The sequence below is a fragment of the Pantoea sp. X-Soil-TKNS-1207 genome (genome assembly GCF_059730485.1).
On sequence record NZ_AP035960.1, the window covers coordinates 173,014 to 230,684 of the forward strand.

Below are 57,671 nucleotides of genomic sequence, written 5' to 3' on the forward strand. Positions count from 1 at the left end.
GCGGCCAGCGCCATAATGGCGGTCGACGAGCCTTCCAGGGTGCAGGCAAAGCGAATCTGAGGATGGCTGGCCTGGAAGTGATCGCACCAGGGGGTCACCAGCGAAACCATGCCATCATTGCCAATGATGGGCAGCGTAGTCATCGTTTTAGTCATGATCAGTGTGCCATCCGTTGTGATTGAGATTTCGCTAATTCGTCTGATAACGGGGCATAGCGCGGGTGGGACGCGATAATTTTCTGCCCGGCGGGGGAAAGGGTAAACGCTGCAAATTCAGTCAGGCCGTCACTGAGCCTGCCGTGCGGATCCTTCGGCAGATACAACTGCAAATAACGCGTCAAAGGATAGGCGCCGCTGCACACCGCTTGCTGGCTGGCGGAGGAGAGTTGTCCGCTGCCATCCGACAGGGGCAGGGCACGCACAGACGCATTCTCGCGACCCGATTCGGCGATGCCAATGCCACCCGGCATGTTCGCCAGCCGGGCGATCACCGCATCGCTATCGGCCACATACTCGCCGGTCCATCCCGCTAATCGCTGGTCAAAATGATGCTGGCTGAGATAAACGCTCAGCGGCGCGGTATCGGGCAAGCGCAGGGGATAAAGCGTGGCGTTCTGTAACGGCGAGGCCTGATCAACCTGCCCCCAGCTGGAGTAATCCCCCTGCGGATTGCCATGGGTAAAAATCTGGCTGAGCTGCGTCAGGGTGAGGTGCGACAGGGGATTTGACCGATGAACATACACGGCAGGCGTAGCACTGCTGGCTGTCGCGGGCAGGCATACAGCGATTTTCACGGCAAACGGCTGGCTGTTGATCAGCTTACGGTAGGGCACGCTCTCGAAGGGCGTGATTTCGCGTTCCAGCAGCGCCAGAGACGCCTGACCCGTCATCAGAAACGCAAACACCGCAGGTTCGCCAACGGCAACGGATGATGCATTGCTATGGCTGCTTAGCTGGCGAAAGGCCGCAATTAAATCGGCTGCCAGATCGCCGCTATGGGCACAGGACGCCAGTTTCAGCGCGGTCTCATCGGGTGGTGCCAGGGAGGGCGTAAAAGTATGTGGACTCATTTGCCTGATTGATTTCTCAAGGAGTGAAAAGCGTTCCTCTGACCGGCTAACGATAAACAACATCCGGAACCAGCGAGAGTACATTCAACGCCATGCGTAATGATTTCTATTCGCATTATGTTGTTGAAAATCATCATGTAGTAGAACACTGTAGTAGTCAAATTCAGGGGTAACTACAGCCCATGAATTTTTGCGCGTTTTTTATGTCCACAGCCTTTCTGCGTGTTAAATAAATTCATATTAATCAGTATGATAGAATTCGCATAAAAGCAGGCCGAATTCATTTTTACTGCTGCATTTTTCCCCGCTCCGGCTGAGTTGTTTACTACTACAGAGCTTCATGTTTGAATGATAATCATTCCTATCAACGTCCTGGTCAGTAATCGCCACGCATTACTGATGTGTACTGCTGTGCCACCGGCCAGGCCGACGAAAAGTCGAAAAACATAATCAAAGAACACTGTGAAAATTGCGCCATCATCTCTGGGGATTTAATGAACTTTTACCGCACCAAAAAGAAAAGCCTGGTTTTGGCTATGACAGGCTTGCCGTTCGTTTTATTTGTCGCGCAGGGACATGCTGAAAATAATACGCAGTCAGACGACACGGTTGCGCAGAATACCCGGCCATCGCCGGTGACGAAAAAGGAAAATACGCTCGAAGTTACGGCAACAGACAATGGGAAGACGTCATCCAGCGGTTACGCGCCAACCTATGCCGATGTGGGTATTTTCCAGGGGCGCGATATGCTCGATGTGCCCAATTCGGTCAGCGTGGTGCCTCATCAGATTATTGAGGAGCAGCAGGGGCAGGGGCTGTATGACGCGTTGCGCAATGTGGCTGGTGTGGTGCGGCAGCAGCAGAGTGGCGTGGCGTATGATCAGCTATCAATTCGCGGCATTAACCTCGATAACCGCGCAAGTTATATGTTTAATGGCGTGCTGCCATTCGATAATAACCTGCCGATCCCCATGGAAGACAAAGAACGTTTTGAAGTGCTGAAAGGGGCATCCGCGCTTTATTATGGCTTTGTGTCACCGGGCGGGATCGTCAATATGGTGACCAAACGTGCCGGAAATACTCCCGTCAGGACAGTCACGTTTTCAACCGATGATAGCGGCTCATCGCTGGCACACGTCGATCTTGCCGACAGATTTGGTGAAGAGAAAAACTTCGGCGTACGCATTAACGCCATGTCGAATAATATTCACCTGCCCATTGAAGGCGATCACGGCAATAAACGTTTCTTCAGCGCGGCGCTGGACTGGCAGGTCACTGACAAACTGTTGCTCAAATATGATTTTGAGAAAGTGAAAGCGCGGATTACCGAACAGGCTGCGATTGCTACGCCCACCGCCGTCAAAGGTGTGATTAGTATGCCCAGCATCCCGGATCCCAAAAAGCTGCTGTCCATGAATGGCAAAGCGACGAAATCCGAAGCGGAAACGCATCTGCTTCAGGCGGAATACGCCTTCAACTATGACTGGTCAGGGAAGATGACGCTGGGGCAGTCGCGTACCAGGCGAGACCGCTGGCTGTGGGTATTTGATAATTATAACGCCAGCAGCGGTGCGGGCACCGTATACGGCGCCGACCAACCCGGACAGGACTATCTTAACCAGAACGTCAGAGCCGAAGTGAAAGGTAACTTCAGCACCGGCTCCATCGAGCATCAGTTGCTGGTGGGGGGAAGCCAGAACCGTCTGTACCAGCCCAGCTTTGATACCCGCATGTATTCTGCCGCGCAGAATATGTACGATCCGGTGACGATTACCTCACTGGTGCGATCGCCAACCGGGTCGAAAAATACGCTGCGCGATCGCAGCTTCAGCGAGCAAACCGTGCGTGATGGCGGTCTGTTCGTGCAGGACTGGATTACCCTGAATGAAAACTGGCAGCTTACCGGCGCGCTGCGCTGGGGCCGTTATACCAGCAAACAGCTCAATGCCGACAGCGAGAAAGTCAAAGCACTGACGCCAGCTGTGAGCCTTGTCTATAAAGTCACCCCCAATATCAGCCTTTATGGCAGCTATGTTGAAGGGCTGGAATCGGCAGGCACCGCGCCGTCAACGGCGGCCAACGCCGGGGATTCGCTCAAAGCCGTTGTGAGTAAGCAAAAAGAAGTTGGCGTGCGCACGCGGTTGTTCGGCGAGTTATATGCTTCGGCCGCCTATTTCGAATTGACGCAGCCTTCTGCCAGTACCGGGGATGACGACATTTACGCCATCAATGGCGAAGCCCGCTATCGCGGCGGCGAATTTTCATTACAGGGCGATCTGACCGACAATACGTCGGTGACAACGTCACTGATGCTGCTCAATGCTAAGGTGACGAGTTCAACCACCAGCTCGCTGGTGGGTAAAGCGCCTGAAAACACGCCGCAGAAAGCCGCTAATTTCTTCATCAATCAAAAACTTGATTTCCTGCCAGGCGTGGCGGTTAATGCGGGGGCGACCTATCTTGGCAAACGCCCGGTAAACAGCAGCAATCAGGCTTATGTTGGCAGCTATACCGTTTACAACCTCGGCGCCAGCTATAAAACCCGCATTGCCAATACCAATGCCACTTTCCGCGCCACCGTTAATAACGTGACGGATAAACGTTACTGGAGTGCCGCGGGCAGTGGTCAGCTGGCTGTCGGTATGCCGCGTACCTTCGTTCTTTCAACCTCATTGGAATTTTAATGGCGCAACGGCAGGAGACATTCTCTCCTGCCGTTGGCATTTTCAGCTGAATTGATAACTTATGACCAACACGATAGTGAAATACCTGACGCTGGCGCTTTTGTCGCTGCTGTTCACCGTTACGTCGGCACAGGCCAGAGAGATAACGGATATTTTCGGCAGAAAAGTTGAGGTGCCTGATCATCCGCAGCACGTTTTTCTCGGTGAGAGTCGCCTGCTGTTCAGCCTGGCGCTGGTCTATGACGGCGACCCTTCATCGCGTATCGCTGGCTGGCCTGGTGATATGAAGTACTACGATGCGCAGAGCTGGGCGGCTTTTACCGCCGCCCATCCGGCGCTGAATAACGTGCCGACGACGGGGGCGATCAGTTTTGCGCAATCCAACGTGGAAACCATTCTGGCGCTGAAGCCGGATCTGGCGATCCTGCCGCGTTACGCGCGCCAGCAACCGGGTAAATCGGCGCTGGAAAGGCAGCTGGATCTGGCGGGTATCCCCTATCTCTACGTCGACTTTCGCGTGGATCAACTGAAAAATACCGTGCCGAGCCTGAAAATACTGGGTGACGTTTTTAATAGTCCAGCCAAAACGGCGCGCTTTATTGCCTTCTATCAACACCATTTGCAGACGATTGCGGAGCGGGTAAATCAGCTGAAGCAGCGCAAACCCAGGGTCATGATGCAGCTGCATCTGGGGAAAAAGGCGGAGTGCTGTGTGACCGTCGCGCGCGGCAGCCTGGCCGATCTGATGGCGTTCAGCGGCGGAGAAAATATCGCGACGCCGGTTATTAAAGGCGTTTACGGGCTGATGAACCCGGAAGCGGTTCTTAGCGCCGATCCGGATATCTATATCACGACGGGCACCTCCGGCATGGATGACAATCGCGGTATTCAGCTTGGGCCGCAGATCAATCGCGCCCAGGCCGAAGCCTCGCTAAACCGGCTGCTGCTGGCTGAACCGTTATTATCCAGGTTACGTTCGGTAAAAGAAGAGCATGCCTGGAGTTTGTGGCACAACTTCTATATCAGCCCGCTGCATCTGGTGGCCATTGAATTCTTCGCGAAGACCTTTTACCCGCAGGATTTTGCGGATATCAATCCTGACGCGACGATGAAAACCATTTTTGAACAGTTTCTCAATATTCCCTGGCAGGGGGTGTATTGGGCGAAGCTGCACCACTGATGTCAGCGATGCGGTGTTATTTTCTTTTGTGGGCCACCGCCAGCATGGTTCTGCTCAGCTGTTGTTCGGCGTGGGCATAATTGCGCTGGGCAACCAGCACGAACAGGGCATCTAAAATATTCAGCTGCGCGACACGCGCGGCGGCATTTTCTCCGGTCAGCGGCGAACCCTGTGCCGTGGAACAGATAACGGTATCGGCGAGGTTAGCGAGCGGGGTGCCAATCGAATTGGTAATGGCAATCACCGGCACATTATTTTTCTGCGCGGCTTTTACGGCTTCCAGAATGTCTTTGGTTTGCCCGGAATGGGAAACCGCCAGCACAACGTCTTTATCGCCCAGCAAAGATGCCGACATCAGCATCATGTGGGGATCGTCATAGGCGGTGGCCCGCGCGCCAATGCGCAGGAATTTATGCACGGCATCCCGTGCTATCTGCGCCGAGCCGCCAAAGCCATAAAAGTCGCGTTGCGTTGCGTTAGCCAGCAGCTCCGCGGCTTTTTCAAAGGCGTTCATGTCGAGAATGGACAGGGTTTCTTCCAGCGCCTGAACCGAGGTCCGAAAGACTTTGGTGACAATTTCTCGTGTCGTATCTGTCGGAGATAGCTCTTTATGCATCTCCGTAATGGGCAGCCGATTGTATTCGGCTGCCCTGGTACGCAGCTCTTTAAAGCCGGAAAAACCCAGCTTCTTCGCGGTTTTGACGACCATCGCCTCAGACATCTCACACAGGGTGGCGATCTCTTTCAGCGGCACATTTTCATCAAAATCACTGGAGAGAACAGCGTTAACTAATTTCGCTTCCAGAGAGGTCAGCGTAGGAACCATCATGCGCAATCTGGGGCCAATGGCGCTTATGTCATCTGCACGATTAACCATGAGATCCCTTATCAATAAGTTAACTGGCTGTTTTTAATAAATTTATCATGCTACAGGCGCGTGTTCCAGGTTTTCTCTCGCGCCATCTGGCTCAGGATTAACACGGACACGCCGCCGGGGTCAGGTTTTAAAAATCCGCTTGCCGTTTTTGTTCCTGTGTTTCGTGTGCTCATTGAGCCAATCTTTCAGTACGACCCCGCCGGAGGCAACGATCAGTATGCCGCCCCATAGCGCGAGGGTGATGAACTGGCTGAGATCAAGCAGGATCGACGCGGTTGAAATCAGCTGTAAAATCAGCAGCGACAGTATCACGCCGCTGACTCTGCCGAAGCCGCCAAGCGGGTCGACGCCTCCCAGCACCGCAGCGAGGATCGCCACCAGCAGGTAGCTTTCACCGTATGCCGCATTTGCCGAATCAAACCGGGCCATCATGATTATCCCCGCGATACCTGAAAATAACCCGGAAATAAGATAGACCCACAGCAGACTTTTACGGGTGTTGATGCCTGAGTAATGGGTGGCGCGTTCGTTTGAACCCAGCATCGCAATCGAGGTGCCCAGCGGGGTTTTATTCACGAAAATTGTCAGCGGAATAACGGCCAGCGCAAAGATAATAATCGCGAAGGGGATACCAAAAACGGTGCCGTTGCCAATAAACACCACCGGCGCCGGAAAACCCGAAATGACATCGCCGTGGCTTAAACCAATGGCAAGCCCTTTGACGGTGGTCATGGTCCCTAAGGTCGCCAGCATCGGCGGCACACGCAGGTAAGCAACCAGCACGCCATTAATCAGACCCACCAGCGCCGCCAGTATCAGCCCGAGAGCGACCGCGCCAATTTGTAATAGCCCCCATGAAAGACCGTGCGTTTCCGGGATAAAGGCCGTCAGTAACCAGGCTACCATCAGGGCGCACAAATTCGCCGTCGCGATAATCGAGAGATCAATCCCGCCAGATAACATCGGTATCATCATGGCGAGAGCAAGAAAGCCCAGCTCCGGGAGCTGGAAGCCCATCGATCTGAGTCCGGCTGCGGCGAACAGTTTATTCCCTTCCAGCATGGCAAGGCCGATAACCATGAGGATCAGAATGATCAACAGACGGACATTATTCGCGCCCAGACGGGTTTCAATCGTCCCCATCAGCGTTTTTTCGACGTGCTTCATGATACGGCTCCCTCATCAACGAGTTTATTTTGCTTCCTGGTTTCTCTGGCCATCATGATCATGGCCGCGATGATCACCAGACCCGTACTGAACAGTGACCAGTACGAGGAGATCCCGAGCAAAATCAAACCATTTTGCATAATGGCGATCAGCGCCACACCCAGCACAGTTCCCAGCACGGTGCCGGAGCCGCCCATCAGGCTCGCACCGCCAATCACCACCGCCGCAACGACATCCAGTTCACGCCCCACCAGCGCGGTCGGCGATACCGACTGCGCCAGCTGTGCCTGCACCAGCGAGGCAACGCCCGCTAAGGCCCCCATATAGCCATAAACCAGCATATTGAGCCGGTAAACGTTGAATCCCACCCGTTGCGCTGCATCCGGATTGCCGCCCATCGCGTAGATCTGACGGCCGGTATTGCTTCGGTTCAGTAACAGCCAGGTCAGCACGAAAGCCAGCACCAGCGCGATAATCTGGAAATTAAGCGCGTAATCATTCCCCTGCGCGTCGGTATGGAACACCATTTCAAACCCGGCGTTAAACCAGTCCGGCAGCATGAAAATGTCCGAGCCACCGGTAACAGTGAGCAGGATGCCAAAGAAGACGTTGAGCGTTGCAATGGTAATGATCAGCGCTGAGGTTCTCAGCGAGTTGACCAGCAGGCCATTGATAAAGCCCAGGATAACCCCGAGGCCAATGGCGATGGCGAACACGCCGGGCCAGCCAATACCCGCGTTATTCGCCACGGTGAGCGCGGCAAACTGGGTGATTGACGCGGTGGCGGCAAATGACAGATCGATGCCGCCGGTAATAATGACCACTAATAATCCCGCCGCCAGGATGCCGGTGAAGGCGGTAGATCCCATGACGTCGAGTAAGTTTTGTAACGTAGCAAACTCGGCCGTGCTGAAGGAGAGAAACAGGACCATTACCGTCATTACGATCAACAGTCGACACTCATGGGTGTGCACAAAACGCTGGATTGCATCACGCATTTACCGCCTCCTTCAACTCGTCTTCCGAGCACTGTCCGGGGAAATATTCGCCATTCAGCCTGCCGCCGCGCATAACCAGCACGCGATCGCTGTGGTAGTAGATCTCAGGGATTTCGTCCGAGATCATGATGATGGCAATGCCGCTGGCGGCGAGTTTACGAATGATGGCGTAGATACCGTCTTTCGCATGGATATCGACGCCGACCGTGGGGCTATCAAGGATCAGCAGCCTGGGCTTGGTCGCCAGCCATTTCGCGAGAACGACGCGCTGCTGATTGCCTCCCGACAACGTCTTGACCTTGTTTTCCGGGTTGCCTGCTTTGATGGTCAGCTCTTTGATCGCCTCGTCAACGGTGGCTTCATACAGATCGTGCCGAATCAGACCCGCTTTGTTCACCAACTTTTCGACGACGGATAAGGTGATGTTGGCACTGATCGACTGTTCCAGCACCAGACCCAGCGCCAGCCGGTCTTCGGACAGATAAGCGATGCCGTGGCGAATAGCATCGCGATTTGAGCGCATGTTGACCGGTTGGCCATGCAGAAAGATCTCCCCCTTGTCTGGCCGTGTCAGCCCAAACAGGCTGAGCGCCAGCTCCGTTCGGCCTGAGCCTAACAATCCGGTTAAACCAAGAATTTCGCCGCGACGCACATCCAGGCTAATGTCCTGATATTCTCCGTGGCGCGACAAATGCCGCGTCTCCAGCACCGTTTCCGTTTCAGGGCGCTCTTTCGCCACCGATTCGTAATGGAACTCTTTGCCGGTCATCAGCGTTGCCAGTTTGCGGTCTGACATCTCCCTGGCATCCCAGGTGCCCAGTTTCATGCCATCGCGCATTACCGTGACGCGATCGGCAATTTCCAGCACTTCATCCAGACGGTGACTGACAAAAACGATGGTGATGCCGCTCTGTTTCAGCTGCATTGTCAGCTTCAGCAGGGCGTTCACCTCATGACGGGTCAGGGATGAGGTCGGCTCATCCATAATAACAAGGCGGGCATTGGCGGCCATGGCACGACAGATGGCGACCAGCTGGCGCTGCGCGATGGAGATATCCGCGACCTTGTCGCTCAGTCGGAGCGACACGCCGATACGCTGCACGGCTTCAGCGGCAACCTGATTCACTTTTTTCCAGTTAACGGGTTTAAATCCCCCCACATGCAAGCCGACGGCAATATTCTCGGCGACGGTGAGGTTGGGAAAGAGTGACAGATCCTGATAAATCACCTGGACGCCAAGGCGGGTACTCTCTAACGGCGTAAGAGGGGAGACGGAATTTCCATTGATGGTGATGCGACCCCCGGCTTCTGGCTGGTGAACGCCCGACATAACCTTGATGAGCGTTGATTTACCGCAACCATTCTGCCCGCACAGGCAATGCACTTCACCCGCTTCGAGGGTCAGGCTGACATCAGAAAGTGCGTGCACCCCACCGAAGGTTTTTGATATTCCGTCAAGTTGCATAAAAGCTGGCATAGCACGATCCCTTTATAGAGAGGGTACGGGTAAGCTGGCCCAGCCCCGCAGGGTTGAGCCAGTGACCTGATAAACAATTAACGGTTTAGAGTCCGAGTTTGATGAGATCGGCGATGTTGGATTTATTGATAGACAGAATACGGTTAACCATCACCACATGATTCTCGTTATCAACCGTGGCCTTGCCGAGACCGGGGATCGTCATACCGGTTTCAAATTTGGTGTTATCCAGCGCCAGGCGTGCAACGGCCGTCATGGCCAGACCGGCTTCCTCAGGACTCCAGAGGAAACCTTCACGGATCACGCCTGACATAATGTAAGCGCGCGCCTGAGAAGGGATGGTGGTGCCAACCAGCGCAATCTTTTTCTCAAGATGGCGTTTTTTAAGAACGTTGCCGGCCCCGATAGGCCCATTGGATCCCATCGACATGATGCCGGTCACATTCGGATAAGCCTTCAGGATATCCTGGGTAACACGTTCCGATTCATCGATAAAGTCTGCACCCGGAAAGCGGTCCGCAGCCAGTTTCATTTTCGGGTAATGCGCTTTCTGATAGGCGATGGCGGCATCCGCCCATTGGTTATGTCCGGTGGTGGTCAGGGTACCGACCAGAACCACATATTCCCCCTGTTCACCCATTTCACGCGCCAGCGATTTCATTTGCGCTTCGCCATAATCTTTTGCGCTCATCAGCTCCACATCCCAGGTTTTATCGGGCTGATTTGGGCCTTCCTGGGTGATCACCATGATACCGGCTTCACGCGCGCGTTTGACGACCTGCGCCGTTACCTTGGTATCGAGCGGAACGAGGCCGATAACATCCACTTTCTTGGCGATCAGATCTTCAATTAATTTGACCTGCTGGGCCGGGTCGGCGCGGGTTGGACCAACCATTGAGGTCTGAAGATTATATTTCTCGCCTCCTTCTTTCAGCCCTTTGTTGAGGATATTGAACCAGGGTACGCCCGCTTCTTTAACCACAGTCACCATTGTTTTGGTCTCAGATGCCTGCGCCAGCGCAGGAAAGCTGAAACCCACCGTGGCAGAAATTAAAGCGGAAATGCTCATTAATTTAATAATGTTGCGGCGATTCATTTGATGCCCCTGAATTATCATTAATATGGGTACATTGTTCGCATGGTCAATAAAAAGGGAGAACGTTGTTAAGCCGGGGCATAACAATATTTCAGCCGTCTATTGCCAGGGAACGCGGGTAATCGGTATCTATTTAATATTTAATAAAGTCGGATTAATGCTGATTAAACTGACCTACCTCTCCCCTGAACAAACCGCATAAATTGTCATGGAGTCACACCGACTTTACTGTGAAGTTGTGTAAAGTAAATTGGTGCGTAACAACAAAGATCGCTTATTTGATAGAGGTCACACATAACCCGGCGTTTTTCACTAAACAGGCAAGCTGGATGTGCGAATGATGGACTCTTCACGCGCGCTTTCCTCAGCGTTGCGGTAGCCCAGCGTCACGCTAAAGTGGGCGCTTTCACCGCCTTGCAGAGAACGCACGTTGCCGGCCAGATTTTCTGCATAATGGCCCTCAACGCCACAGGTGGCAGGCATGGCGAAGGCGCAGACTTTCTGCATATTGTTAGCAAGAATCCAGCGTATAAGATGTGAAAAATTCGCCGGATCGTAGCTGACGCTAAAGGCATCGCCTTCAGGTCTGCGCAGCATGACATGCACCTGTCCGTCCTCCGCTTTTTTCAGGTTTTTCAGATAGAAAACCAGCTCAGGGTCGCACTCAAGCTCCGCGCTAATCGTCTCAGTTGCCGCGGGGTTCTGCTTCATTTTTTCAAGGCGAGCGAGATACTCATCATTAACCTTAACGATGGCGGGCACCGAGGGGCGTATCACCATGTCATCGCTGCTGAAGCTGGTGGGCTGAATGATGTGGCCCCCTTCGACAAAGGCAAAGTTGGCATGGCACATATACATCAGGTCCATCGCATCAGCAGAGAGATTGGTGATGTCCATGCAGACTTCGAACGTGGCTTGATCCGGGCGCATGATCACCCGTGGCCGGGCACGATAGTGATCGCCGAATCCCATCAGATATTCGCGTTCACTGACGATGGCCATCCAGGAACCTTGCTCATCGCTGCCCGTTTCTATATATGCGCTATCCATGGGCGCCAGCGGCATTTCGCCATGTAAGGCGTGGTTGTCCTGCGGTCCGGGGTTGCCATTGCGCAGCAATCCGGAGTGGTACATAAAGCAGCCGTAAGTACCGACAATATCGCTGGCCTGGCGGGGGGCGCTGAAGTGATTTTGCATGGTGAGGTCAACGCCATCAAACTTCGCCTGCCAAATCATCTGACCGTAATAGGGCAGGACGATGAGATATCCGCGTCGGTTTGTCAGCCTGACTGCTTCAATGCCGGATTCGTAGGTGAACAGTTCGGCGCGGCATCCATCCAGGGTGACAAGGTCGCGGGGTGTCGACTCAAAAAATGATTTCCTGAGGTTGAACGTAGTGTGTCGCATGACAGACATCCTGAATTATAATTTACTGAATGGTTTTACACAGTAAACCCGCGCACATAACTGAACAACATCCGTACACCACTCTGGCTGGCGCTATGTTAAAAATGTGAGCTGCGACACGAACGGAATAAAGGCTGCGGTTGAACCGTTATGTTTATCGCAAACTTAACCGGGTCAGCCTGCCCAATAGTTATTAAAAATAAGCCACTATTTTTCACTGGATTAATCTGACCCTGCTGCCGGAAAAAATCAGTGAGTTCCATGCGTCGCAACGAAAGTCGCCATTGCCGCTATTTTATTTCCGGGGCGAGGCTTGACGCCATTCCGCCATAAACTCACTCGAACGGCTATTTATGGCGGGAACCTGCCATGCGTTATCACGCCTTGCTTTCGGTTGGCGCAGGCAATGGCTTATGCTCTCCGGTGTAAATAAACATAGGATAAGCCAGCGCCAGGGTAGCCGCGGTGGTCGTATTCTCCAGAAGAGGCCCGCCCTGGATGGCGAAGGTATTCGCATAGACGGCGGTGAATAACGCTGAACGACAGGCGAGGGGAATGGTTATCAGGTCGCCAACGCTTTGCCAGCTTATTTCATCGCCGGAGCGCGGGTGACATGCAATGCGCAGCGATTCTGCGTCGGTAAAATACGCATGTAACTGGCGCCAGGTCATATGATCGACAGTTTCACCCACGATATTCAGGCTGGTCCCGGCGATAACATCGGCCGCTAACGGACCTAAGGGTGATAACACCTCAGCCAGCTGCGACACCCCCAGATTGAGCAGGGTCTGATTGACTGCATAGGCGCCTGCGGCACTCGCTACCGCTGGCAGGGCGACACCTGCGGTGGCGTTATCGCTTAACGGCAGGAAATACTGGCAGATATCGCGCATCGGGACATAAATGCAGATTGCGGAAATTAAGGCAGGCGCAGCGGCGGCCAGGCCACCGCTGCACGCCAGTCCGGCCATCGCGCCAGCCGCCAGCGTGATATTTCCCAGCCGGGCGCGGCAACTCTGCGTCGTTTGCCTTCCCTGATAAATATCGCTGGCGAGCCCCGCGGCCTGTAGGACGACAGGAAACAGACCGATGGTGGCGCCGGCGGCGGTGACAGCCGCGGGTGCCGCTGCAACCAGGTAAGGAAACAGGCCGCGTCTGACCAGCTCGCGCGCGGCGCTCGGCAAGCCGACCGAGATGAGATTGCGTAAAAACACGGTGCGAATATTGGCCAGGGTTTGTGCCGGGTGGTTCGGCATCCGATCAGCGGCGATCTCCGGCATCTCTATCGCGGTAAAATCTTTCGTCTGAGCCTGCTGAACGCTAACGTCTCCCATATCAATGGCGGTGAAATCTTTGCTCAACGTCAGACGACGGTTTTCCTTCGCGGGCAGATCGGACACCTTCAGCATCACGGGTTTTGATGCGGCGACTTTCGCCGGTGCCGGTACGGGGATCTGCCGGAGGTAGGGTCTGTTAACCGGCGAGCCTGAATGGAGGGTGTCCACACTGTTGGTCACAAAGGCACATCGGCTGGCCACATTGCTATGCTGAGAGGGCGCAGAGGAGGGGATCAGGGGAAGGTGCGGCGGATGAGGAAATGTGGCTATTGAAAACATAAGGCATCCATTCTTTATGAGCGAAATAAGGTCATATTTCTAAAGTAGGATTGTTTTAGCGGTTCTACCCATATAAAAAACTTATCCCGCCCGAACGAGGTAGTGATCGGGCCATGCCATCAATTATGGGAGCCAGACGGCTCCCGGTGATGGTGATCACACATCCAGTCGATGGATGACGTTGACGAATTCATGCACGCCTTTATTTATTTCCCGCAAACTGCGCGACAGATCGCTGATTTTATCCTGCTCAGTGACCACAAATTGCTTCACCTCATCGAGCTGCATATACATCTGCTGAATCAGACGCGCATTCTCTTCCACCACCTCGCTGATCTTTTTGGTGGCGGTTGAGGTGGAGGCCGCCAGCCGACGCACTTCGCCTGCCACCACGGTAAATCCGCGTCCGGCTTCCCCGGCCCTGGCGGCTTCGATGGCAGCATTGAGGGCCAGAATATTCGTCTGCGAGGCAATGACGTTGATGGTTTCCACCACTTCGCCGATGCTTTTCGCCGAAGCATTCAGCTGGGCGCCAATCTCGGTCGCGGCGTTGACCTGTAACGCGACCAGCCCGGAGTTACGCACGGTCTCATCCAGCACTTCGTTGGCGTTATGAGTGATTTGCGAAGTTTGTTCCGAGGTAGTGACCGCGATATCCGCCACCCGTTTGGCGGCTTCCACACGGGCGGTGATATCCGAGGCGATCTTTATCACCTTGTAGACTTTGCCGTCGGCGTTATACACCGGGTTGTAGCTGGCTTCGAGCCAGATACGTTCGCCGCTGGCCGTTTTGCGTTCAAAGCGACCAACAAAATGCTGGCCACTGGCGATTTTCTTCCAGAAATCCGGTTTCTCGCGATAAAAGCTGTCATAGCAGAAGATGCGATGATGCTGGCCGACGATCGTCGACAGCTCATAACCCATATGGGTAAGGAAATTGTTGTTGGCGTTGAGAATGTGGCCGTCGGGCGTGAATTCAATCACCGCCATCGAGAGGTCCAGCGCGGTGATCACCGCCTCTTTGTGCTCCAGTTCCTGATGGCGTTCGGTGATGTCGGTTGCCACCTTAATCACCTTATACACCCGGCCTTTATCATCGCTGACCGGAAAGTAAGTGGCGCTGAGATAGAACCGCTGATGCTGTTTGTTGAAACGTTCAAAAATGCCGTTCACCGACTCGCCAGCGGCGAGTGTCTGCCAGAAGGCGCTGTAGCTGGCTGACTGGCTGTAAGCCGGGCTGCAAAATATCCGGTGATGTTTGCCCTGAATCTCGCTCAGGCTGTAGCCGGTAACCTCAAGAAACTGTTGATTGGCGCTGAGGATTTCCCCATCGGGCAAAAACTCAATCCATGCCACATGCTGTTTGATCGCATTAATGTCCTTCGCGACCCCGCCATCTTTAGAAAAATGCAGAGAAAGGCCTGATTTGTTCACACCAAACATAAGACACCCCAGGAGGTTATCGTTCACTTGTTAAATTAAGTGCGAGCAGGAACCCAACCGGGACCTGCATCATTTTCCCTGCGGTACACTTCGGAATGTGTCTCTCTGCACACTTGGGTGTGCAGGCCGGGAGAGTATTGTCTTAACCTGCCTGGTGTTTTCGAAAGCAAAGCGGGACAGACCCGCAACGGTCTCTCCTTGAACTGATATCGGCATAATAGACAAAAGTTTGAGGAAAATGTCTATTCTTACGATGACCACGTTCTGTTTTTCCTGCAATACATGGAGTTACATGCGAAAAGTTCTTAACACCTTTTTACCCCTGTACGCCACCACGCTGCTGATGCTGCTCGGCGCCGGGCTGCTCACCACCTATGTTTCCCTGCGTCTGGCGCATGAACAGGTAAGCGGCACATTGATCGGCGCCATCACGGCGGCGAACTATGTCGGACTGGTGATTGGCGGCAAAGTCGGACATAACCTGATCGCCCGCGTCGGTCATATCCGTGGCTATGTCGCCTGCGCCGGCATCATTACCGCCTCAGTGATTGCCCACGGACTGACCGATCAGATCCTGTTATGGATCTTTCTGCGTCTGGTCATTGGGCTGTGCATGATGTGTCAGTATATGGTGCTGGAGAGCTGGCTGAACGATCAGGCGGAATCCTCACAGCGCGGACTGATTTTTGGTCTGTATATGGTGGCAACCTATCTGGGCCTGAGCGGCGGCCAGGTGATCCTCGCGATGCAAAACGGTTTTGGCATCAGCACCCTGCTGATTGTTGCGCTCTGTTTTGCGCTTTGTCTGGTACCGATCGCGCTGACCACCCGCACCAACGCCCGGCCAATGTCACCCGCGCCGATGGAGCTGGGCTATTTTATTCGCACCATCCCGCGCCTGCTGGCGACGACGGTGGTGAGCGGCATGGCTATCGGTGCGTTTTACGGGCTGGCGCCGGTCTATGCCAGTCGTCAGGGCTTCAGCACGGAACAGACCGGGCTGTTTATGAGCCTGAGCATTTTCGCCGGGCTGGTCGCGCAGTTTCCACTGAGCTGGCTGTCGGATCGTTTCGATCGCCAGCGATTGCTCTTTTTTATCGCGCTGCTGTATGGCGTGTCGGCGCTGACGCTGGGTTTACCCTGGAGGCTGCCGTTTCAGCTGCTGCTGGGCATCGCGTTTTTCGTCAGCATGATGCAGTTCGGGCTGTATCCGCTACAGGTGGCGCTGGCGAACGATCAGGTGATGTCGGAGCGGCGTGTGTCTCTGACGGCCTGTCTGCTGATGGCGTTTGGTATCGGCGCCAGCATCGGGCCGCTGGTCGTGGGGGCGCTGATGCAGCCGTTTGGCGGCCATGTGCTCTATCTGTTTTTCACCCTGTGCGCATTGCTGATCGCCGTGATGAATCGTCCGGTTAAGATGTTGCCGGTGCCCACCACCGAAGTGCCGTTGCCTCATGTGGTGATGCCGGACAGCCTGGCGACCTCACCGATTGGTGCGGCACTGAACCCGGTGCTGGAGGAGGAAGCGATTCAGGCCACGATGGTTTATCCGGACGCATCGGCGGAAGAGGCCTCCGTGGATGATACGGTTGATGAAAAACAGAGTTAACAGTGCCATTAAATAGCCTCGCCAGCTGATTTTGTTAATTGCGGTGCCTGTTTTATGTGGTTGCTTAACGATGTTATGAAAATTCAATGAACATGGACGTTCATGCACATATTTCCCTCCAGCCGCTCTGATAATTTTATGATTTTAATTTTCTGTTAACCAGAAGGCATTCTGGTAATGGTGATTTCTGCTACTCTTCGGTTTCCATAAGTGATTAAAGTAACGCGTCCGGTAATTAACCGTTTCGTTGGGAATTTCTGTTTTTCCGATATTTGTAATCGTAAAACAGCTAACGTCAATCTCTCAAAGGAGTGAATATTTATGGATGGAATAAATCCTGCTGCTAAAAATACCGCAACACTGCAATCTGACACTACACCCTATAATTCCGAATCATTGGGACCCATCACTTCCAGCAATACGCCCGCCAATCCGGCCACGTTACCTCGCGCTTCCGGTTCAACAGCATCATCCTCTGTAGTTGAGCAAGTATTCGATGCGAAAAGAGCCAAAATAGCATTGCCTGTCATCCCGCCCGATGTCGAGCGGGCCGTCGTGACGACGCATATGAATGTGGATGCGACCTATGTTTTAGGTCATGCGGGTTCCACCAATAATCAGGTCATTACGCCTAAGAATATTTATGATGTGTTTTCATTGAAAGCAAACTTCTTAAAAACGTGGAGTACCGAAAGCTACAATAGGTTTGTAACGCTGATAAAAACCAACTGGAAACTCACCGGTTTTACCAATGGTGCATTTGTTGATCTGATACGCAGGAACTGCGAAGAAAAGACAAATGACAAGTTAATAAGCCGATCATATTTAGTTATGTCCAACAACTGTCAGCCGATCAGTCAGGACACGAAAAGAGAAATTGATATAAAAATGAGGAACAACCATCTTTATCTGGCAGAACGAGGGGACTCTGACCTCTTGCCGCTGGAGAAAGATCTGGCGGAATTTTCAGGCATTCTCAAAGGCGCAGGCGTTCCAGTCTCAGACAATGCAGAATTAGGCTCCTTACTGGCAGCGCAGAACTTAACATTAAGCAAAAATCCGTCAGAAGACAGGAATAATTTAAGATTACTTGCCGAGCTGGGGCTTTATCAGCCGGGAGCACAGGATGCGGAACGCAATGTTAATGATGAAAAAATCGGCGTTATAAAAGTAAAAGATGCCTGTGAAGGCCTGGATGAGATTCATCGTCTTTTGGATCAAGCGGACCCAACACTGCCCAAACCCGAAAAACTGGATTTTATTCCCTGTTCTTTGCTGATAAGCCGCTATGCCGGTGAGTGGGTGAATAAATTTACCACGCTGCCACCACCAACCGAACCCAATTTCACCCTGGCGGATAACACAAAGATTCAGTGTCCATTTATGAGTAAAAAATTAGATATCACTGATTATAATATCTCCGGGTCCGGACTGGACAAAGAGATCAGGATTTTCTCTATCCCGGTAAAATCAGAAGAAGGCGCCCCGGAATCGAAAGTCATCTTTGTCAGCAACCTGAATAAAAGTATGAATGATGAGGCCATAAATAAAATAAACACCGTAATCAATAAAATACTCAAAGATCAGATACAACAAGATATAAACGAACTTGAGCTTTTTATGCCAAAAATTGCGACAGTGATCAGAAATGATGGCCATATTCGTGAGGACCTCCATGATCTTGGACCACGCGTGCTGATTAATCAGAGATGCGATGAGGTAACAAAACTGAACGTTGATGAAGAGGGGACAGTAATGACAGGTTACAGGCACACTCACAGCGCATTAGGTATGGTGCGCAGTCGTATCCTGAGTAAACCTTTTGGCATGTTTTATTGTAGCGGAGATAAAGTGGATCTTATCGGCATGATAAACGATCCGACTAAATAGCAATAAAGTGAGTTAATAAAACCAGCGTCGGATGCCGGATAACCGCATCCGGCCTGCTTTGCTTCTTTCTGTTTTATTTGTGGAGGGTGATAATGGTAGATAATATTGCTTGCGATGCGATTACCCAGCAAAATATCCATAGTGAAGAGGATGTGAATAATATTATTGCAGGCGTCAATCGCAGGATTTTTGAGCTTGCGCTTAATGTTTTTAATCCCAACATGACTGCAAAAATTCACAAGGCACTCAGCAATATTGTCGCCGCCAATTGCTTCTTACCCACCGTTAACGAGAACGATGAAAATGGCATCTTTCATATTGAAGAAATTGCTACTGAAACCTTTTGTTCATTAATGAGGATGGCGAAGGAAGGTTGGTCACAGGCACATTATGAGTTACGTGACAATTTTATCAACTTCATAATATTTTTGCGCAGTAACAACGACACCGTACTACGTGAGCGATTGATCAATCTCTGCCAGGAAAAAATCCAGCAAGACAACCCATTCGGTAATTATGATCAACTTTGTCAGTTGCAGATGAATACGCCGCCAGGGGAGGTTTTGCAATTTATTATCGACAATGGCATCAGTACGGATGTCCTGAAATGTTTTTTATGGAAGAATAGCGACCTTTCAGGTTTTGCTTTTCCTGCCGCGCTTGATCTCTCCGGTATAGATTTTACTGAAAGCCAATTTTGCCATACAACATTGATCTCAACGTCATTCTTCCAATGTATCATGAAGTGTTGCTGGTTTATCGAATGTCAGGCGAATGAAATCAACCTGTCAGGTTGTGATCTTGAAGGCGCGCTGTTTAAAGATTCTGCTTTCGATCGACCCAATATCACTTACTGTCTGCTGCGCAGCGCCCATTTTATCGGCGTTAGCTTCACCGAAGCGGATTTTTCACATAGTCGATTCATATCTGCCGTTTTTAATATAGGCAGTATCACGAAGAGTAATCTTAGCCATTGTGATATGAGTAAGGCTTCGTTGCAGCTGCTGAATATTGCTGATTGCGATCTGTCGCGTGCGACACTCCCTCACTGGGGACAGATGGTTACGGCCAGCATAACCGACTGCCGCTCTCCCGATGGGAATATTAATATTGAAGAACTTAATTTTTTAGAACGCGGAAGTTTTCATGCCAGAACTTTTCTGCGCATCTCGCTGGAAAATCAACTTTATAGCGGGCAGGGGATAGCGGCTACCCTCAGATCGATTTGCCATAGCAATCCGGAACAGAACCGAAGCAATGGTTTAAAAATTCTTTATTCAATATTACCGGATATCAGATTCCTGAGAAACGCCGATAATAGCAATCCACTGATTGCCGATAGGCTTCATTATCTGAGCCTCGCTATCGTCGCCTGCGTGGCAACGCTGGATTACCAGACAGGATCCGAACCTCAGGACCGTTATTATAATTTTATCACTGCATGGCTGAGGGATGCGGTAACGCGCGCTGAGTCAGGCAATAGCATCGTATTACCTGAAACTTCAGCGTTTACCTGCCTGGCGTTTCTAAATGTCATTAAAAAAGAGATCAGTAGTCTGGACAGTCATATTCTCTATTTTGCCAAATATTCTGGCGTGGTTGCTTATCTGCTTTTCCATCTGGACAGAATTTGTGAAACAGACGCTAATATCGATATTGAAAGCAAGATTAAAGAGTTCCGTCAATTCTGGTGTTCAAAGGTGTCGCCTGACATCAGAATGAAGTTTGCTGAGATGCTGTGTGATATTGAGGAAGCGGATTTTTATCTGCTTATCGGTAAAAAAAGACATTACGTGGTGTTAGATAGAAACTATCCCTGCTTTGAAGATTTGCTACCTGCACAGACAGCAGAAAATTCAGCACTGCCAGCCGCAGATGAAGGCATTATGGATGTCTTTCAACGACGGCTGCTGAATAAAAAAGAACAAGAAAATAACATCAGTAAAGGTTATGTTGTGGGGCTGAACGATGAGCAATGTCGGTTTATCCTCGAGAAAGAGGATCTGGAACAACATAATCTGCTGGAATTTTTCAATGAACGTCTTAAGGCTGACATAAATGGGATGAGAGAGTTACTGGGTTACTCTACATTACCCCATACCAGCCCGGCTACCTTTGAGCACTTTCTTGAAAACGATAACTATCTTATCGCCTTTCAGAAACAAACTTTACCCCGTCTGGTGCGGCAAATGGCGCTCCTGGAGCAACATTCGTGGTCATTGCCAGCCGATAAACATCCGGCAATATTGCGCAGCGAGTTGAGCGATGTGCAGACCGCGATAAATAAGCTCTATCGCGATGGGGAATTCTCCGCATATATTGCTTCACTACCAAATGTCAGCAATGAAAATACCCGGAGGCGCGTTACTAAAAATTCGGCGTTAGCTATAAGATTTAATCAGCTGCATAAAGCTCTGGAAGCCGCTCAGAAAAAAATAAATGAAATTGATGATCTGCTCTTTATAAATAATGAAGAGGTAAAAACGATTAAATCTGTTATCGGTCATAATAAGTCACTGGTCAATATTCACGGGCCTATGTTGATTTTTATTAGTCTATTTGGCGAGTATGTAAGAAAATCTATCGTGAATACAGATAACGTCATGCTTGGTCATCTTATTGCATCGATGAGTAAATTTTATCGAGAGGGAGTGCTGTATAATTTGGATAAATGGGTAGATGATGAAAGCGACACATTTTTAAATAACCTTTTTTACGCGTTGCACAAAGCTAATGAAGATGAGGAAGAGAAGTTGCCTTTAGCCTACGAAAAACTGGTTATGAATTTTAGTCAGGCCTGTATGAGCACCTATCAACTGCCCCTGAATGATATCGTAAAAACCTCCGCCCGCTGCGCGCTGTTATTAGCACTGGTCTTTTCCGAAATCACTTCAGCCCAGGGGTTAGGAGATGAAACCCGATCTCCCGGAGGCTTAAGAATACATGCATACTTATTGTTGGTTATGTCAGAAGAGAATGATCCTGAACTGTATAAAACACAAACTGATAAAGAGAATTTAGCAGACTGGAAAAGAATCCTTAAGGGACAGGTGACAGGAAAATATTCCAGTTGCACCGCAATCCTCTCCAATAAAATGAAACGCGCCATTGATGTGATGGGAAACGATGACAAGCTACTGCAACAGATGACCAATAATTTTATGCCAGCGAAATTTCGTTATCACTGGGGGCGTGACTATGGCAGGCGTTTGCATGTTTTCACCCCGGCGCACCCCGGTCCGTACAGATAAAAAAGAGAGAAATATGCTCATAACTCTCTGGACAGGTTGTACACTGATTGCCAGCTATTCACCAAAGGACGACATGCCATGAACGACAAAAAAATGATCTCCATCGATCAATTCAGCGCTGACGAAAGGGTCGAAGTGGAGGAAATCTTCAAAAGCCTGGTGCAGAAGCATCGGCAGCGAACCGGGAAAGAGCCGGATGCGAAGAAAGAGAAAGAATTTACGGCTGAAGCCAGACAACAGGTTATGTCGGTGAAACTGGCGAAAGAGAAAGCGAAGGCCGATAAAGCGAAGAAAACACCGGTGCGCAGGAAAAAACCAGAATCGCTGGCAGCCAGTGAAGTCAGTGATTTTAACTGGTCTGCATCGGTGACCAAAGGGCGCAGATAGCGTCATCTGATGGGGACATTCCTGTTTTCTCAGATGAATAGATATGTTTCTAATTGTTACAAGATATAAATAATCATAACGTTAATCCAGATGTCATTTTATGGCCGTATGTAAAAAGTCGATGTGGATTAGGAAGTTATGAAAGATATAAATACGTCAAGAAGGAAATTGGTCGTCGGAAGTGGTGCGGCGGCCGTTAGTAGTGTGATTACGGGCGGTCTGCTGCCCAAATATGCGTTTTCACAAACATTGGTGAATGAAGCTTCTTATGAGGTCATGAACATTGCGGGCGTGAATAGCAGCGCGCCTTTTTACTTCATGCCTGCTGAGTCAAAGGCTTTGCTTGTTCAGCAAATCACAGATCTACTGAAAAACCGCCTGGAAAAAAGCTTCACACCATTGCTGGGTCAGGTGTTGGGGAAAACCATGCTTGGGGCGGTCGCGCCGGCTATCCTGATTATATTTGACCTTCTCTTCCCGAGTGGCATAACGATGGAGGAGATAAGGGAAGAGATTGATAAGCGCATAAAAACGGCGCTGGATGAGTATGAGTTTATTCAGATGCAGAAGAAATTTATTGCACTGATTGATGCTTATCTCTTACGCATGGAGTCCGTGAAGAAAAATAATTCCGGTATTGAAGATCAAACCAAATGGAGTTTAGGCAGCCCGGAGCAGTGGGAAGCCCTGATCTTCTGTTGCCTGGAAATTAAGAATTATTTCTACAATAACGAGCAATTCACCCGCTATTATGAAGCCGCCTCGTTGGTTAATGATTTTAACAGCATTTATTTCCTGGCGCTCAACTCCCGGTTGCAATGTTTTGACGACGGAGATGACGTCGGTAAAACCGTTGAACTGATGGAAGAATTCCTTCAGGGGCAATATAACTATCTGGAGAAGCTGGTGAATATTGCATTCTTTGATATTCACCATCCAAAAGATATTTATCTGACCGATTTTGGTACGCCAGTCTTCCAATGGCGTACAACAAACTATTGTCAAAATGGCAACTCGACCTCATTATCCGGTTACGATAAGTACGACAGGATTCGCTGGACGCATGATATGATCAGAGAGCGCCTGCGCTTATATCATCTGATGAATACTCAGGTGATAAACATGTGTGAAGCGCATTCTGTTATGGTAAGAAGCTTCAACAAATTATTTAATAAAAATCTCCCTGATGCACTATCCATGGTCAATACTTTTATTGCCGATAATTATGTGTCGGTTATGAATGACCTGTATCGTAAGTCTCCTTACGTTGATGGCGGCGGATATGCCGGATTAACCTTACCTGCGTTTAGTCCGGTGATGACATCCACCACCGCACCATTCGGCCCTGATGATATCTATGTCAAAATCCAGCAGAAAAGCTCCGTCATTCCCATGCGTCTTGCGCCGGGTGATTATCCGCATATCTTAACGCCGAATCGGCCGGGATATGTCGGTATTAACCTGATACGGGCAGAGATTCCGCGTGGTGTCAGAGTCATTTTTTATTCTGAACCTAATTTTGGTGAATACCTGGAAGAGGGCAGCGATGAGATTCGCTACAGAGGGCGGACTTATCTCAAGCCGCTGGAGGGCGTTACCGATTTCTCCGATCTTAATAAGATCCCCGATTTCACGGTTAGGAGCATGAAGATTCGCGTCGATCCTGCACACTGGTTTAGTGAAATTAGAGAGAAGACCATTGGTCGTCTCCCGCTGGTGGAATATAAGTATGCCGGTGGCGATGTCTGGACCACAGGCGAGATCGTGATGGCGCAGAAGCGCGGATAAAATCATCCGTCAGGGTAAGGGCGATATTTCCCTTACCCTGATGACGCCATTAAAGCGCGGGATTGCGCGCCAATCAGTTCTCTCAGCCATTTTTGCGCGCTGCTGTCATCGGAACGTCGGTGCCAGAGCAGGTGAACCGGTATCGCGGGTAACGCGAGCGGCGGCTTCAGCATCACAATATTTTCACTGGCTTCGCTGACTAACACGCTGCGCTGCAACACCGTGGCGACATAATTTGTCTGCTGCACAATGCGGGCGACGGCAGACATAGTGGGTAGCGTCAGACGAACCTCTCTGGATAACCCCATATCCCTCAGCCGCGCATCTACCAGTCCATAGTGATCCCCTTCCGGGGAGACCAGAATATGGTTCATGCTGAGATAGGTTTCCAGCGTCATGCCATTTCTGGCCGCTTCACTGTCACGCCGCACCACGGTGACAAATTCATCGCTGAATAATGGCTGTGACAGGATCCGGCTTTCAGATTTCGTCGGCAGAATGCCTATCACCAGATCGATTTTTCCATCATCCAGCAATGACACTGACTCATCGCGATCGATAAAGGTTCGTACATGTAAGGTCACTCCGGGGGCTTGCAGGCTGATGGCGTGCATAATTGCCGGCATCAACACCATTAATGGATATTCAGCCATCCCCAGCGTGAATGACAGATTTCTGTTTTCCGGGGTAAATTTTTCAACCGGCGCCAGCAGGTTGGTCAGCTCGCCCAGCGCGTTGGTGACATGCAATCCGATCTCTTTGGCCCTGGCGGTCGGGAGCAGCCCGGAGGCGCTGCGAATAAACAGCGGATCGCCAAAATGCCTGCGCAAGCGGGAGAGGGCGGCGCTCATTGCTGGCTGGCTGACTGCCGCTCTGGCGGCGGCACGGGTTACATTCCGTTCTTCCATCAGCGCGTCAAATGCCACCAGCAGATTCAAATCAAGCCCCTTAAAATCCATAAAACGAATACTCCTGTATATCCTTTATTTATTTTAATTATACCCGATGCCGGTGTGATACTCGCTGGGTAGTTCAGATTGCTCACCCAAAATCAGAGGAAATAGCGATGTCAGAGCAGACCACACAACGTCTTATCGCCGAACGCAAGGCAGTGGAAACAATCTATCAGGCGTTCAGCCAGCAGGATCCTGATTTGGTATATGAAGCGGTAACGCCCGACTGGCAGGATATTCCGCTGGCGCCGGGTCAGGCTGCCGGACCGGAGGGGCTAAGACCGATTATTGAAGGGTTCGCCGCGGCTTTCCCTGATGTGCAGATCGTTATTCATGATTTGATTCAGGTGCCGGGACAGATAGCCGTCCGGGCAGAAATTACCGGTACTCACAACGGCAGTTTTATGGGCATCGAACCTACGGGTAAATTTGTCAGCATCCGGTTGCATGAAATTCATCAGCTTAACGGCGAGCGGATTACCACCACCTGGCACCTGGAAGACTGGTTCGGTCTGTTTATGCAGTTAGGCCAGTTTCCCAGCCTTTCTTAGCTGCCAGAAGGTTATCTGACGGTGGCAGGGGGCCTGGCGGCGATATCCTGCAACGCCTGCTGAAAACCGGCGTCGAACATCTGGCCGTGGCTGAGGCCGGGATAGAGCCTGTAGGCCGCCGGTAATCCTTCCTCACGCAGCGATGCCACTGTGCTGCGAACCTTGGTCAGGATATCCGGGCCTGGCGCCCGGCGATTGCTGTCTGGCGCGCCACTGCCTTCCAGCAAATAGAGCGGCTTGTTACGGGCGCCCGCGTTATCTGTCGCGCGCAGCTGGCTGAGCATCCCGACATAATCACGGTTCAGTGAGGGACTGGTGGCGTAGTAGCGATGAAAAAACGGTGAGGATAAATACGCATCCAGCACAAAAATCCCGCCTAAAGAGTGTCCCCAGATAGCCCGTTGCCGGGGATCGATATGCACGCCTTTTTCGGCCTGCGGCGCAATGGTTGCTTCAAGCAGATGACGGAAGACAGGGCTGCCACCGCCCGCTCTGCCATGCAGCGCGGTGCTCTCTTTCACCGGCGGCGTGTAATCATACGACCTGGCGTTTAAGTCAAACGGCAGGTCGGTCTGATAGCCGATAACCACCAGCACCGGCGGATTTTGCTGTGACAGCGACTTCAGCAGATCATCTGATAACCGGTCCATGACGGCGTTACCGTCCAGCATATACAGCACCGGAAATCCTGCTGCCGGAGCGGGTTTATCGGGCACCGCCGTCCACACTTTGTAATGTCTTTTTCCGTCGGCGGAATCAAAGCGATTCACGCTGAAATGATAAAAAGCGGAGCCTTTATCCGCGATATTGGGTCCCAGCGGGGACATGTCGGGTCGCGCATAACCCTGAATTGTATAGAGCAGGGTAAAAAAGAATGCGGCCAGATATGAAGTGGTGCGCCAGTTTTTCATGCGGTGTCTCGTCACTCAGATAGCCTGCCTGGCGGCAGGCGGTTTTAGGTTTGGATTAGAAATGCAGGCCCACTTGCATGTAGTAAGTCCGGCCCGGTTCGTTGTAGGTATACGCTCCCGCACCATACAGATAGGCGCCAGTGGCGTCATTGCCGGTGGTTTGGGCGTTGCCTTCACGGAAGTGGCGTTCATCCAGCAGGTTATCGATGCCCGCCGTGACATCCATGTATTTATTCACGTTGTAGGTGGCGCTCATGCCGAACAACGCATACGGCGTAACTTGGCGGGTTTCCGTGCCAGACGTGGCCTCTCCCTTATAATTCAGTTTCTTCGGCTTCTGGCGGCCATACCATGTCATGGTGCCCTGAACCGACAGATCGTTGGTGGCCTGCCAGTCCAGCGTGGAGTTGATGGTATATTTCGGAATGATTGACAGATAATCGCCGGTGGTTTTGTTTTTGTTTTCGATGATATAGGTGAAGTTATTCTTCATCGTCACCGCTGCACTAAGCGGGAAGTTGAATGTCCCTTCCAGACCCTGAACCACCGCTTTCGGCACGTTCTCCCACTTATAAATATCCGACGTGCCGTTGGCGTACTGCGGTGAGTAGCCCGCTTCGATTTTGTCGTGATAATCATTGCGATACCAGGTCAGACCGGCCTGCACATCATCATGGTTATATTCGATCCCGATCTCTTTATTGACGCTGGTTTCGGCTTTCAGGTCGCTGTTACCCTGCAAATAGCAGCTACCGGCACTGGCGTAGCAACCCTGACCTTTGCTGTATAACAGGTAATTGGGGTTGGTCTGATACAGATTCGGTGCTTTCCAGGCGCGGGCGATGCCCAGCTTCAGGGTGAAGTCGTCGCCCAGTTCCTGCGACAGATTCAGCGCCGGGCTGATGTTGCTGCCTGAGACGTCCTGATGGTTGAAGCGCAATCCGGGCGTCAGGCGGGTTGAATCGGTCAGGTCGATATTGTCCTCGGTGTACAGGCCGTAAAGATTGGCCGAGCTGTATTTACTGCGTCCGGTGCCGGTAATACCCGCCACATCGCCACCCGAGGTGGTTTCGATATTTGACGCCGGATCTTTCATCGACTGATGATTCATCTCGGCACCGAAGGTCACGGTCTGACTCACCCACCAGTCGAACGGAATATTGATCTCGGAATGCAGGTTAGTGTCATACAGATTGATGGTGGAGAAGCCTTCATTCGAGGTATTGAATATACCGGCGATCCCCCCTGACAGACCCTCATTGAGTCGCGTATTGCGGGTTTTTTCAAACTGAACGTAGTTATTGGTGGAAACCCCGTTATCCCAGGCACCGGTGTATTTCAGACTCAGGGTCTGACGATAAAGAATGTTGGTTTCTTTACCGTAATATTTCTGTACCAGCGCGTTGCTGTTGGTGTTTTGCGTGTCACCCGCATACAGATTGCCCTGACGGCTGTAACCGGCATCCAGCTCCAGGGCCTGCATCGGCTGGAATTCCCAACGCAGAACGGCATTGATGTCTTTATTGATAAAACCTTCGCGACCCGATGGTAGGGTACCGGCGTAGGTTCCGGTGCGCCCGGCATCGTGTCCGCTGTTAATGTCCTGCGCGTCTGCCTGCGTTTTATTCCAGTTGCCATAAAGGCGCAGGGTCAGATTATCCATCAGCGCGCCGCTTAAGCTGGCGTTGTAACGACGGGTCGCCCCTTCATTCTTATGTTCCGGCACGTTGTAGTAGGTGTTGAAATTGCCGTGCCACTCTTTGGTTGCCGGTTTGGTAATAATGTTGACAACGCCGCCCATGGCGCCATTGCCATACAGCGCGGCAGCCGGGCCACGAATCACTTCGATGCGGTCGATCATCTCCGGTGGCACCCAGTTGGTATCACCACGGGTATCGCGTTCATCACTCCAGCCGTAGCGCACCGAGTTACGGCTGCTTACCGGCATCCCGTCGACCATAATCAGGGTGTTTTCCGGCCCCATGCCACGAATATCAATCTGGCGATTGTTGCCACGCTGGCCGCTGTTGGAGTTGCCGGTGAGATTCACACCGGGCATGGTGCGGATAATTTCAGAAAGGTCACGCTGGATGGGATGTTTTTTGATCGCCTGGCTGTCAATGATGGATACGCCCGGCGCCTGTAGCGTCTGCTCTCTGGCGGTCACCACCATATTGTTTTCGCTACTGCTTTTCTTATCGCCGATCGCCAGATCGTTACCCGACGCTTTATCGCTGGTCTGGGTCTGTTTTGGCTTTGTCACGGTTGGTGTTTCATCGGCCAGCGCCAGAGATATTCCCAGGCTCGCCGCAATCACCGAGGCCAGCACAGAGTATTTATACTTTACTTTCATAGCGTTACTAATCACTTTCCTGTGAAATAATAAGGCGAACTATAATGATAATCATTATTAATTACAACAAGGCATTTACGGGCTGGCAACATGCAGGAGGAAGCATTAAGGCCAGCCGGAAATAAAGGTGCGGCTGGGTTATTTCGGCGGTGGATAAACGTGGGTCGTTAGCGCAAAACAGGGGAGTTGTTAAAAAGTTGTGTTTTCATCCCCGGGCATCAATTTCCACAGGTTGTTGTTTTTGTCCGTGACTGCATAAAATGCTGTGGTGGCAAAGGTCCCTTCCGACAGCGTCATCGTTATTGCAATGATTTCCACATCGCGGAACCCCCTCGCCTTTAAAAATTCTGTGGTCCGTAACCCGGTAGATTTCCTTGTTCTGCGCCGACACCATGCTATCGCCAACCGGTTTGATATCAGGTCGCTGAGAAATAAATGAGGCATCAGGCCCTAACGCGTTTAATTGTTTTACTTCGTCGTCACTGATCGCCAGAACGGCATTTGCCGGAAGGTGCGCGAATAATGCGGGAAAATTGGTTTTAACCTGTGCAACCTGAGTTAATCCGTGAATTTTCGCCTGCCATCACTGGTTGTCACCGACAGTGGCGGGCCATCTGACAAGGCCGCACTCGCCATATGAGATATCGCCAGCTGAGCCGCGATAAAAAACACAGATTTGATATTCATAATGACTCTTGAATGATGTTGATCCGCACAGGGTGCTTCAATGCGCGTTTCTTATCAGGACTGCCGTTTGCAGATTTACGGATGTATCGTATTTATGTTTTCACACCGGATGTGCCGCATTCCCGCTGTTTTTGCAGTCAGAAACACGGCTGTAACCATTATTATTCTATTTTACGTTTCCACCCATGCACTGATACTGCTTCGTTACACTCCCGTTAACCAGCTGGCCATAACCGTTACGCAGGCCCTCGGTACGGGCATGAGGTGTAAGTTCTTCAGCAGTTGCATAACCCCATTTACTGCATACGTTTGCTGCGATGCCTACCGCATCTTCCCAGCGCGCTTTGCTACCATCGTCAATCAACGGGAGATTTTCTGAGTTCACATAACCAACAGTTACCGTACCTGCTGCGCGGTCGGCATTGACAACTTCAACCGGTTTTCCTGTCGATGTGGCACAACCTGCCAGCGTTAAAGCAGCAACTGCAATCAAAAGGACTTTTTTCATTTCCCTGGTTCCCTGGTATTTATTTGTATGGCTCATGGATGAGCCTTCGGCTGTCACCAGACTATTAAACCGCGAATAAGGCCGACCAGGAATATTGTTATAGATATCCTATTAAAATTAGTAGGTAGGACGCCGTTTTTTTGTCTGGATGATTTATGCGCAATATTTTATCTATGTTAAACAATTGGTTAATTTATAACCTATTACTACTCTTGCATAAAAAGGGACAGCACCCTCATGGTCTAACCTTGCTCTCACCATCGAACTGCTTAATGATTTTTTTCAGGATGTGGTAGGGACCGATAAGCTCCAGGTTCCCATCCTGTTGTGCAAGGTAAATACGCTGGGATTTGAACTGGCTATAACGCGATGTCTGCAGCGCATAATAACCCTGAGGGGTTTTACGGTAGTGATGCTTTTCCAGTAATAAGATCAGGCTGTCCGCGTGGCTGACATTGCTGATGCGCAGGCGAGCAATGCAGGTCAGCCAGAAGGTCACGGATAAGCCGCACAGCAAGCCAACAAGGCCGTCATGGATATTCCCTTGACTGATAAGGGGCAGGATCCAGAGGATGATGGCGGAAAAACTCAGCAGCACGGCCAGATTAAACAGCAGGCGAAAACGATCCCGGCGCCATTGGTTGAGCAGGCTTAATCGGTGCAGCGTATAGCGGGTATTCATCGACGTGTATTCCTTTACAACATTATTCCGCATGAATAACGGGGTATTTCCCGGACCGCGCAGCCACGCGTCCAGTCGCAACAGGACGATAACATAATGCGGCCAGGCCGACAGCAACGATGAGCCATCAGGGTAAAGACGAAAGCTATGCCCGTGGCTGCTAATGTTTTTTTGCAAAAATGGGGCATAACCGCTGCCCTTATTCGCTGCTTACAACAGGACATCGCTACATAGGCTACGATAATAGTAGCTTTTCCCAGCTGTTTTTTTTGCTCAGTAAACCTTAAAACACCTTAATTAATGAGGTTTTCTACATGTCCATAACGATAAGCAGGGTGCTGTGTTTCTTTGTACTTATCGCCGCTTTCGGCATTAATGCGGACGAAATAAATCTTTACTCCATCAATACGGGATCATTCGTCTATCATCTGACAGGTAACTATGGGCAATATAATGAGTTTTTTGATAACCATTTTTACTCGGTAGAGAGAAAGTTTTCTGAAGACTCAAAGTACAGTGCGTTACTGGGCACCATGGACAACAGCTTCGGTGACCGTTGTATTGCCATGGGGGTCAGAAGAGACTGGATACAAGGTGATAGTGGGAACTGGGTTTTCAAAGGCGTTTATGGCTACACAGGGGAATTCTTTTTTGATGTGTTCAGTCACTGCGGTGACCACGGCTCTTATCACGATTTCAAGCAAGCCACCGGCATTGGTTTCTCTCCGTATATTTATCACGCCATTCAGTACAACTTTACCAGCTATTTCGGCGTTGAAGCCGGGATAATTATTCCTTCTGTTTTTGTGGTCACCGTGCAATGGAGTTTCAGATAATCCGGGCAAACTTAATGAGCGCTTCAGAGGGGTAATGCATGAAAAAACCATTCCATAACGCGGTTACGTAGCGTCGGGGATCTCTTTCAGTATTTTTGATTGATTTCAGCAAAACACTCAGCTTTTACTTGCCGGGTGACAGGTCTATTCTTTCTCACATCGGGGCATAACACCCCACCATTTAAAAATAATCTCTGAGGAATTGACCATGAAATCTATCAAAACTTTCGTTGTAGTTGCGGCTCTGTCACTGGTGTCTTTCGGCAGCTTTGCACAAAGCATCAGCGCCTCCGCCTCTACGCTGGACGGTGCTGAAGCCAAAATCGCCGCTCAGGCCAAACAGGCTGGCGCATCCTATAAAATCACCGGTGCGCGCGTAGATAACGGTGCTTATCTGTCAGCTGAACTGACCAAATAAGCCTATTTGCGCAGTAACTGAGAGGCCGCCCATCGGGCGGCCTTTTTTTGTATGTTTCGCCCTGAATAGGTTCGCGTAGCGTCGTTTAGAGGCCGTGTGGGTGCAGCATAGTCATGCACTATTTTTGGCTGCTTCTTTTTCTGGCGTCGGTGTAGAGAAGGCATCGAATGATTTGTAGGTTGTTGTGTCGAAAATGGAGACAGCTTCCACCTGGTCCATTGGGATGACGTGCCGGAAATGGGTTAAATTTAGCGGGGATGATTCAGCGGTGATATTTTTGCTGAGATACAGCTCGTAGTATCGATGCTGTTCATGATAACGAAGCGTGTCCTTATCGCGGTAGCCACTGATATAAGGGATAAGGGCGAGATGTTGTGTTTCATGATGCTCCATACGAGGTGCGGCTACATATCCGATATACACTTTTCTGGATTTCAGTGTGACAAAGATCAACCTGCCTTCATCGATTGCCTGTACTAGCAGCGATTCAATACCATCCCGTGCTGCAATCTCCCTGTAAGCAGCCTGCCGGGTCTCTTCATCTTCCAGCGCGAGCCTTGCTTTGTTTCCCTCTACGTATGCAATCAGCCCCGCCAGCAACATTGAAAGAAGGAAAAATAATGGGAAAGACATAATTTTTATGTCAGTTAACCAGGAATACAGGTCGGTGTGGATACTGGGCCAGATAAACCCTAACATATTGATCAGGGAGCTTAAAATCAGAAGGGCTATGAATGTAACAAGTACCAGAGCGAACCCCTGAATCGCAAACCTGCATCCATGCATAGCAACATAAAAATAAGCATTCCAGCCATTACTGCGGGCTTGTCGGATGCGTGACTGATAATGATTTTCTGTATACCAGAACCCGCATACCAACACGAGCATGATAACTAAAGGACCCATTCATCATCCCTGATGTTTTGCCGCCAGTTCTTCCATTCGTGCGCGCATGGAGTCTCGCACCTGTTCATTGTTCATATTAAGTGTGGCAGCGCCGTTAGCATCGGTAATAATTTTGCTGCTATTTGATTGCTTTACATCCTGACGAATGGCGCCCTGCATGAGCTTGCCAGGTGTTAACAGTACCTTACGGAGAAGTTCAGTCATATTTCCTCCTTCATGACACAAACACCGCATCAGGCGGAATTTGTGATTGCTACTCGCTGAGTATAGGACAACAAGCATACTAAATAATTCGGCAAGACGTACTTCTTACCGCATCCTGATTGCGGCACGCAATCAATTTCTCCTGCTACCGTGGCAGCCGTTAAGGCGAGCAAACTTATCTGTCGCAGACGAAAAAAATCGCCACCGATACGGCTGAACTGGCGCGTATCGGTGGCGATGGGAATCGATCGGCAGTCATACCCGGCAGAAGAGTGCCAGGTATGATTATCCTGTCGTTATCTTTTCGCTTTTCTTCTTCTGAAGTAAACCACCAGCGCCACCAGAATCAGGAAGCCTGCAGCGCCGCCGCCAATCAGCACGTATCCGGGGATCACGGTCACGTTGTTTTCACGCAGGGCTTTCACCGCTGGCTCATCAATCACCGCACCGCCGTTGCCGAACTGGGTACGAATATAGTTGGTGAGCGTCGCGATTTGTGCGTCGGTCAGATTATCGCTGAAGCCCGGCATCAAAATATGCTCGCCGTTGGCATTCACGCGATCCACGCCGTGAAGGATCACCTGCACCAGATTGTTAGGCTTGTCGGAACCGACAACGCTGTTATGCGACAGTGACGGGTAGAATTTATTCTCGCCAATGCCTTCACCGGTCAGTCCGTGACAGCTCGCACAGTTGCCGTTAAACAGCACCGCACCTGAAGGCGAATTGTCATCAATCGGCAGACCGCGGACATCACGGGTGATATCGCTGTGAGCATTCTCTCCGGCACCTGAACGGTTTCTGGATGAGGTTTGCTGCGGCGGTACACTTTTGATGTAGGTCGCCAGTGCGCTCAGATCTTCCTGCGACAGATAACGCAGACTGTGCGAGATAACATCGGCCATGCCGCCGCCGGTGGTCGCTTTGCCCGGCAGTGCGCCGGTGCGCAAATATTGCATCAGATCGTCATGGCTCCAGTTGCCGATACCCGACTCTTTGTCTGATGAAATATTAAAGGCTTCCCATCCGTCGACCATCGCACCCGCGTAGGCTTTATCACTCAGACCCATCGCCAGGTTACGCGGTGTATGGCACTCCTCGCAGTGGCCGAGGGCCGTGGCAACGTACTTGCCGCGATTCCACTCCGCGCTCTGACCCGGATCCTCTTCAAACGGTTTGTAGTGGAAATTGATCAGGTTCCAGCCTTTCAGCGCCAGACGCTGATTGTACGGAAACCCTAACTCGTTTTCAGGCGGATTATGGTTCACGCCAGGCATCGACATGAAATAGGCATACATCGCGTGGATGTCGGCATCGGTCAGCTTGGAGTAGGAGGTATAAGGCATGGCCGGATACAGATTCTGTCCGTCAGCCCGGATACCGTGCTTCAGCGCATCGCTGAACTGCTGCTCTGTCCAGTTACCAATACCGGTGGTTTTATCCGGCGTAATGTTCGACGAATAAATCACGCCGAAAGGCGTTTTAAACGCCAGGCCGCCAGCATAGGGGGTGCCGTTAGTGGCGGTGTGGCACACCTCACAGTCGGAAGCCCTGGTGAGATATTCGCCCTGTTTGATCAGGTCCTGAGCTGTGTCGCCGGTAGCCGGGGTCGCCGCAAAACTGGCGGAGCAGAACAGCAAACCGACCAGCATGGACATCTTTAACGATGTCTTGATAGATAAGCGCATCATACGTGTTTGCACTCCTCGACAAGTTTATCCGCCAGTCGCATCGCCAGGGCTGAGAGCGTCAGGGTGCAGTTAACCGTACCCGCACTTGCCATCACACCACTTGAGGCAATAAACAGGTTTTGGTGATCGTGGGTACGCAGATCCGCGTCAACAACCGAGTCGTTGGCGTCATTACCCATGATAAGTGTTCCCATAATATGGTTATTATTGAAGTACTTATCATCATGACGGACCTCAGTGCCGCCAAACAGGCTGGCAATGTGGTCAAAGTGCTGATGCGCAACATCACGCGCTTTATTGATGTAGTCATCAATGCGGTAGTGCACGCCGGGTTTAGGAATGCCGAGCGCATCCTTTCTGTCCTCAACGGCAACGATGCGATTGTCACGATCCGGCAGAATATCGAAGAAGGTGTTAACCGCCACCCAGCGTGACGCGTAATCGCGTACCATCGCCGGCAGTTCTTTACCGGAAATCCCTTTGCTCAGCAGATAGTTGCTGACCGCCAGCGTCGGAGAGTAGTTGCCGAGGTTAATCTTCATCGCCGAATGTTCAGAGCGGAAAGCGCCATCTCGCAGGTTATTGATACAGCTCAGACGCATCGGTCCGCGTCCCGGCCACATCGGTTCCTTGCTGAGGAAGTAGACGGAGGTGCCTGGGTGATCCATCAGATGACGGCCCACGTTGTCGGTGGTGTTACCGATCCCGTTCGGGTACTTGTCACTTTTTGAAATCAGCATCAGCTTCGGCGTTTCAATGGCGTTGGCCGCCAGCACAAAGATTTTCCCGGTGACGCGGAAGCTTTCTCCATTCGGATCTTTATAAAGAACTGAGGTGATTTTGCCCTGCTGGTCGTGCTCGATTTTGTACACCACGGCATTCGGCACTAACACCGAACCGGCGTGCTCAGCTTTGCGCAGCGCGGTTTCACCGGTGTACTGCGCCTCAATCGGGCAGATCGGCATACAGTTGCTGTTGCCACAGCAGGCCGGGCGACCATCGAAGGGCAGGGTATTACGGGCAGCGGGTTCAGTAATCAGGTGATAACCGTTCTGATCCACGACCTTTTTAAACGCTTTATCGAAATCCGACAGCGGCAGAGGCGGCTGCGGATAGGGCTTGCTGCGCGGTGAACCGGTATCTTCCGGACCGCCGACGCCCATCTCCACTTCGGATTCGTAGTAATACGGCTCGAGATCCTCGTAGCTGATTGGCCAGTCACGACCGACGCCGTAGAGTGATTTCAGCTTCATATCGTTCGGCAGTAAACGCCATGCCTGTGCCGACCAGTGCCAGGTGGTGCCGCCAGCGACGCGCAGATAACCGGCCTTGTAAGGCTCGGGACCGTACTGAATGAAATATTCATTATCAGCCGGTGAATACTGCGGATGGGGAGCATGTTTGGATGGCGGATACGGTGACTGAAAATCCCCTTTAAAGGGAGAGTTACGGTAGTTCTCGACAATTTTCCAGCGCTCAATGCGCGGACCTGCTTCCAGCATTAATGTATCAATTCCGGCTTTTTGCAGCTTTTGTGCAATCTGAGAACCGGCAATACCCGAACCAACGATTACCACGGTGGCTGAATGCGTTGTTTTCATTATATGTTCACTTACGCGCTTTTGATTACAGGAGGGTGTGCCCAGTAGTGAGGTTCACCTCGGGCATAGGTTGGCAATACAACGACATCGGCAATTGGCTTGTACATCAGCGCATATTCATATGCGACCACCGTCGCCTCTTTGCCCGTGCCGACGATCCCTATCTGCCATGCTCGCAGGATATCGGCGAACAATGTCTGAATGCCCTTGTCTGCGTCCTTCAATTTATTCTGCATCTCGGCAGAGCTCATGTCGGCGTTTAGCAGGCTGCCAAGCTTGCCCAATTGATCGCTCAGCGATGAATTGCGGCTCTGCATCAAAGCGAAAATACGGCTTCCTAACGCGCTATCGAGTTCAGAATAGCCACAGATAATTTCCGACGTTGTCATAAAAGATGATAACGCGGCGTTTGAACTGTTCCCTGTATCTATTGCCCAGACAACTTGTCCAGGAAGCAAACTGCTGACGCTGCCGATTAAGGTGGTCGTCGCCAAAAGTTTAATGAACCGCCTTCTTTCAAAGGAAGTAACGGATTTAGTCATGATCATTTTTTCCTGCAGTATCCTGAAATTTAATGACTTACTTTTTGTTACCGTGTGCGTTACAACTAGCTGTTGATTTTGACTAAATTTGCATATGAAATTCGCGCAGTCGAAAAGCCAGGGAAACCAATCCAGATGTCTTGCTTTTCTTTTACCGCATTGAGAGGAAATCGTTACCTACAGTGAGTGATTTCCTCATTGTTATTGTGGATTGTAGTATGATTTGATAAAGAAATGTAATCCACATAACAAAAATGTAAATTTGATAAGCAAATGCTTATGGGTTCTCGATGGCTGATACATTAAAACGATTAGAATATTTTGCTTGTCTTGCTGAGATTGAGCACTACGGCAAGGCAGCGGAAAAACTTGGCATAGCCCAGTCCGCACTCAGCCAGCAAATCAAAGCCCTGGAGCAGGAGGTGGGTTTTCGCCTGTTTCAGCCTGCTGGCCGGGGTATCTGCCTTTCTGCTGCGGGGAAGCATTATCATCAGAGCGTGGTTGAGTTACTCGATCGCCATATTCATGCCATCGAACAGGCAAGAAAAACCGCAAAAGGCGAGGCGGGTCAGGTCACTATTAGCCATGTCGGCACCGCGCTTTTAGATGGCAAGTTTCTCAACCTGCTGAAGAACTTTCGCGGTACTTATCCTTCTCTGGAGATAAAGCTGGTGGAGCTTCCCATGCCCGAGCAGCTGAAATTACTCAAGGATAAAAAAATTGATTTAGCGGTGATACGTGGCCCGTTTCCGTTTTTACCTGAAGATGCCTTAACCTGTTCTTTTTCAGTGCAGAAACTCTTTGTGGCTATGTCGCCGGGCCACGCGTTGGCCGGACGCGATATTCTGTCAATGAAGGAACTTGAGAATGAATCTTTCGTCAGCTATCAGGAACCGGATACGCAGGGAATAAGTTGTTCTTTAATACAACTCGCGCATCAGGCGGGCTTCACGCCAAATATTGAGTGGCGGGTATCGGCGGTAAATAATGGCCTGGGAATGGTCAATGCCTGGATGGCATTCAGCCTCGTCCCGGAAAATATTATTTCACATAATATTGGTAATGTTGTCTATCGCCCGCTGAGTGATGAAGGCGCATGGACGCAATTAATTTTCGTCTGGATGCGCGACCAAACAAATCCCGCCCAGAAGTTAATGACCAAATATTTTAGTGATTTTTTAGCCGCCGGGATGGATGAATAAAAATGATGGCTCCAGTGAATAATGAATTTTCCCTTACTTTTTAACGGCGAGACCCGCTTCACCACCGCGGCGGGTCAGTCCACAGATCACTCTTCCATGTTCTCCATCAGGTCAACCATGGCGCCTGAGTGGGCATCAACGTTGCGAATATAACGCATCAGGGTTTCAGGTTTTTTCCAGGTTCCCTCCTGCATGATCTGCGCAACGGGATAGCCTTTAGCCGCCATATCCTGCGCAGCGCCGACGCGGGTGCTGTGACCGGTCCATCCCCGATAGCGGTTTTTGTTGGTCTTCATTTGCCGCGCAGAACCTGCCAGCCGCCAGGCGCGAACAAAAATATCCTCAATTGCGCGGGTGGTGAGCGGCGCGTTAACCGAGGGCAGGGCGCGGTTGGTCCGGTGCACCGGGCTGAAGAGGAAAGCATCCGGTTCGTCGGCCAGCCCGGCGGCGTCAATCCACTCCATCAGACGCTGAGTGGAGAGGCTGCTGAGGGATTTGATAAGCCCGCCGGTCTGCACAATGGTCTTGGTCCAGGCCACATCCAGAATGATGCGCCCGTCGGCCGCATGCATGACATCACGCACCCGCAAACGAGACAATTCACTGATACGCAACAGCGTGGCATAGGCGACATGGAGAAAAGCCAGGTCGCGTCGCTGCTGGAGCCGGTCAGCGCCTGACCACAGCCGGTCCAGCTTCAGAAGATCGGTCAGCCGAAACGGTACGGCCTGGCCGGTGCGTTCACCACTGATCACGGCGGTACGGTTTATCTTCTTCATCGCACGGAACACCAGCGGTGAACTGGTAGGCGGCAGCAGTCCGGCGTTACGGTGTAACATCGAGATTAACGCGGCGTGCGACGCGACGGTCGCCGAGGCCAGACCGCTTGCCTGCAAGTGACTGAGATAGTCGCGCAGATCGGCTGGTAGCATCGGCAGCACACTGCGCCCATGCCGATCGGCCCAGCGGCTGCAACTGCGCATCACGCTCAGCAGCTGACGCCAGGTGTTATCCGAGAAAGCATCCCGATCCTGCACAAATTCACGCAGCCGTTCAGATACCTCTGCGCTGCCATCGGTAAGAAGTGCGCTACTCAGCGCCAGATCCGTCATAGCTGTCCGTTTTTTCATCAAAAACAGCATTGCGCACGCTACGTGAATTCTGCAAAACCAGCAGGGGGATTACCTTGCAGAATTCGCGTAGCGACGCCTGTTTTTTCATCAGGGAAATGTGTGGCAATGATCGATTTCGTCAGCAGACGAACGATCCTTTTATCGCTGCGCATCATAACCCGATCTTTTGCCGGATCCTAACTTCATATAATGCCCATTATATGAAGTCAGCCATCTGCGTTGCTGAGCGGGTGAATCGATCCTGCGGGAGGAGAGCGGCCTGCGCCGCTCTCTGTAAACGTCAGGATTGCGGGAAAATCCACAGCTGATCTTCGGGCAAGCGCAGATAACAATGCTGAGGATCTCGTACCTCGCTGCCGTAGGCGCGGATGACAAAGTCATCGCCTGAAGTCCGGAACAGATATTCCCAACGATCCCCCAGATACATGCTGGTCAGCAGAGGCAGTTCCAGCTGGTTCTCGCCTGGCCCGTCGGCCAGCGCCACGCGTTCAACGCGGATCACCGCCGTCCCTTGCTGGCCGCTTTGCACTCCTGCACCCGCCAGACCCCACAACGCCCAGCCTTTGCCCTCAATACGCGCTTTGCCTTCCCGTACCTCGGTAATTTTGCCGTGCAGACGGTTGTTGCTGCCCATAAACTCCGCCGTAAATTGCGTTTTTGGCGAGCCATACATCTCCTGCGGCGTGCCCTGCTGTTCAATTTTTCCGTTATTAAGCAGCAGAATACGATCGGAAATGGCCATTGCCTCGTTCTGATCGTGCGTCACCATCAGCGCCGATAAACCCAGTTTGATGATCAGTTCACGCAGGAACACGCGCGCTTCTTCGCGCAGCTTCGCGTCGAGATTTGACAGGGGTTCATCCAGCAAGATCACCGGTGGGTTGTAGACCAGCGCACGGCCAATCGCCACGCGCTGTTGCTGGCCGCCGGAGAGCTGATGAGGATGGCGCTGACCAAGATGACCGAGGCCGAGCTGGTTCAGCACATCCTGCACCCGCTGGCTGATCTCCGCCCCCACCACCTTGCGCAGCTTCAGCGGATAAGCCACGTTTTCAAACACGGTTTTATGTGGCCATAGCGCGTAGGACTGAAACACCAGCCCGAGATTGCGCTCTTCGGCAGGAATTTCACTGCGCGGCGTGCCGTCATACACCCGGTTTTTGCCAATGGTGATGGCGCCCTGAGAGGGCTTTTCCAGACCGGCCACGGCGCGCAGCAGGGTGGTTTTTCCGCTACCGGATGGCCCGAGCAAAGAGACCACTTCGCCGCGTTTCAGCTCCATGGAGACGCCTTTTAATACCGGATTGTCACCGTAAGTCAGGTGCAGATTCTCGACCGTTAATTCAATCATGTAATTTGACTCCAAAACGAAGGGCAATCCCCAGGCCTACCACCACCAGCAGGATGTTAATAAAGGAGAGGGCAGCGACAATATCAATGGCCCCGGCCGCCCACAGTGAAACCAGCATCGAGCCGATGGTCTCGGTGCCCGGCGAGAGCAGGTACACGCCGGTTGAATATTCACGTTCGAAAATCAGAAACATCAGCAGCCAGGAACCGATCAGGCCGTGGCGCGATAACGGGATCGTGACGTGCCGGGTGATCTGTCCACGGCTCGCACCGGTGCTGCGCGCGGCCTCTTCCAGTTCCGGCCCCACCTGTAATAACGTTGAGGAGATCAGCCTTAAGCCGTACGCCATCCACACCACGGTGTAGGCCAGCCAGACGCTGAAAATGGTGCTGCGCAGCGAACGCAGCCAGACCACCAGATTGTCACGCAGCCATTGCGACCAGGGCATATCGGACAGCCATCCGCTTTTAAGCGCGTTATCGAGCCACATCGGCAGAAACAGGAAAACCCACAGGAACGCCAGACCGGCCAGCAGACCTGGTACCGCTCGCGGCACCAGGACGCTGTAGTCGAGGAAACGCGTTACGCCATCGGGTTTGCGGTGCATCGAGATACCAATAAACAGGTAGCAGGCTACGGCCAGCGCCCCGCCAATCACGCCGATCGCCATCGAGTTGACAATGGCACGCAGCAGATTCGGTTGTTCCCAGATGGTGCGGAATGTGTTGAGCGAGAGTTCGTCCCAGATGGATACCCCGACGCCCCAGTTAGAAATAAAGGCCCGCAACATCACGCCAATCAGCGGAACGCCGATGGTAACGGTCAGCCAGAAGGCCACCACGGCACCGGCCACCCAGCGCCATTTACCCAGCGGGAGAGCACGGGCCTGCGAGGCTTTACCTTTTACCGTGACAAAACGGTTGGCGGTCCGCATCAGGCGGCGCTGCAACATCACCAGCGGAATGGTGATACAAATCAGCACCACCGCCACCGCCGCCATCAGATGGTAGGAAGGGGTGCCCAGCTTATTGGTCAACTGATACAGATAAGTCGCCAGCACTAAATTGCCTTCCGGATCGCCGAGGACCAGCATCAGACCAAAGACTTCCAGCCCGAGGAAAAACAGCAGCACCGTCGCGTAAAGCATTGAAGGGCGCACCATTGGCAGGCTGACCGAGGTCATAACCTGTAACGGAGAGGCACCGGCGATCCTGGCGGCCTCTTCCACATCTGAACCGACGCTGCGTAGCGCGGAGGAGATGTAGAGATAAGCGTGCGGAACGTGGGTCAGACCGGCGATGACCACGATGCTCCACATGTTGTAGATATTCCAGGGGACAAAACCCAGCAGGGATTGCGCCCACAGCGAGAAGAAACCCACCGGTCCGGCGGCAACCACATAGCCGAAGGCCAGCACCATCGGTGAGACAAAGATCGGCACCAGGATCAGCGGCTCGATAAGGCGACGTCCCGGCAAATCCGTGCGCACCATCAGAAACGCCAGAATGCCGCCCAGCGGGATGGCGATCACCACTAACCCGAACGCCAGAATAAATCCGCTTTTCAGCGCGGTGTAGAAATCGGGATCGGTAAAGATAAATTCGAAAGATTCCAGGCTCCACGCTTTCGACGGAGAGAAGAACGGCGCGGAGAGAAAACTCTGTATCACAATGAATGATAACGGAATATAGATGACCAGCGCCGTTATCAGCACCACGATACCGCGTGGCAGCGACTGCCACTTTCTGCGCAATGTGCTCATGTCAGAGGCCCTCAGTTAACAACCCTGTACAGCGAAATCAGGCAAAAATAAGGGCGTACCCCCAGGTACACCCGGAATGCTTCCCGTTGCAGGACGGAAATCTTATTTGGCGGCAGCGGCACGCCACTGTTTGATGTAATCCAGACGTTTTTTCTGTTGCAGATATTCCAGCAGGGTTTCGTCAACCGGGATGGGTTTCAGCGCGTTGCCCAGCATTTTTGTCATGCCGTCGATGTCGTTTTTACCTTCGATATCGTTACGCAGTGACGGAATATCGGACTGATTGGCCAGGATGCTCTGACCCTTTTCCGACAGCACGTAGTCCAGCCACAATTTTGCCGCATTGCTGTTCTGAGCCTGCTGGCTGATAAAGGAGACACGGGACAAGACCAGCGTGTAATCCTTCGGATAGGAGATACCCAGCGAAGGATCGGTTTTGGCGCGGGACTCCGCATAGGATCCGAGGATGTTGAACCCGATAAGATTTTCACCCGATGACACCCTTTCCATCATGGTGCCGGTAGAGGACTGGACCGCAAGGCCGCCTTTGGCGACATCAGCCAGCGTTTTGAAGTAGTCCGGATCGGCCTTAAAATCCTGCACGGAAAGCATGAAACCGAGACCCGACTTTTCAATATCGTAGGTGGTCACTTTTTTCTGAAACTTGTCGCTCTGGCTGGCGATCAGTTTCGCCAGCGCCGCGTGGGAATCCGGTACCTCGCCTGCCGGGATCAGGCGTTTATTGTAGATAAACACCACCGGCTCATAGGTGGTGCCATACGCTTTATCTTTCCACACCGCCCATTTCGGCAGCTGGGCCTGCTCTGGCGATTTGTACTCCTGGGCGTAATCGGTCGCCAGCTTCAGCGCCGTGTCCATCGACGAACTCCACACCACATCGCCGCTGCCGCCACCGGAGGCCTGTTCGCTGATAAAGCGGTTGTACAGTTCGGTGCTGTTCATGTCGTTATATTCGACTTTGATGCCGGGATAGGTCGATTCAAAGCCCTGAATCAACGGGCCAGCGGCTTTGGTGTCCGTGGTGGAGTAGATCACCACTTTGCCTTCTTTGGTCGCCGCAGCGACAAGTTTTTGATAGTCGGATGGATAGCCGTCAGGCAGGGCGGCCATGGCAGAGGAAGAGATCAACACAGCGGAAGCAATCAGTGAAATTTGAAATATATTTAACATTATATTTACCTATGGTTACGCTTGATAAACTAAAAAGCAACATAACGCATGGTGTTTTTCAGGCAATAGGGCAAGGTTGTTATCTTCCCGAAGTGTGATTGTTGGCATTTTTTCGGCAATTAACACCATAAAAACCACGAGCAGGGCACGGAGCAACGCGCCCGGAATCGCTGATCGGGCGGCGGGGGAAAGCAGACAATGCGGGATTTTATCTGTCGGCGCTTTTGCGGTAGAGCCGCCGCGGATGGCCGATATTGCCGTACAGCATCTCAACGTCAATAAAGCCCGTTTCCACGCAATATTCCAGATAACGACGACCGGTGGTTTTGCTGATGCCCACCCCGTCCACCACTTCTTCCACCGAAAAACTGTAGTCCGGGCTGGCGATAAAAACGCTTTGCACCCGTTCCAGGGTGTTTGGCTCAATCCCTTTCAGGGAAGGCGCTGGCGTATCGATAATCGGCAGATTAAACAGCCGATCAAGGGCGAGCTGATCCACCACTTTGACATGGCGTATCGTCTCGATCAGCTGCATAAAACGTTCCAGCGAACTGCGAAGACGATGAAAAGCGACCGGTTTGAGAATGTAGTCGAACGCGCCACTGCGCATCGCGTGGCTACAGGTTTGCATATCGCTGGCGGCAGTGATGAAAATCACCGAGCACTCAAAACTTTTCAACAACGGGCTGTCGAATAACTCCACGCCCTGACCATCCGGCAAATAGTTGTCGAGCAGCACCAGACGCGGCTGATGCAACGCCAGCAGGGAGCGGGCCTCTTTGAGTGTGGCTGCGATGCCAGCGACGCGCAGGTGAAAATGATGCTGAATAAAATCGCGATGCAAACCCGCGAGATGCGGCTCATCTTCCACAATAACGACGTCGATGTTGTTGTTATCCATAGCCTGGCTTTACCTGTAAGGGGATGAATACCGAAAATATCGAACCTTGCGGTGTATTGTCTGTGATCTCGATACTGCCGCCAGCGCGCCGGACGTAACTTGCCACCAGATAGAGACCGATCCCGTGTTCCGAACCGGCCATTTCGTCGCTGCCTGACGTCTTACTGGTCACGCCTTGTTCAAACAGACAGGGCCTCAGCGCAGGGTCCACGCCGCTCCCCTGATCGGCCACTTCAATCAGCAACTCCTGATTTCGGTCTGAAATGTAGATATCCACCGCTGCTGACGGCGAGGGCGCTTTTAGCGCGGCGTCCACCGCGTTATCCAGCAAATTGCCAATGATGGACATCAGTTCGGTTTCGCTGATCGCTGCCGGCATCACGCTAAGCTGGCAGGCCGGATCGAATCGCAGCTCAATGCCTTTCTCGCGCGCGCTGACATATTTTCCCAGCAGCAGGCCGCACAGCGTCGGGAAGGTAAAACGTGTTGAGACGAAATCAAGCACCGCCTGGGCGCCTGCGGACTGCGCCTGAATATAGCGTATGGCATCGTCATAACGCTGCATCTGCAACAAACCGGCCAGCGTGGCGGTCCAGTTTAATTGTTCGTGGCGCATGATGCGCAGATTGTCCGCGTAGCGCTTCACCTGGCTTAGCTGGCTGCTGAGCGTATTGATGTCATTTTTGTCGCGAAAGCTAAATACCCAGCCGCTTTCCGTGCCGGGTGCCAGCTCCATGGGGACGCGATTGACGATCACCTGCCGCTGATTTAACACGGTGATCTGATCGTGGTGGCTGCCGTCGGGTGAGAAAAACGCCGGTGGCGTCTGTAATACCTGCTCCAGCGGTTTGCCAATCAGTTCATTTTCGCTCTGACGAATATCCAGCAACTCGCGGGCGGCACGGTTAATCGATATCAACTGCTTCTCCGCATTAATGGCAAATACGCCTTCATACATGGCGTTGAACAGGGCTTTCTGTTGCAGTACCAGCAGCGCGATAGCACCCGGCTCCATCCAGAACATCTGTTTTTTAACGTTGCGGGTAAATATCCATGAAAAAATAAACAGCAGCAGCAGAAGAAGCAGGCCATATAAACTCGCCTGAGCCAGAAGACGCGTATTGAGATTATTGATATAGGAGGTGAGATAGCCGACCGAAACAATGCCAATCACCTGATTATTGGCATTGAGAATGGGCGCCTTGCTGCGCAAAGAAACACCAATGCCGCCCTGACGCTTCGAAATAATGGTTTTGCCCTGCAAAACTTCGGCATTATCCCCGCCAATCATTGGCAAATTAAGGCGTTCCGGTGATTCTGAATGATAAAGATGCTGCTCGTTAATATCACCAATCACGATATAACTGGCATCGCTTTTATCACGCAACGGCTGGATTAAGCGTGCAATCGCCGCCACATCGCGCTGCGCCACCGCTTGCGCTAACCCCGGCATCAGGGCGATTTCACTGGCCTGCACGCGGGCGCGCTGGCCAAGATCGTGATGCAGTTGCCGATCAATAAAATGAAAAAGAATGGCGCTCAATATCGCCAGCAGCAGGCAGGAGAAAGCCACCAGAGATAAAAAGAGTTTCACCTGAAAAGGAAGTCTGTATTTCATGCGGCCTGCCAGGGTGAGGAGAAACTGAATTTGCGCGTATTATGCAAAATCTGTACAACATCGAACACCCCCATACCTGCACAAACCCTGGGTTGAAAATTGCCCCTGAATAAGGCGTTATGCTGTTCCGGCTTTATTCTTTCAGGAAAGAACATGGATGCTCAGGCGCTTCACATCTGGCTTGCTGATGAGGCGAGCGCATTTTCCCGGCTGCGCGAAGCGGCATTAATCACGCTCCTCAGCCCGCAGGAATATACCCATTGTCAGGGATTTCACCAGCCGGACGATCGCCAGCGGGCCTTATTAACTCGCCAGATGATCCGCCAGTTGCTCAGCCACTATCATCCCGCCATTCCCCCGCAGGCATGGACTTTCCGCCCCGGCCCGCAGGGTAAACCCGCCGTCAGCAATGCGCTGCAACCGCCACTCTATTTTTCCATTTCACACTGCAAGGGTTATGTAGCGATAGCATTCTGTCGCCAGCCGCTGGTCGGCATTGATATTGAACATCATCAGCGGCTGGAGGATGTGCGTAACGTGATGGCGGTCGCGTTTAACGCCGATGAAGAGGATTTTGTTCTTGCCGCCGGTGAGGCGCAGCAGCGGGCGCGTTTTTACGCGATCTGGACACTGAAAGAAGCCTGGTTAAAGGCCACCGGAGATGGGCTGACTCAGCCACTGCGTGCGCTGAATGTGGCAATCGGAGAGCAGGGGCTCTGCCATGTCGAGGCCGCGCCCTGCGTAACGCCGCCACGCTTTGCGCCGCACTGTCAGCAGTGGCAAATCGCAGCAGACTGGACGCTGTCGCTGGTGGTGAATCTGCCGCAACCGGCGATCCGTTTCTATCGCTGGCAGGAAGAGGACCAGGCACTGCCGCGCCCGGCCCCACTCGGTTAGAACAGATCGATACGGACGTCGATACCCGCCGTACGGCCAAAGTTCACCTGGGCAAAGGCGTCGGTGCCACTCAGGAAGCCATAGGTGCGATAGCGGCGATCGAACAGGTTGTCGATATATGCCGCCACGTTGATACGCTCGGTAGCCTGCCAGCCGAGACGCAGATCGGTGGTGGTGTAGCTGCCCTGGCGCAGGGTGTTGTCGCCGTCAAAATATTGCGGACCGGTCAGATTCACGCCGATACGCGGCATTAACGCGCCCCAGGCGGTATCGATATTGCCGACCAGGCTGGTGCCCGCGCCGTAGCGCGGTACAAACGGCGTACGTTTGTTGGCGTAGTTTTCGCTGCTGCCGGTGAATTCGGAACGGACAACGTTACCGTTCACCTGCCAGGCCCAGCCAGGCGTGAACTGCCAGCTGGCGCTCAGTTCCGCACCGCTGGCGTTGGCGCTCCCGGCGTTGCTCAGCGTCTGGTAGCCTGCCGGGCCGGAGTAAAGCTGCATATCTTTGGTGTGGGTGTAGAACAGCGCGCCATCGAGGGAGAGGTTATCCTGCTGATAACGGCTGCCGATCTCGTAGTTGATCGATTTCTCCGCCGCATACGGCTCGGCAGCGGTGCCCACGGTTGGGGTGATGTTAAAACCAACCGGCTTATATCCCTGCGCCACGCGGCTGTAGATCCGCCATGCATCGGTTAACTGATACCCGGCAGAGACCTGACCCAGCACCTGATTGTCATTGGTGCTGTTGCTGTCGCCCTGAGGATCGTACAGGCCTGAATAACGCGTCTTCGCCTGATCGTGCGAGAAACGCACCCCCGCGCCCAAATCAAACTGCGAGGTAACATGCCAGGTCAGATCGCTATAGGCGGCGAGCGTCTGCGATTCGGTGTGGGAATGGGTGCTGGTGAGCGGCACCCCGCCGTAGCTGTAGGAGGAATCCAGCGCCTCACGGGTATCCTGGCGGTAGAAGCCAAACACCGCGTCCAGCGTATCGTTACCGCGCGTTGCGGCACGGATCTCCTGCACATTCTGGTTCCAGCGCTCCGGCAGGCTGGCGGAATAGAAGCCGTACGGGAACTTACGGTCGTAATTTTGCTGCTGCCAGGCGCTGACCATGCTGATGATCCAGTCATCGGTGGTGTAGCGGGCGCTGAGCGACTGGCTGTGGGTACAGCTGCGCAGATAAGGATCGCCACCGCCGGGGCTGATATCCAGCGTACGGCTTTTCACCTGGTCGAAAGGCACGTAGGTATCCTGGGTTGCATGGGTGCAGTCTTCCGTGAGTGCAAGATTCGCCTCCCACGGCGATCCCTCCGGCGCCAGCCGCAGTCGCACGTTACCCGCATTGGTGCGCGAGCCGCCGAGATGGTCGCTGCCGGTATCCGGGTTGGTCATCGGCCCCTGATCCACCTGACGCAGCAGCGTCACGCTGCCATACAGCAGGCCATCCTGAATCGGTCCGCTGGCATTGATTTTGGTGTGATAACCCTCGCGGCTGGCGTAACCCCCTTCGACATAGCCACGCGGCGTGCTATCCGGCTGGTGGGTAACGATATTGATGATGCCGCCCTGGGCGCTTTTGCCATACAACGTACCCTGCGGGCCGCGCAGCATCTCGACGCTTTCCACGTCGAGCAGCGGCTGCATGGCAAAGGTGGAGAGCTGTGGAACGCCATCGACATAAAATGAGACGGCGGGATTATAAAAGTCCTGTGCGGAGGTAACGCCGCGCAGCGAGACCGACTGGAAAATCAGGCTGCCGCTGTTGCCCATCTGCAAACCGGGCAGCACCCGGCTGAGCTGGTCGGTGCGGCTCACGTTGGCATCGGTGAGGGTCGCGGCATCCACCTTCACCGAAGAGACGTTACGGGTTGATGCAGCGGTGGGCGCTTGTTTGCTGGCAGTCACCACCAGCGTGTCGTCGTTATTGTCGGTTGTTGCGGCACAAACGCCCTGTGAAAGCAGCAGACTGCTGATGATGAGCTGTGTAGTACGATTGATTTTCATCCTAAAAAATATCCCCAAATCCAGAAAAGGCCGAGGTTATAGCAGGCGAAAAAAAAAGCATTGCACGCTCAGGTGTAAAGTTGCACGATAAAGCTAAATAAAAATCATTATCATCAGGAACATCAGGGTGAATGACTCACACGCTGACGTATTACGTCAGACCGGCATTGAACGCCAGATGATAGCCGGCATGACACTGACCTCGATTGAGACCACCCTGCAACATGACATCGTGCTGCGGGGCGAGAGCGAGGCGCATCTGTCGCTGGTGCTGATGGTGGAAGGCGCGGGACATTATCGTCTGGATGGCGGGGCAATACGGCCGTTCCATGCCGGTAGCCTGTTGATCTCCTGCGCCCGCACGCCGTGCCGGGGAGAAGACTTTTTCCCGCGCCACACCTTTTATGACATGAGCATTATTGATTATCCGGTGCGTTATCTGGCGGTGCTGGAGGATGCCGGGGTGATTGTGGCGGAGCAGGGCGGCGTTATCGTTCATGCGCCGCTGACGGCAGGGCTCATCAGCCTGCGCAGCGAAATCCGCGAAGCGCAGCAGGCCGGGTCTGCTCTCGCCGGGCTGCGGCTGGAAAGTTTATTGCTGGATGCGTTATGGCAAAGTGTCCGGCAGTGGCAGCTGCAACAGGTAATGGCGGGCGGGCACACGCCGCTGCTGGCGCGTGACCGTCAGCGACTGATCAAAGCCCGTGACTATATTCGTCATAACCTCGACGGCAGCTTCAACCTCGACACCGTGGCGCGCGCCGCCGGACTGACGCCGCTGGCCCTGAAACGCGGTTTTCGCACCATGTTCGGCATTACGCCGTGGAATTTCGTGATCCAGTGTCGGCTGGAACAGGCGAAAACTCTGCTGGCGCAGACGGCGATGTCGCTGAATGACATCGCCGGACTGTGCGGATTCTCTCACGCCAGCCATCTCAGCCGCTGCTTTCAGCGTCAGTATGGCTCAACGCCAGGCCAGTATCGGCGGCAGTTTGCTGGCTGAGCCACGCCGCCACCGCCGTTAACACCCGCTCGCGTTGCTGATGCAGAAAGAAATGATCGCCGTGCATCAGCTGGCAACGACTGGCGGCATCGCCCCAGTGCAGCCATTCGCGCAGCGCGCTGCCCGACACCTCCTGATCCGCATCGCCACCCAGCACCAGCAGCGGCAGCCGCCGTTCGCCGGGCTGCGGCTGGCAGACATAGGTCTCCGTCAGCGAGAAATCTGCGCGCAGCGCCGGGAGAAACAGCGCCAGCAGCTCCGGGTTGGCCATCACGCTTTGCGGCGTTCCCCCCAGCGCGCCCAGCGCGGCGCCGAGCTGGCTATCGCTCATGGTATGACGCCACGGCGGCGGCGTGGGCTGCTGCGGCGGACGTCGTGCCGCCACCACTACGCCAAGCACCTTCTCCGGCGGCAGCCTGCGCGCCAGTTCAAATGCCAGCAGGGTGCCGAGGCTGTGGCCCATCAGCAGACAGGGTTGATCGTCGGTCATCAGCAACGCGGTGAGGCTTGCCAGCAGCGTCTCAATATCCTCCGCGCAGGGCTGATTGAAACGGGTGCCGTGGCCTGGCAGCTCCACCGGACAGAAGGTCAGCCCATGGCGTGCCGCAGGGGCGATCCACTCGCGCCAGTTCGCCGCCGCGCCGCCCGCATGATGAAACGCGATCACCGGCGTCGCCGCTGCGGAACGCGGATCGCCAAAGGGGAACCAGTCGCGGGCATCCGGCGGCGTCAGCAGCGGACGCAGCGCGCTCACCAGCCGTTGCTCCAGCGTCGCCCGGTGCTGCCGCAGGAAGAAATGCCCGCCATCAAGCGTCAGCGTCGAGACCGGCGCGGAAAAGTGCGGCTGCCACGCCGCCATCTGCGCGCAGCTGACCAGCGCATCATCACTGGCCTGCACCAGCAGGGCGGGCACGTTAAGCCGTCGATGGACGGGGGCGACATACTGCTCCGCCAGCGCGCAGTCGGCGCGCAGCGCTTTGCCCACCGTGCGCATCATCTCCGGGTCGCGCGTTACTGCCTCCGGCGTGCCGCCCAGCCGCTGCACTTCGGCGGTAAAGCGTGCGTCATCCAGCTGCGACAGGCGATGGGTGATGGGGATATGCGGCGCCGGGCAGGCCATCAGAAACAGCAGCCGCGGCGCCTGCTGGCGCTGGCTGAAGTGATGCGCCAGTTCGAAGGCAATTTTGCAGCCCAGGCTACAGCCCAGCAGCGCCCAGGGACGATCGGCGAACGGGGCGATCTGCGCTGCCAGCGCCGCGACCAGCTCCGCCATACGATCGCAGCCCGGCTCGTCGATACGGTTCTCACGTCCCGGCAGTTGCAGGGCGCAGAAACGCCAGTCGGCAGGCCAGTGCGCGTCCTGTCCCCATTCCCGATAGATGGAGGCGCCGCCACCGGCATAGGGCAGCGCGAACAGGTTAAGCGCGGCGTCTTGATCCGGGGCCTGTAACGGAAAATGGCCGGACGCCTCCCTGGCGCTGCGCCCCTCGACGGCGGCGGCCAGCTGATCCGCCCGCCGGGCCAGGCGCGATGCCAGGCCGGGCGACAGCTCGCCAGCACGCCCGGCCTGCGGCGGTTTCACCAGGCGCAGGCAACAATAATCCACCCGACCCTGTTCCATCGCCTGATAAACCGGCGAACCCGGCAGCGCAAAATAGTCACGCAGCTGCTGCGCGCTAAGCGCATCCTCGTCTGGGGTCAGCAGACGCTGCACCAGTTTGTCGCTGTTGTGACGGCGAGCGGCCATCACCTCGCGGCGGATCGACCGCTGCGTGGCGATGACGAAGCCCAGCCCGTGCAGGGCGGCCACCACATCCGGCAGGCTGTCGGCGGCGAACAGGTCGGCATAGAGAAAATCGCCGCCGGGCTTCAGCACGCGCCACACTTCACGCCAGAAACCGGTGATGTCCTGATACGCGCCCGACGACTCAATATTCAGCAGCAGATCAACGCTGGCATCCCCCTGCGGCAGCTGGCAGGCATCGGCCAGCCGAAAGCGCAGGCGCGGATGGCGGTGACGCTGACGACAAAACGCGATATTGCCGGGGCTGAGATCGATGCCGGTTACGCTGCATGGCCGGAATTTTTCCAGCAGCAGGGCCGCCGCGCCGCCGCGTCCGCAGCCGATATCCAGCACCTGGCGCTGATCCACCGGGGTGTCTCCCAGCAGTTGCAGGACCAGCTGGCGCTGGCTCTCACTGGCAGAGAGCGGGCTGGCGTCGGGGTCCTGATAACCCCAGTTAAGAAACAGCGCATGTTCGGCCAGACCCGCCTGCTCCAGCCGTCGGCCTAAATCGCGATACACATCGGTTGAATCAGTCATGATGCTTCTCCTGAAGCGTCGCCGCCCAGCGTTCCGGGTCCGGGGAGGGTTTAGGGGGAGGAGTAAAGCGCGCCGGGGCAGGCGCACCGATCTGGCGCATCACATCGAGCCAGAGATCGCCATGCGCCTTCCACCATGCCGGTTGCTGCCACTGCGGCGGTTGTGCCGCTAACAGGCCGTCAAAGGCGCGGTGCAGCGCCTGGGGGAAGACATGTTCAACCGCCTCATTCAGGCTTTCGCCGCGCGGCGCGCCAAACACCATCGCGCCCGGCTGCTGGTTGTAGTGACTCGCCTGATGCAGCTCGGGCGACAGCAGCCAGGAAGCGCGGGCGTCGTCGCGATCGTAATCAGGCGCGTAGATCGCATGGCTCCACACCACCGGGCCAAAGCTGCTGCTCAGGCACAGATTACCGGAGGTGTTGCCCACGGCAATGCGGTGCATCACCAGGCTGTGATGATCGGGATCGCGCGCGTCCAGCGTGGTTTGCAGCGTGATCGCCACCGGGATGCCGTCGAGGGTGCCATGCAGCTGACGCACCGGCCAGCCGGGCACGGCAGGCGCCGGGGCGGCGACAAACGGCGTCGCCGTCAGGGTGCCGAGCGCATGGCCGACAATATCCAGCGCCGAATAAAGCAATTGCAGGCTGGTGGTGATCTCAATCAGCTGGATCGTCTGCTGTTTACGCCACTCACGGACGTAAGCGATAAAGCGCTGGGGCGCTGGCAGCAGCGGGTAAAAGCTGTTGATGTGATAACGCGTTCCCTGCGTCGCCGCCAGCGCCTGCAAACGCGCCGCCTCCCCCGGATGCAGCGGATGCTCCTGCAACACGGCGATCCCGCGCCGCAGCAGCGCCTCCGCCAGCGCGCTGCCATCGCCGCCCACCATACGGCTCCGCACCGCCAGGCAGGCCACCTGAACGCGATCGTCAACCTCAGCGACCGTGCGCCACAGGGGGACGTTAAATTTCTCCGCCAGCAGACGGGAGCGCTCGCTGCCGCGCGCCAGGATGCCTGCCAGTCGCAGCGGCGAAGCAGGATGCGCTAACGCCGCGAGATAATGCTCGCCGAAGCGGGTGCCGCACACCAGCGCGGTAGGGCGTGACGTCATTGCGCCGCCTCCTGTGCCAGCCGCTGGATCTCAGCATCTTCCGGCAGCAGCAGGCTGAGCGGCGCGTGCCATGCCGCTTCACCCGCCGCCAGGGTCTCCAGCAGCTGACGCAGCGTCAGCATGGCGATCTCGCCCAGCGCCTCCGGTAACCAGCCCTGTTGTTGATCGATATTGAACAGCAGCGCGCTCTCCTCCTCCAGCGCCTGCAAATGCAGCGGGGTTTCCGGTTGCGCCGCGTATTCATAATCGGGCATCCCGAGCAGCGGATCGGACACTTCCGGGATCGCATACGCCTGACGTACGCCAAGTAAACTGGTGAACGCCACCGGCAGCTGGGCCAGCCAGTGCGCCTCTTCCTCGCCCGCAGGCAGGGTGTGATCGAGCCGCTGCTGGCGCTGCTGTCCGACGGCCTGCGCCAGTTGCAGGAAGTGCGCGGCGTTCTCCAGCGTCAGATCGATCGGCGCCAGGGTGCTGGCATCGGTCACCAGCTGCGAGGCGTGCGGATGCAGCGGCAGGCGGTCGGTATAATCCAGCCGCAGTTGCAGGGCTGGCTGACGCAGCCAGTCGCGTAGGGTCAACGCCCAGGCGGCCATCAGCACATCGGTGCCGGAGACACCCAGCGCTTCGCCCTGGTGTTTCAGCGCCAGCCATTGCGCGGCAGGCAGCGCATCACGCCAGATGATAAACGGCGCCGCGCGATCGCCCGCCTGCCACGGCAGGGACGGCGCGGACAGCGCCGGGATGGCGGCAGGCGGCTCCTGTTGCGCCAGCGCCAGCAACGCGCGCTGATAGCCGTGCGGCGAGAAGCGCAGCGTCGGCAGCACGCTGTCCGGCTGGGCAATCAGCTGGTGCAGCTCGCGCAGCAGCACGCGGAAGCTCTCAATATCCACCAGCAGCGTGCTGATGCTCAGGCACAGGCGATAGCCGTGATCGCTTTCTCCCACCGCGATATGCAGATGCGGCAGGCGGGTGAGATCAAAGCGCATCGCCGCTAAGGTTGCCCGCAACGCCAGTTGCCGGGTGCGCAAATCTTCCGCCGACGCGCCGCGCCAGTCATGGCGTGCTACCGGCAGCACGGGTGCCGCTGCCTGCGTCACGATGTCGCCCGCCGCGTTGATCACGCTGCGCAGCAGCGGATGGCGTGCCGCCAGCTGTTGCCAGCCAGCGATAAACGCCGCCAGCGGGAAGTCGTGTGGCTTGTCATATTCGACATAAAGCAGGCGCGGCTGGCTGGCGAAACATTGCCAGCGCGCCCGTTGCAGCGGGGTGAGGTGCAGCGGGCCATCAGGCCGATCCACCACGTCGCCGCGCGTATCGAGCCAGCCCGGCTGATGGGTTTCCAGCTGACGGAGCCGCTGGCGCAGCAGGCTGTCGCCGTGGCCCGCCGGGGCCAGCGCCTCCTCCAGCGCCTGTTTCAGTTCCTGCACCGTGCCCGCTTTCAGCACGCTTTCGGCGTTGAGTTTTACGCCCAGCTCGCGCCCGAGGGTTTCGTTTAAATCGAGGAACAGCAGCGAATCCAGCCCCAGCTGAACCAGGTTGCTGTGATCATGAATATCCGCCGCCGCGCAGTTAAGTTGCTTAGCCAGCACCTCACGCAGGAAACGATCGAGATCGCCAGGCGTCGTCTCCGGCGCTGGCTCCGGCGGCTGTGGTGCCGTCAGCAGCGCGGCAAATTGCTGGCGATCGCCGGTACTCAGCGCCGATTGCTGTAAACGCGCCGCATCGAGGTGCATCGCTGCCACCACCGGCCAGGGCGCAGCCTGCGCCTGAAGCAGCAGATCGAGGGCGACATCGGTGTCGAGCGGCAGCATCCCGCGCTGCGCCAGCGCGCCGGACTGACGCGACGTCAGCGAATCGGTGATGCCCCACAATCCCCAGGCAACCGCCAGGGTGTCATAACCGGCGGCGCAGCGTTCCGCCGCCAGCCGCTCCAGCGCCGCGCAGGCACTGGCGTGAGCCGCCTGGCCCTGCGGCCCAAGTACGCTGGCCGCCGAGGAGAAGTAAATCGTGTGGGCCGGATCGAGCAGCGTCTGATGCGCGGCGATGCGCCGGGCGCTCTCCACCCGCAACTGATACACCGCCTGCAACGCCGCCCAGTCGAGTTCGGCAATCGGACGGTCATCAATGGCGCCCACCAGATGCCACAGATTGGCGATTGGGCGATGCTGCGCCATGCGCACCAGCGCGGTCTCGAACGCGGCTTCCGCGTGGACATCCCCGGCGGTATCGATCACCACGTCAACACCCTGGGCTTCCCAGCGGGCCAGCTGCGCCGCTTCGGTCGGACGCGGTTGACGGCGTACCAGGAACACCAGCTTTTTCGCCCCACGTTCCACCTGCCGGGCGGCGACCGCGAGGCCGGTTGGCGTCAGACCGCCGATAAACAGTTCACAGCCTTCCTCCGCCAGCGTATCCGGCTGCACCGGTTCCAGCGGATGCAGCGCCTGACTTTGCCAGCCTTGCGGCGACCAGCGCAGCAGCGGGGCGGCGCTCGCCGCTAGGCGGGCAGCGTCGTCCTGACTGCGCTGCGCCGGACCCTCCGCCAGCGTCAGCGTCACCGCGGGATATTCATGCCGCGCCACCGCGAGGAAGCCGGGGAGCCAGCCTGCGGCGTGGGGCTGTGTGGCGTCGAACAACCCCTCGGACTGCAACAGCAGGGATGCGCCCGCGGCGCTTTGCGTCAGCCAGGTGCGCAGCTGCTGGTAAAATTCGGCCTGCTGCGCCGCCGCGGCTGGCACCGTCAGCCGTTGCGGGGCCAGCGAGGCGATGTCGCTGAGCGCGGCGGTTTGCCAGCGCCAGTGCCACAATCCGCCCTGTGCCAGCCACGGACGCGGCAGCTGCGCCGGGAACGAACGCCCGTCCGGCTGCCCGGTGCGCGTCTGACGCCAGCGCGCCTGTACCAGCGGGGTGGCGCCAATCTGCGCCAGCACCCGATGCTGGCTTATCTCCAGTTGCAGCGCCAGCGGCGCAGGCGCGCCGGTCGGGTCGCAGTGCCACTGCTCAGCCCATAAATGCTGTGCGTCGCGCGGTGGCAGCGCGGCCTCAATCGCCGCCAGCAGCGTCGCGGCTGACCACTGAGGTTGCCCATTCGCATCTTTTGCGGGGGCGTTCAGTGACAGCGTCACCAAAGAGGACGCCGCCGCCGCGGCGGGCTGGGTGGCTGGCGTGGCGAGCTGCGCCACCAGAATCTGCTCGCCGAGGGCGCTGGCCGGGCTGCCGGTCGCCGGGAAGGCATCGAAGCGGCTAAAGCCCGCCTCATGCAGCGCCGACTGCCAGTCTGCGGCGCTGGCGAACAGTTCCCCGTGGCGCTGGGCGGTATCGGCGATGGGCGGCACCAGCGCGCCGAAGACAAAATCGAACAGCTTTTTCGGCGCGGTGATTTCACGCAGCAGGATGATACCGGCGGGTTTCAGCAGCGGCGCCAGGCGGCGGAACAGCTGGCGCAGATCGGCGCTGTTATGCAGCACATTGGCGGCGACGATCAGATCGTACTCGCCGAGGCTCAGCCCCTGTGCGGCAGGCGACTGCTCCATATCGAAGGTGTGGAAATCGAGAAAATCGTAAGCGCTGAACTTCTCGCGGGCGCGTTGCAGGAACAGCGGGCCGACGTCGGTAAAGGTGTAACGCGCGCAGCGTCCCTGTGGCAGCGCCTGCAACAGATCCTGGGTGGTGCCGCCGGTGCCGCCGCCAATTTCCAACACCTTCACCGGGGCGCTGGCGCGCTCCACCAGCGCCCGCACGCTGCTGGCGGCGATCTGGTTGAAGTAGCGTGACCACGGCTGCTCCTGATACATATGCTCAACATCGTCGGTGGCGGCGGCGGGGAATACCACGCTGACCGGGTCCACCGTGCCGCGCAGCATATTACCCAGCTGCGGGCCGGTACGGGAGATCAGTGCCGCCAGATGGTGATACCCGACATCACGCATCCGCGCCAGCCAGCCGTCCACGTCCACCGGCGGGCGTTGCTGCATGATGTAGCGCCCCTGTTGCTGCGTCAGGCAACCGGCGGCCTCCAGGTCACGCAACATGCGCTGCATCAGGTCGCTGTAGCGTGCCGGGATGGCGAGCCGTGCCAGCAGGGACGGCAGATCGCCGAGGGATTCGCCCTGCGCAATGCCTGCCAGCAGCGCGCCGACGTAGTGACAATGTAACGCATCCACGCAGCGTGTCTCTTCATCCAGCACGCTAAGGTCAAGCTGGGCGCCCCGTTCCTGTGCGCAGCGATGACCGGCGTCACCTAACGCCTGCCAGCGTGCGGTCGCCTCGGTGTTTCCGCCGCGCAGCGGCGTGCAGATTTCCCCTTCAAACGGTGCCACCGGCATCATGGCGCGCTGTTGCGGTCGGTCGAACAGGCTCGCCCAGTCGGGAGTGGCGGCGCTTAACTGCTG

The 57,671-nt window shown here is 54.4% G+C and carries 43 protein-coding genes (2 of these 43 only partly in view); 13 read left to right on the forward strand and 30 right to left on the reverse strand.

Features of this window, described 5'->3' with window-relative positions; all coding sequences use genetic code 11:
* Window positions 1-155 carry the 5' end (the start) of a PstS family phosphate ABC transporter substrate-binding protein gene (locus AC6I8V_RS24180; protein ID WP_497846934.1) on the reverse strand. 760 nt of this gene lie to the left of the window's left edge, so the window shows 155 of its 915 coding nt (coding positions 1-155); the start codon lies at window positions 153-155; its stop codon lies off the left edge, out of view.
* Window positions 156-157: 2 nt separating this feature from the next.
* Window positions 158-1,069, reverse strand: coding sequence for a PstS family phosphate ABC transporter substrate-binding protein (locus AC6I8V_RS24185; RefSeq protein ID WP_497846935.1), 912 nt, complete (start codon window positions 1,067-1,069; stop codon window positions 158-160).
* A gap of 536 nt (window positions 1,070-1,605) precedes the next feature.
* Between AC6I8V_RS24185 and AC6I8V_RS24190 the strand changes: the two genes are divergently transcribed.
* On the forward strand, window positions 1,606-3,753 hold the full coding sequence (locus tag AC6I8V_RS24190) for a TonB-dependent siderophore receptor (RefSeq protein WP_497846936.1): 2,148 nt from the start codon (window positions 1,606-1,608) through the stop codon (window positions 3,751-3,753).
* Window positions 3,754-3,814: 61 nt separating this feature from the next.
* On the forward strand, window positions 3,815-4,933 hold the full coding sequence (locus AC6I8V_RS24195) for an ABC transporter substrate-binding protein (RefSeq protein WP_497846937.1): 1,119 nt from the start codon (window positions 3,815-3,817) through the stop codon (window positions 4,931-4,933).
* 16 nt (window positions 4,934-4,949) lie between these two features.
* Here AC6I8V_RS24195 and AC6I8V_RS24200 read toward each other — a convergent pair whose 3' ends face one another.
* The 8 genes from AC6I8V_RS24200 to AC6I8V_RS24235 form a co-directional block, all read right to left on the reverse strand.
* Window positions 4,950-5,810, reverse strand: a complete 861-nt coding sequence (locus tag AC6I8V_RS24200; protein WP_497846938.1) for a MurR/RpiR family transcriptional regulator — start codon at window positions 5,808-5,810, stop codon at window positions 4,950-4,952.
* Between the two features lie 120 nt (window positions 5,811-5,930).
* Window positions 5,931-6,977 (reverse strand): ABC transporter permease, encoded by a 1,047-nt coding sequence (locus AC6I8V_RS24205; protein WP_497846939.1) that lies wholly within the window; start codon window positions 6,975-6,977, stop codon window positions 5,931-5,933.
* Window positions 6,974-7,975, reverse strand: a complete 1,002-nt coding sequence (locus tag AC6I8V_RS24210) for an ABC transporter permease (RefSeq protein WP_497846940.1) — start codon at window positions 7,973-7,975, stop codon at window positions 6,974-6,976. Before AC6I8V_RS24210 ends, AC6I8V_RS24205 begins: the two co-directional genes overlap by 4 nt.
* A complete protein-coding gene (locus AC6I8V_RS24215) occupies window positions 7,968-9,452 on the reverse strand; it encodes a sugar ABC transporter ATP-binding protein (RefSeq protein ID WP_497846941.1) in 1,485 nt (494 codons plus the stop codon). Before AC6I8V_RS24215 ends, AC6I8V_RS24210 begins: the two co-directional genes overlap by 8 nt.
* Before the next feature lie 85 nt (window positions 9,453-9,537).
* On the reverse strand, window positions 9,538-10,548 hold the full coding sequence (locus tag AC6I8V_RS24220; RefSeq protein ID WP_497846942.1) for a substrate-binding domain-containing protein: 1,011 nt from the start codon (window positions 10,546-10,548) through the stop codon (window positions 9,538-9,540).
* A 312-nt stretch (window positions 10,549-10,860) separates the two neighbouring features.
* Window positions 10,861-11,955 (reverse strand): aldose 1-epimerase family protein, encoded by a 1,095-nt coding sequence (locus AC6I8V_RS24225; RefSeq protein ID WP_497846943.1) that lies wholly within the window; start codon window positions 11,953-11,955, stop codon window positions 10,861-10,863.
* Window positions 11,956-12,332: 377 nt separating this feature from the next.
* The gene (locus tag AC6I8V_RS24230) at window positions 12,333-13,472 is read right to left on the reverse strand and encodes a hypothetical protein (RefSeq protein WP_497846944.1); all 1,140 of its coding nucleotides are present in this window, start codon (window positions 13,470-13,472) and stop codon (window positions 12,333-12,335) included.
* A 255-nt stretch (window positions 13,473-13,727) separates the two neighbouring features.
* Window positions 13,728-15,014, reverse strand: coding sequence for a methyl-accepting chemotaxis protein (locus AC6I8V_RS24235; protein ID WP_497846945.1), 1,287 nt, complete (start codon window positions 15,012-15,014; stop codon window positions 13,728-13,730).
* 292 nt (window positions 15,015-15,306) lie between these two features.
* On the opposite strand from AC6I8V_RS24235, the gene AC6I8V_RS24240 reads away from it, so the two are divergent.
* The 5 genes from AC6I8V_RS24240 to AC6I8V_RS24260 all read left to right on the forward strand — a co-directional run bounded on the left by AC6I8V_RS24240 (window position 15,307) and on the right by AC6I8V_RS24260 (window position 23,939).
* Entirely contained in the window at window positions 15,307-16,623 is a 1,317-nt protein-coding gene (locus AC6I8V_RS24240; RefSeq protein ID WP_497846946.1) for an MFS transporter, read from the forward strand.
* 321 nt (window positions 16,624-16,944) lie between these two features.
* Complete coding sequence (locus AC6I8V_RS24245; RefSeq protein WP_497846947.1) at window positions 16,945-18,513, forward strand: serpin family protein; 1,569 nt, start codon at window positions 16,945-16,947, stop codon at window positions 18,511-18,513.
* Between the two features lie 92 nt (window positions 18,514-18,605).
* Complete coding sequence (locus tag AC6I8V_RS24250; RefSeq protein ID WP_497846948.1) at window positions 18,606-21,764, forward strand: pentapeptide repeat-containing protein; 3,159 nt, start codon at window positions 18,606-18,608, stop codon at window positions 21,762-21,764.
* A 78-nt stretch (window positions 21,765-21,842) separates the two neighbouring features.
* Window positions 21,843-22,151: a hypothetical protein gene (locus tag AC6I8V_RS24255; protein ID WP_497846949.1), complete on the forward strand. Its 309-nt coding sequence runs from the start codon at window positions 21,843-21,845 to the stop codon at window positions 22,149-22,151.
* 138 nt (window positions 22,152-22,289) lie between these two features.
* Window positions 22,290-23,939: a hypothetical protein gene (locus AC6I8V_RS24260; protein ID WP_497846950.1), complete on the forward strand. Its 1,650-nt coding sequence runs from the start codon at window positions 22,290-22,292 to the stop codon at window positions 23,937-23,939.
* Between the two features lie 32 nt (window positions 23,940-23,971).
* On the opposite strand, the gene AC6I8V_RS24265 is transcribed toward AC6I8V_RS24260, so the two are convergent.
* Complete coding sequence (locus tag AC6I8V_RS24265) at window positions 23,972-24,898, reverse strand: LysR family transcriptional regulator (protein ID WP_497846951.1); 927 nt, start codon at window positions 24,896-24,898, stop codon at window positions 23,972-23,974.
* A gap of 107 nt (window positions 24,899-25,005) precedes the next feature.
* Here AC6I8V_RS24265 and AC6I8V_RS24270 point away from each other — a divergent pair, with 107 nt between their 5' ends.
* Window positions 25,006-25,443: an ester cyclase gene (locus AC6I8V_RS24270; RefSeq protein WP_497846952.1), complete on the forward strand. Its 438-nt coding sequence runs from the start codon at window positions 25,006-25,008 to the stop codon at window positions 25,441-25,443.
* Between the two features lie 11 nt (window positions 25,444-25,454).
* Here the strand turns inward: AC6I8V_RS24270 and AC6I8V_RS24275 are convergent, their stop codons facing one another.
* From AC6I8V_RS24275 to AC6I8V_RS24290, 4 genes are all read right to left on the reverse strand, one after another.
* Window positions 25,455-26,354, reverse strand: a complete 900-nt coding sequence (locus tag AC6I8V_RS24275) for an alpha/beta hydrolase (RefSeq protein WP_497846953.1) — start codon at window positions 26,352-26,354, stop codon at window positions 25,455-25,457.
* Between the two features lie 55 nt (window positions 26,355-26,409).
* Window positions 26,410-28,707, reverse strand: coding sequence for a TonB-dependent siderophore receptor (locus tag AC6I8V_RS24280; RefSeq protein ID WP_497846954.1), 2,298 nt, complete (start codon window positions 28,705-28,707; stop codon window positions 26,410-26,412).
* 853 nt (window positions 28,708-29,560) lie between these two features.
* Window positions 29,561-29,938: a membrane lipoprotein lipid attachment site-containing protein gene (locus AC6I8V_RS24285; protein ID WP_497846955.1), complete on the reverse strand. Its 378-nt coding sequence runs from the start codon at window positions 29,936-29,938 to the stop codon at window positions 29,561-29,563.
* 199 nt (window positions 29,939-30,137) lie between these two features.
* Complete coding sequence (locus tag AC6I8V_RS24290) at window positions 30,138-30,584, reverse strand: hypothetical protein (protein ID WP_497846956.1); 447 nt, start codon at window positions 30,582-30,584, stop codon at window positions 30,138-30,140.
* 314 nt (window positions 30,585-30,898) lie between these two features.
* On the opposite strand from AC6I8V_RS24290, the gene AC6I8V_RS24295 reads away from it, so the two are divergent.
* Together AC6I8V_RS24295 and AC6I8V_RS24300 are read left to right on the forward strand one after the other, a co-directional pair.
* Window positions 30,899-31,420, forward strand: coding sequence for a hypothetical protein (locus tag AC6I8V_RS24295; protein ID WP_497846957.1), 522 nt, complete (start codon window positions 30,899-30,901; stop codon window positions 31,418-31,420).
* Window positions 31,421-31,628: 208 nt separating this feature from the next.
* Window positions 31,629-31,838, forward strand: coding sequence for a YdgH/BhsA/McbA-like domain containing protein (locus AC6I8V_RS24300; protein ID WP_497846958.1), 210 nt, complete (start codon window positions 31,629-31,631; stop codon window positions 31,836-31,838).
* Window positions 31,839-31,949: 111 nt separating this feature from the next.
* Here the strand turns inward: AC6I8V_RS24300 and AC6I8V_RS24305 are convergent, their stop codons facing one another.
* The 5 genes from AC6I8V_RS24305 to AC6I8V_RS24325 all read right to left on the reverse strand — a co-directional run bounded on the left by AC6I8V_RS24305 (window position 31,950) and on the right by AC6I8V_RS24325 (window position 36,782).
* Complete coding sequence (locus AC6I8V_RS24305; RefSeq protein WP_497846959.1) at window positions 31,950-32,744, reverse strand: hypothetical protein; 795 nt, start codon at window positions 32,742-32,744, stop codon at window positions 31,950-31,952.
* 3 nt (window positions 32,745-32,747) lie between these two features.
* Window positions 32,748-32,948: a hypothetical protein gene (locus AC6I8V_RS24310; protein WP_497846960.1), complete on the reverse strand. Its 201-nt coding sequence runs from the start codon at window positions 32,946-32,948 to the stop codon at window positions 32,748-32,750.
* 296 nt (window positions 32,949-33,244) lie between these two features.
* Window positions 33,245-34,639, reverse strand: coding sequence for a c-type cytochrome (locus AC6I8V_RS24315; protein ID WP_497846961.1), 1,395 nt, complete (start codon window positions 34,637-34,639; stop codon window positions 33,245-33,247).
* The gene (locus tag AC6I8V_RS24320) at window positions 34,636-36,240 is read right to left on the reverse strand and encodes a GMC family oxidoreductase (protein ID WP_497846962.1); all 1,605 of its coding nucleotides are present in this window, start codon (window positions 36,238-36,240) and stop codon (window positions 34,636-34,638) included. The genes AC6I8V_RS24315 and AC6I8V_RS24320 overlap by 4 nt, the downstream gene beginning before the upstream one ends.
* A gap of 11 nt (window positions 36,241-36,251) precedes the next feature.
* On the reverse strand, window positions 36,252-36,782 hold the full coding sequence (locus AC6I8V_RS24325) for a sugar dehydrogenase complex small subunit (protein ID WP_497846963.1): 531 nt from the start codon (window positions 36,780-36,782) through the stop codon (window positions 36,252-36,254).
* 290 nt (window positions 36,783-37,072) lie between these two features.
* Between AC6I8V_RS24325 and AC6I8V_RS24330 the strand changes: the two genes are divergently transcribed.
* Entirely contained in the window at window positions 37,073-37,984 is a 912-nt protein-coding gene (locus AC6I8V_RS24330) for a LysR substrate-binding domain-containing protein (protein ID WP_497846964.1), read from the forward strand.
* A gap of 86 nt (window positions 37,985-38,070) precedes the next feature.
* Here the strand turns inward: AC6I8V_RS24330 and AC6I8V_RS24335 are convergent, their stop codons facing one another.
* The 6 genes from AC6I8V_RS24335 to AC6I8V_RS24360 all read right to left on the reverse strand — a co-directional run bounded on the left by AC6I8V_RS24335 (window position 38,071) and on the right by AC6I8V_RS24360 (window position 45,940).
* Entirely contained in the window at window positions 38,071-39,096 is a 1,026-nt protein-coding gene (locus AC6I8V_RS24335) for a tyrosine-type recombinase/integrase (protein WP_497846965.1), read from the reverse strand.
* Between the two features lie 301 nt (window positions 39,097-39,397).
* Entirely contained in the window at window positions 39,398-40,468 is a 1,071-nt protein-coding gene (locus tag AC6I8V_RS24340) for an ABC transporter ATP-binding protein (RefSeq protein WP_497846966.1), read from the reverse strand.
* Window positions 40,461-42,230 (reverse strand): ABC transporter permease, encoded by a 1,770-nt coding sequence (locus tag AC6I8V_RS24345; RefSeq protein WP_497846967.1) that lies wholly within the window; start codon window positions 42,228-42,230, stop codon window positions 40,461-40,463. The genes AC6I8V_RS24340 and AC6I8V_RS24345 overlap by 8 nt, the downstream gene beginning before the upstream one ends.
* 102 nt (window positions 42,231-42,332) lie before the next feature.
* Complete coding sequence (locus AC6I8V_RS24350; protein WP_497846968.1) at window positions 42,333-43,421, reverse strand: ABC transporter substrate-binding protein; 1,089 nt, start codon at window positions 43,419-43,421, stop codon at window positions 42,333-42,335.
* Window positions 43,422-43,629: 208 nt separating this feature from the next.
* Window positions 43,630-44,322 (reverse strand): response regulator, encoded by a 693-nt coding sequence (locus AC6I8V_RS24355; protein ID WP_497846969.1) that lies wholly within the window; start codon window positions 44,320-44,322, stop codon window positions 43,630-43,632.
* Window positions 44,315-45,940 carry an ATP-binding protein gene (locus tag AC6I8V_RS24360; protein ID WP_497846970.1) on the reverse strand — a complete coding sequence of 542 codons (1,626 nt, stop codon included), beginning with the start codon at window positions 45,938-45,940 and terminating at the stop codon, window positions 44,315-44,317. The genes AC6I8V_RS24355 and AC6I8V_RS24360 overlap by 8 nt, the downstream gene beginning before the upstream one ends.
* A 153-nt stretch (window positions 45,941-46,093) precedes the next feature.
* On the opposite strand from AC6I8V_RS24360, the gene AC6I8V_RS24365 reads away from it, so the two are divergent.
* The gene (locus tag AC6I8V_RS24365; RefSeq protein WP_497846971.1) at window positions 46,094-46,837 is read left to right on the forward strand and encodes a 4'-phosphopantetheinyl transferase family protein; all 744 of its coding nucleotides are present in this window, start codon (window positions 46,094-46,096) and stop codon (window positions 46,835-46,837) included.
* Here the strand turns inward: AC6I8V_RS24365 and AC6I8V_RS24370 are convergent.
* Window positions 46,834-48,846, reverse strand: coding sequence for a TonB-dependent siderophore receptor (locus tag AC6I8V_RS24370; protein WP_497846972.1), 2,013 nt, complete (start codon window positions 48,844-48,846; stop codon window positions 46,834-46,836). The two genes, AC6I8V_RS24365 and AC6I8V_RS24370, sit on opposite strands and share 4 nt — an antisense overlap.
* Window positions 48,847-48,973: 127 nt before the next feature.
* Here AC6I8V_RS24370 and AC6I8V_RS24375 point away from each other — a divergent pair, with 127 nt between their 5' ends.
* The gene (locus AC6I8V_RS24375; protein WP_497846973.1) at window positions 48,974-49,849 is read left to right on the forward strand and encodes a helix-turn-helix domain-containing protein; all 876 of its coding nucleotides are present in this window, start codon (window positions 48,974-48,976) and stop codon (window positions 49,847-49,849) included.
* On the opposite strand, the gene AC6I8V_RS24380 is transcribed toward AC6I8V_RS24375, so the two are convergent.
* The 3 genes in view from AC6I8V_RS24380 to AC6I8V_RS24390 are tightly spaced (each overlapping or abutting the next) and all read right to left on the reverse strand, a layout consistent with a single transcriptional unit that may run on beyond the window.
* Complete coding sequence (locus AC6I8V_RS24380) at window positions 49,782-52,172, reverse strand: alpha/beta fold hydrolase (RefSeq protein ID WP_497846974.1); 2,391 nt, start codon at window positions 52,170-52,172, stop codon at window positions 49,782-49,784. The two genes, AC6I8V_RS24375 and AC6I8V_RS24380, sit on opposite strands and share 68 nt — an antisense overlap.
* Complete coding sequence (locus AC6I8V_RS24385; RefSeq protein ID WP_497846975.1) at window positions 52,165-53,280, reverse strand: Gfo/Idh/MocA family oxidoreductase; 1,116 nt, start codon at window positions 53,278-53,280, stop codon at window positions 52,165-52,167. Before AC6I8V_RS24385 ends, AC6I8V_RS24380 begins: the two co-directional genes overlap by 8 nt.
* Window positions 53,277-57,671, reverse strand: the 3' portion of a protein-coding gene (locus tag AC6I8V_RS24390; protein WP_497846976.1) for a beta-ketoacyl synthase N-terminal-like domain-containing protein. Its footprint extends 1,659 nt past the window's final position; only the last 4,395 of its 6,054 coding nucleotides appear in the window; its start codon lies off the right edge, out of view; its stop codon occupies window positions 53,277-53,279. The genes AC6I8V_RS24385 and AC6I8V_RS24390 overlap by 4 nt, the downstream gene beginning before the upstream one ends.

Excerpts from the sequence above, each read along its gene's own strand:
- AC6I8V_RS24185 (WP_497846935.1), bottom strand. The coding sequence starts at position 1,069 with ATGAGTCCACATACTTTTACGCCCTCCCTGGCACCACCCGATGAGACC.
- AC6I8V_RS24190 (WP_497846936.1), top strand. The coding sequence starts at position 1,606 with ATGACAGGCTTGCCGTTCGTTTTATTTGTCGCGCAGGGACATGCTGAA.
- AC6I8V_RS24195 (WP_497846937.1), top strand. The coding sequence starts at position 3,815 with ATGACCAACACGATAGTGAAATACCTGACGCTGGCGCTTTTGTCGCTG.
- AC6I8V_RS24200 (WP_497846938.1), bottom strand. The coding sequence starts at position 5,810 with ATGGTTAATCGTGCAGATGACATAAGCGCCATTGGCCCCAGATTGCGC.
- AC6I8V_RS24205 (WP_497846939.1), bottom strand. The coding sequence starts at position 6,977 with ATGAAGCACGTCGAAAAAACGCTGATGGGGACGATTGAAACCCGTCTG.
- AC6I8V_RS24210 (WP_497846940.1), bottom strand. The coding sequence starts at position 7,975 with ATGCGTGATGCAATCCAGCGTTTTGTGCACACCCATGAGTGTCGACTG.
- AC6I8V_RS24215 (WP_497846941.1), bottom strand. The coding sequence starts at position 9,452 with ATGCCAGCTTTTATGCAACTTGACGGAATATCAAAAACCTTCGGTGGG.
- AC6I8V_RS24220 (WP_497846942.1), bottom strand. The coding sequence starts at position 10,548 with ATGAATCGCCGCAACATTATTAAATTAATGAGCATTTCCGCTTTAATT.
- AC6I8V_RS24225 (WP_497846943.1), bottom strand. The coding sequence starts at position 11,955 with ATGCGACACACTACGTTCAACCTCAGGAAATCATTTTTTGAGTCGACA.
- AC6I8V_RS24235 (WP_497846945.1), bottom strand. The coding sequence starts at position 15,014 with ATGTTTGGTGTGAACAAATCAGGCCTTTCTCTGCATTTTTCTAAAGAT.
- AC6I8V_RS24240 (WP_497846946.1), top strand. The coding sequence starts at position 15,307 with ATGCGAAAAGTTCTTAACACCTTTTTACCCCTGTACGCCACCACGCTG.
- AC6I8V_RS24245 (WP_497846947.1), top strand. The coding sequence starts at position 16,945 with ATGGATGGAATAAATCCTGCTGCTAAAAATACCGCAACACTGCAATCT.
- AC6I8V_RS24250 (WP_497846948.1), top strand. The coding sequence starts at position 18,606 with ATGGTAGATAATATTGCTTGCGATGCGATTACCCAGCAAAATATCCAT.
- AC6I8V_RS24255 (WP_497846949.1), top strand. The coding sequence starts at position 21,843 with ATGAACGACAAAAAAATGATCTCCATCGATCAATTCAGCGCTGACGAA.
- AC6I8V_RS24260 (WP_497846950.1), top strand. The coding sequence starts at position 22,290 with ATGAAAGATATAAATACGTCAAGAAGGAAATTGGTCGTCGGAAGTGGT.
- AC6I8V_RS24265 (WP_497846951.1), bottom strand. The coding sequence starts at position 24,898 with ATGGATTTTAAGGGGCTTGATTTGAATCTGCTGGTGGCATTTGACGCG.
- AC6I8V_RS24270 (WP_497846952.1), top strand. The coding sequence starts at position 25,006 with ATGTCAGAGCAGACCACACAACGTCTTATCGCCGAACGCAAGGCAGTG.
- AC6I8V_RS24275 (WP_497846953.1), bottom strand. The coding sequence starts at position 26,354 with ATGAAAAACTGGCGCACCACTTCATATCTGGCCGCATTCTTTTTTACC.
- AC6I8V_RS24280 (WP_497846954.1), bottom strand. The coding sequence starts at position 28,707 with ATGAAAGTAAAGTATAAATACTCTGTGCTGGCCTCGGTGATTGCGGCG.
- AC6I8V_RS24285 (WP_497846955.1), bottom strand. The coding sequence starts at position 29,938 with ATGAGCCATACAAATAAATACCAGGGAACCAGGGAAATGAAAAAAGTC.
- AC6I8V_RS24290 (WP_497846956.1), bottom strand. The coding sequence starts at position 30,584 with ATGAATACCCGCTATACGCTGCACCGATTAAGCCTGCTCAACCAATGG.
- AC6I8V_RS24295 (WP_497846957.1), top strand. The coding sequence starts at position 30,899 with ATGTCCATAACGATAAGCAGGGTGCTGTGTTTCTTTGTACTTATCGCC.
- AC6I8V_RS24300 (WP_497846958.1), top strand. The coding sequence starts at position 31,629 with ATGAAATCTATCAAAACTTTCGTTGTAGTTGCGGCTCTGTCACTGGTG.
- AC6I8V_RS24305 (WP_497846959.1), bottom strand. The coding sequence starts at position 32,744 with ATGGGTCCTTTAGTTATCATGCTCGTGTTGGTATGCGGGTTCTGGTAT.
- AC6I8V_RS24310 (WP_497846960.1), bottom strand. The coding sequence starts at position 32,948 with ATGACTGAACTTCTCCGTAAGGTACTGTTAACACCTGGCAAGCTCATG.
- AC6I8V_RS24315 (WP_497846961.1), bottom strand. The coding sequence starts at position 34,639 with ATGATGCGCTTATCTATCAAGACATCGTTAAAGATGTCCATGCTGGTC.
- AC6I8V_RS24320 (WP_497846962.1), bottom strand. The coding sequence starts at position 36,240 with ATGAAAACAACGCATTCAGCCACCGTGGTAATCGTTGGTTCGGGTATT.
- AC6I8V_RS24325 (WP_497846963.1), bottom strand. The coding sequence starts at position 36,782 with ATGACTAAATCCGTTACTTCCTTTGAAAGAAGGCGGTTCATTAAACTT.
- AC6I8V_RS24330 (WP_497846964.1), top strand. The coding sequence starts at position 37,073 with ATGGCTGATACATTAAAACGATTAGAATATTTTGCTTGTCTTGCTGAG.
- AC6I8V_RS24335 (WP_497846965.1), bottom strand. The coding sequence starts at position 39,096 with ATGACGGATCTGGCGCTGAGTAGCGCACTTCTTACCGATGGCAGCGCA.
- AC6I8V_RS24340 (WP_497846966.1), bottom strand. The coding sequence starts at position 40,468 with ATGATTGAATTAACGGTCGAGAATCTGCACCTGACTTACGGTGACAAT.
- AC6I8V_RS24345 (WP_497846967.1), bottom strand. The coding sequence starts at position 42,230 with ATGAGCACATTGCGCAGAAAGTGGCAGTCGCTGCCACGCGGTATCGTG.
- AC6I8V_RS24350 (WP_497846968.1), bottom strand. The coding sequence starts at position 43,421 with ATGTTAAATATATTTCAAATTTCACTGATTGCTTCCGCTGTGTTGATC.
- AC6I8V_RS24355 (WP_497846969.1), bottom strand. The coding sequence starts at position 44,322 with ATGGATAACAACAACATCGACGTCGTTATTGTGGAAGATGAGCCGCAT.
- AC6I8V_RS24360 (WP_497846970.1), bottom strand. The coding sequence starts at position 45,940 with ATGAAATACAGACTTCCTTTTCAGGTGAAACTCTTTTTATCTCTGGTG.
- AC6I8V_RS24365 (WP_497846971.1), top strand. The coding sequence starts at position 46,094 with ATGGATGCTCAGGCGCTTCACATCTGGCTTGCTGATGAGGCGAGCGCA.
- AC6I8V_RS24370 (WP_497846972.1), bottom strand. The coding sequence starts at position 48,846 with ATGAAAATCAATCGTACTACACAGCTCATCATCAGCAGTCTGCTGCTT.
- AC6I8V_RS24380 (WP_497846974.1), bottom strand. The coding sequence starts at position 52,172 with ATGACTGATTCAACCGATGTGTATCGCGATTTAGGCCGACGGCTGGAG.
- AC6I8V_RS24385 (WP_497846975.1), bottom strand. The coding sequence starts at position 53,280 with ATGACGTCACGCCCTACCGCGCTGGTGTGCGGCACCCGCTTCGGCGAG.